51 protein-coding genes and 4 tRNA genes (2 of these 55 running past the window's edge) are annotated in these 56995 nt (G+C 71.4%); 39 read left to right on the top strand and 16 right to left on the bottom strand.

Annotation, left to right across the window (positions count from 1 at the left end; translation table 11 throughout):
- On the top strand, nt 1–737 hold the 3' portion of the coding sequence (locus ABD987_RS32680) for a helix-turn-helix transcriptional regulator (RefSeq protein WP_345402931.1). Its footprint begins 496 nt before the window's first position; the window shows 737 of its 1233 coding nt (coding positions 497–1233); its start codon lies beyond the left edge, outside the window; its stop codon occupies nt 735–737.
- Nucleotides 738–798: 61 nt separating this feature from the next.
- Here ABD987_RS32680 and ABD987_RS32675 read toward each other — a convergent pair whose 3' ends face one another.
- Nucleotides 799–1197, bottom strand: a complete 399-nt coding sequence (locus ABD987_RS32675; protein ID WP_345402928.1) for a cysteine/serine endopeptidase inhibitor — start codon at nt 1195–1197, stop codon at nt 799–801.
- Nucleotides 1198–1417: 220 nt separating this feature from the next.
- Between ABD987_RS32675 and ABD987_RS32670 the strand changes: the two genes are divergently transcribed.
- On the top strand, nt 1418–2236 hold the full coding sequence (locus tag ABD987_RS32670) for a glycoside hydrolase family protein (protein WP_345402925.1): 819 nt from the start codon (nt 1418–1420) through the stop codon (nt 2234–2236).
- 332 nt (nt 2237–2568) lie between these two features.
- A complete protein-coding gene (locus tag ABD987_RS32665) occupies nt 2569–3414 on the top strand; it encodes a ParB/RepB/Spo0J family partition protein (protein WP_345402922.1) in 846 nt (281 codons plus the stop codon).
- 22 nt (nt 3415–3436) lie between these two features.
- Here the strand turns inward: ABD987_RS32665 and ABD987_RS32660 are convergent, their stop codons facing one another.
- Nucleotides 3437–4081, bottom strand: coding sequence for a TetR/AcrR family transcriptional regulator (locus ABD987_RS32660; protein WP_345402919.1), 645 nt, complete (start codon nt 4079–4081; stop codon nt 3437–3439).
- Between the two features lie 99 nt (nt 4082–4180).
- On the opposite strand from ABD987_RS32660, the gene ABD987_RS32655 reads away from it, so the two are divergent.
- Nucleotides 4181–5173 carry a substrate-binding domain-containing protein gene (locus ABD987_RS32655; RefSeq protein WP_345402916.1) on the top strand — a complete coding sequence of 331 codons (993 nt, stop codon included), beginning with the start codon at nt 4181–4183 and terminating at the stop codon, nt 5171–5173.
- Between the two features lie 14 nt (nt 5174–5187).
- Here ABD987_RS32655 and ABD987_RS32650 read toward each other — a convergent pair whose 3' ends face one another.
- Together ABD987_RS32650 and ABD987_RS32645 are read right to left on the bottom strand one after the other, a co-directional pair.
- Nucleotides 5188–6249: a DUF6348 family protein gene (locus tag ABD987_RS32650; RefSeq protein ID WP_345402914.1), complete on the bottom strand. Its 1062-nt coding sequence runs from the start codon at nt 6247–6249 to the stop codon at nt 5188–5190.
- 78 nt (nt 6250–6327) lie between these two features.
- On the bottom strand, nt 6328–7572 hold the full coding sequence (locus ABD987_RS32645; RefSeq protein ID WP_345402911.1) for a glycosyltransferase: 1245 nt from the start codon (nt 7570–7572) through the stop codon (nt 6328–6330).
- Between the two features lie 506 nt (nt 7573–8078).
- Between ABD987_RS32645 and ABD987_RS32640 the strand changes: the two genes are divergently transcribed.
- From ABD987_RS32640 to ABD987_RS32515, 26 genes are all read left to right on the top strand, one after another.
- Nucleotides 8079–8729, top strand: coding sequence for a LuxR C-terminal-related transcriptional regulator (locus tag ABD987_RS32640; protein WP_345402909.1), 651 nt, complete (start codon nt 8079–8081; stop codon nt 8727–8729).
- 389 nt (nt 8730–9118) lie between these two features.
- On the top strand, nt 9119–9892 hold the full coding sequence (locus ABD987_RS32635; protein ID WP_345402906.1) for a hypothetical protein: 774 nt from the start codon (nt 9119–9121) through the stop codon (nt 9890–9892).
- Nucleotides 9893–9901: 9 nt separating this feature from the next.
- Entirely contained in the window at nt 9902–10258 is a 357-nt protein-coding gene (locus ABD987_RS32630) for a hypothetical protein (protein ID WP_345402903.1), read from the top strand.
- Nucleotides 10259–10334: 76 nt separating this feature from the next.
- Nucleotides 10335–10904, top strand: a complete 570-nt coding sequence (locus ABD987_RS32625; RefSeq protein ID WP_345402900.1) for a Pvc16 family protein — start codon at nt 10335–10337, stop codon at nt 10902–10904.
- Nucleotides 10901–11851: a carboxypeptidase-like regulatory domain-containing protein gene (locus ABD987_RS32620; RefSeq protein ID WP_345402897.1), complete on the top strand. Its 951-nt coding sequence runs from the start codon at nt 10901–10903 to the stop codon at nt 11849–11851. The genes ABD987_RS32625 and ABD987_RS32620 overlap by 4 nt, the downstream gene beginning before the upstream one ends.
- Nucleotides 11844–13418, top strand: a complete 1575-nt coding sequence (locus ABD987_RS32615) for a phage tail sheath family protein (RefSeq protein WP_345402894.1) — start codon at nt 11844–11846, stop codon at nt 13416–13418. Before ABD987_RS32620 ends, ABD987_RS32615 begins: the two co-directional genes overlap by 8 nt.
- A gap of 26 nt (nt 13419–13444) precedes the next feature.
- Entirely contained in the window at nt 13445–13888 is a 444-nt protein-coding gene (locus ABD987_RS32610) for a phage tail protein (RefSeq protein WP_345402891.1), read from the top strand.
- Complete coding sequence (locus tag ABD987_RS32605) at nt 13885–14049, top strand: hypothetical protein (protein ID WP_345402888.1); 165 nt, start codon at nt 13885–13887, stop codon at nt 14047–14049. Before ABD987_RS32610 ends, ABD987_RS32605 begins: the two co-directional genes overlap by 4 nt.
- Entirely contained in the window at nt 14046–15641 is a 1596-nt protein-coding gene (locus tag ABD987_RS32600) for a phage tail sheath family protein (protein WP_345402886.1), read from the top strand. The genes ABD987_RS32605 and ABD987_RS32600 overlap by 4 nt, the downstream gene beginning before the upstream one ends.
- Nucleotides 15638–16054, top strand: coding sequence for a phage tail protein (locus ABD987_RS32595; protein WP_345402883.1), 417 nt, complete (start codon nt 15638–15640; stop codon nt 16052–16054). The genes ABD987_RS32600 and ABD987_RS32595 overlap by 4 nt, the downstream gene beginning before the upstream one ends.
- Nucleotides 16055–16060: 6 nt before the next feature.
- Nucleotides 16061–16258 (top strand): hypothetical protein, encoded by a 198-nt coding sequence (locus tag ABD987_RS32590; RefSeq protein WP_345402881.1) that lies wholly within the window; start codon nt 16061–16063, stop codon nt 16256–16258.
- 11 nt (nt 16259–16269) lie between these two features.
- A complete protein-coding gene (locus tag ABD987_RS32585) occupies nt 16270–16941 on the top strand; it encodes a CIS tube protein (RefSeq protein WP_345402878.1) in 672 nt (223 codons plus the stop codon).
- Nucleotides 16938–18029: a phage late control D family protein gene (locus tag ABD987_RS32580; protein ID WP_345402875.1), complete on the top strand. Its 1092-nt coding sequence runs from the start codon at nt 16938–16940 to the stop codon at nt 18027–18029. Before ABD987_RS32585 ends, ABD987_RS32580 begins: the two co-directional genes overlap by 4 nt.
- A gap of 249 nt (nt 18030–18278) precedes the next feature.
- The gene (locus tag ABD987_RS32575; RefSeq protein WP_345402873.1) at nt 18279–18854 is read left to right on the top strand and encodes a phage baseplate assembly protein V; all 576 of its coding nucleotides are present in this window, start codon (nt 18279–18281) and stop codon (nt 18852–18854) included.
- 8 nt (nt 18855–18862) lie between these two features.
- Nucleotides 18863–19252, top strand: a complete 390-nt coding sequence (locus ABD987_RS32570) for a PAAR domain-containing protein (RefSeq protein WP_345402870.1) — start codon at nt 18863–18865, stop codon at nt 19250–19252.
- Nucleotides 19253–19254: 2 nt separating this feature from the next.
- Nucleotides 19255–19659, top strand: a complete 405-nt coding sequence (locus tag ABD987_RS32565; RefSeq protein ID WP_345402868.1) for a GPW/gp25 family protein — start codon at nt 19255–19257, stop codon at nt 19657–19659.
- A gap of 1 nt (nt 19660) precedes the next feature.
- Nucleotides 19661–21598 (top strand): putative baseplate assembly protein, encoded by a 1938-nt coding sequence (locus ABD987_RS32560; protein ID WP_345402865.1) that lies wholly within the window; start codon nt 19661–19663, stop codon nt 21596–21598.
- 2 nt (nt 21599–21600) lie between these two features.
- Nucleotides 21601–23607, top strand: coding sequence for a phage tail protein (locus ABD987_RS32555; RefSeq protein ID WP_345402862.1), 2007 nt, complete (start codon nt 21601–21603; stop codon nt 23605–23607).
- Nucleotides 23608–23624: 17 nt separating this feature from the next.
- On the top strand, nt 23625–24851 hold the full coding sequence (locus ABD987_RS32550) for a hypothetical protein (RefSeq protein WP_345402859.1): 1227 nt from the start codon (nt 23625–23627) through the stop codon (nt 24849–24851).
- Between the two features lie 76 nt (nt 24852–24927).
- Entirely contained in the window at nt 24928–26232 is a 1305-nt protein-coding gene (locus tag ABD987_RS32545) for a hypothetical protein (protein ID WP_345402856.1), read from the top strand.
- The gene (locus tag ABD987_RS32540; RefSeq protein ID WP_345402854.1) at nt 26229–27545 is read left to right on the top strand and encodes a hypothetical protein; all 1317 of its coding nucleotides are present in this window, start codon (nt 26229–26231) and stop codon (nt 27543–27545) included. The genes ABD987_RS32545 and ABD987_RS32540 overlap by 4 nt, the downstream gene beginning before the upstream one ends.
- Before the next feature lie 17 nt (nt 27546–27562).
- Entirely contained in the window at nt 27563–28819 is a 1257-nt protein-coding gene (locus ABD987_RS32535; protein WP_345402851.1) for a hypothetical protein, read from the top strand.
- A complete protein-coding gene (locus tag ABD987_RS32530; protein ID WP_345402848.1) occupies nt 28816–30462 on the top strand; it encodes a hypothetical protein in 1647 nt (548 codons plus the stop codon). Before ABD987_RS32535 ends, ABD987_RS32530 begins: the two co-directional genes overlap by 4 nt.
- Nucleotides 30459–32549, top strand: a complete 2091-nt coding sequence (locus ABD987_RS32525) for an AAA family ATPase (protein ID WP_345402845.1) — start codon at nt 30459–30461, stop codon at nt 32547–32549. Before ABD987_RS32530 ends, ABD987_RS32525 begins: the two co-directional genes overlap by 4 nt.
- On the top strand, nt 32542–36258 hold the full coding sequence (locus tag ABD987_RS32520) for an eCIS core domain-containing protein (RefSeq protein ID WP_345402843.1): 3717 nt from the start codon (nt 32542–32544) through the stop codon (nt 36256–36258). The genes ABD987_RS32525 and ABD987_RS32520 overlap by 8 nt, the downstream gene beginning before the upstream one ends.
- Before the next feature lie 10 nt (nt 36259–36268).
- Nucleotides 36269–37231, top strand: a complete 963-nt coding sequence (locus ABD987_RS32515) for a tetratricopeptide repeat protein (protein WP_345402840.1) — start codon at nt 36269–36271, stop codon at nt 37229–37231.
- Nucleotides 37232–37463: 232 nt separating this feature from the next.
- Here ABD987_RS32515 and ABD987_RS32510 read toward each other — a convergent pair whose 3' ends face one another.
- Complete coding sequence (locus ABD987_RS32510; RefSeq protein WP_345402837.1) at nt 37464–38186, bottom strand: helix-turn-helix domain-containing protein; 723 nt, start codon at nt 38184–38186, stop codon at nt 37464–37466.
- A 449-nt stretch (nt 38187–38635) separates the two neighbouring features.
- Here ABD987_RS32510 and ABD987_RS32505 point away from each other — a divergent pair, with 449 nt between their 5' ends.
- Genes ABD987_RS32505 through ABD987_RS32470 form a run of 8 tightly spaced genes read left to right on the top strand, consistent with a single transcriptional unit; the run spans nt 38636 to nt 46787 of the window.
- Complete coding sequence (locus tag ABD987_RS32505; protein WP_345402835.1) at nt 38636–40486, top strand: adenosylcobalamin-dependent ribonucleoside-diphosphate reductase; 1851 nt, start codon at nt 38636–38638, stop codon at nt 40484–40486.
- 10 nt (nt 40487–40496) lie between these two features.
- Nucleotides 40497–41159 carry a class I SAM-dependent methyltransferase gene (locus ABD987_RS32500; protein WP_345402833.1) on the top strand — a complete coding sequence of 221 codons (663 nt, stop codon included), beginning with the start codon at nt 40497–40499 and terminating at the stop codon, nt 41157–41159.
- Nucleotides 41160–41189: 30 nt separating this feature from the next.
- Nucleotides 41190–42350, top strand: coding sequence for an MFS transporter (locus ABD987_RS32495; RefSeq protein WP_345402830.1), 1161 nt, complete (start codon nt 41190–41192; stop codon nt 42348–42350).
- Nucleotides 42343–43137, top strand: coding sequence for an HAD family hydrolase (locus ABD987_RS32490; protein ID WP_345402828.1), 795 nt, complete (start codon nt 42343–42345; stop codon nt 43135–43137). Before ABD987_RS32495 ends, ABD987_RS32490 begins: the two co-directional genes overlap by 8 nt.
- Before the next feature lie 53 nt (nt 43138–43190).
- Nucleotides 43191–44048, top strand: a complete 858-nt coding sequence (locus tag ABD987_RS32485) for an LLM class flavin-dependent oxidoreductase (RefSeq protein ID WP_345402825.1) — start codon at nt 43191–43193, stop codon at nt 44046–44048.
- Nucleotides 44049–44061: 13 nt separating this feature from the next.
- Nucleotides 44062–44763, top strand: coding sequence for a metal-dependent hydrolase (locus ABD987_RS32480; protein WP_345402822.1), 702 nt, complete (start codon nt 44062–44064; stop codon nt 44761–44763).
- Between the two features lie 9 nt (nt 44764–44772).
- A complete protein-coding gene (locus ABD987_RS32475) occupies nt 44773–45840 on the top strand; it encodes a DegT/DnrJ/EryC1/StrS family aminotransferase (RefSeq protein ID WP_345402820.1) in 1068 nt (355 codons plus the stop codon).
- 8 nt (nt 45841–45848) lie between these two features.
- A complete protein-coding gene (locus ABD987_RS32470; RefSeq protein WP_345402818.1) occupies nt 45849–46787 on the top strand; it encodes an acetamidase/formamidase family protein in 939 nt (312 codons plus the stop codon).
- A gap of 70 nt (nt 46788–46857) precedes the next feature.
- Here the strand turns inward: ABD987_RS32470 and ABD987_RS32465 are convergent, their stop codons facing one another.
- From ABD987_RS32465 to ABD987_RS32435, 7 genes are all read right to left on the bottom strand, one after another.
- Nucleotides 46858–48705, bottom strand: a complete 1848-nt coding sequence (locus tag ABD987_RS32465; protein WP_345402815.1) for a Xaa-Pro dipeptidyl-peptidase — start codon at nt 48703–48705, stop codon at nt 46858–46860.
- Between the two features lie 210 nt (nt 48706–48915).
- Nucleotides 48916–49689, bottom strand: a complete 774-nt coding sequence (locus tag ABD987_RS32460) for a S1 family peptidase (RefSeq protein ID WP_345402812.1) — start codon at nt 49687–49689, stop codon at nt 48916–48918.
- A gap of 310 nt (nt 49690–49999) precedes the next feature.
- On the bottom strand, nt 50000–51199 hold the full coding sequence (locus tag ABD987_RS32455; protein ID WP_345402810.1) for a macrolide family glycosyltransferase: 1200 nt from the start codon (nt 51197–51199) through the stop codon (nt 50000–50002).
- A gap of 334 nt (nt 51200–51533) precedes the next feature.
- Nucleotides 51534–51608 (bottom strand) — tRNA-Val (locus ABD987_RS32450).
- A gap of 1 nt (nt 51609) precedes the next feature.
- A tRNA-Cys gene (locus ABD987_RS32445) sits at nt 51610–51680 on the bottom strand.
- Between the two features lie 23 nt (nt 51681–51703).
- Nucleotides 51704–51776: transfer RNA gene (locus tag ABD987_RS32440), tRNA-Gly, on the bottom strand.
- 138 nt (nt 51777–51914) lie between these two features.
- Nucleotides 51915–52340 (bottom strand): SsgA family sporulation/cell division regulator, encoded by a 426-nt coding sequence (locus ABD987_RS32435; RefSeq protein WP_220241370.1) that lies wholly within the window; start codon nt 52338–52340, stop codon nt 51915–51917.
- 384 nt (nt 52341–52724) lie between these two features.
- Here ABD987_RS32435 and ABD987_RS32430 point away from each other — a divergent pair.
- A tRNA-Val gene (locus ABD987_RS32430) sits at nt 52725–52796 on the top strand.
- Between the two features lie 319 nt (nt 52797–53115).
- Here the strand turns inward: ABD987_RS32430 and ABD987_RS32425 are convergent.
- The 4 genes in view from ABD987_RS32425 to ABD987_RS32410 are tightly spaced (at most 15 nt apart) and all read right to left on the bottom strand, a layout consistent with a single transcriptional unit that may run on beyond the window.
- A complete protein-coding gene (locus ABD987_RS32425; protein WP_345402800.1) occupies nt 53116–54150 on the bottom strand; it encodes an acyl-CoA dehydrogenase family protein in 1035 nt (344 codons plus the stop codon).
- Complete coding sequence (locus tag ABD987_RS32420) at nt 54147–55307, bottom strand: acyl-CoA dehydrogenase family protein (protein WP_345402797.1); 1161 nt, start codon at nt 55305–55307, stop codon at nt 54147–54149. Before ABD987_RS32420 ends, ABD987_RS32425 begins: the two co-directional genes overlap by 4 nt.
- A 15-nt stretch (nt 55308–55322) precedes the next feature.
- Nucleotides 55323–56108, bottom strand: coding sequence for an enoyl-CoA hydratase/isomerase family protein (locus ABD987_RS32415; RefSeq protein ID WP_345402794.1), 786 nt, complete (start codon nt 56106–56108; stop codon nt 55323–55325).
- 4 nt (nt 56109–56112) lie between these two features.
- Nucleotides 56113–56995 carry the 3' portion of a CaiB/BaiF CoA transferase family protein gene (locus tag ABD987_RS32410; RefSeq protein ID WP_345402791.1) on the bottom strand. The gene runs 311 nt beyond the window's last position, so the window shows 883 of its 1194 coding nt (coding positions 312–1194); its start codon lies off the right edge, out of view; it ends in the stop codon at nt 56113–56115.

The raw sequence follows: 56995 nt of genomic DNA, 5'->3' as shown, positions 1-56995 counted from the left end.
ACCACGCGTTCGGCGGGGACTCCGGTAACCCGGTCGATGACGCCGAACTGCTTGCGGCGAAAGGAGAACTGGACCTCGCCGCCGGGCGTCACGACATCGCGAGGGCGGGTTTCCTCGCATGCGGCCGGAAGCTCACGGCCCTCGGGGTGCGGAACCCCGCCGTCGTCCCCTGGCAGTCACGCGCGGCCCTGTGCGCGGAGGCTTCGGGACGGCGCGGGCTCGCGGTCGTCCTGGCCAACCGCGAGCTGATCCGGGCCAGGCGGTGGGCCGACCCGCGGACGCTCGGGGTGGCGAAGCACGCCCACGCGGTGATCGTCGACCGGACGTGTGACGCCGTACGGGAGGCGGTCTCGACGCTCGCGGAGCTCCCGGCGGTGGGGGAAACACTTCGCGCACGCTACGATCTGGCCCATTTCCTCGCCGCGGAGGGACGGCACGGCGAGGCGCGGGCCTGCCTGCGGGAGGTCGCGGACATCGCCGGGAAGCACGGGTACCGGCGGTGGCGGGCACAGGCGGAGACGGCGTCGGGCAGGATGAGCCGGCGAACCGGGGACCGGCTGACCCGGCAGGAACGGAAGATCGCCAGACTGGCGCGGTCGGGGCTCGGGAACCGCCGCATCGCCGAGCGGGAGTACCTGACCCTGCGAACCGTCGAGTTCCATCTGTCGAGTGTGTACCGCAAGCTCGGGATCTCGGGGCGGCGGGAACTCGTCGCGCTGCCCGGTCAGCTGTTCTGAGACCCTGTGCGCGGCTCGCATCCCGGGAGCGGTCCCGGGATGCGAGTGCGTCGCGTGCCGGTCAGACGATGTCCCAGCTCACCGAGATGATCCCGACGTTCGGGTCGGCCAGCTGCCGGAACGCGGGCAGGCTGAGGTCGATCTTGCTGTTGTCGCAGCTGGGACACTTGTCCTTGATGGGAACGGTGATCGTCCTGCCGTTGTAGCGCACGCGGATGGACTTGCGGCACAACGGATCGTTGTTGGGGTTCGGGGAGGTGAAGAGCCCGGCCGGTGCCGCGACGAGCAGCTCCGTGGACGCGTTGATCCGGGTGCCGCACGCGCCGAAGCCCGCGTCGGTGTAGTAGGTCGCGCGTCCGTTGACCGCTTCGCGCGGGGCCGCGTCCGCGGTGCCGGCGACGAGGAAGGGCAGGGTGGCGGCGCAGGCCGCCACGCCGAGCGCGTTTCTCAGCTTGAGCATGGTGAGGACAACCTTTCCCGTTGGAGGTGTTCCCGAGCTGGGACGACAACCCCAAGTTCCCGCCCGATGGCAAGGGGGACAAGGGAAGCGCGGAAAGCCTGTGGCAGGCCCGCAGTGATTCGGCGCCCTGGTGCGGCCGCCCCGCGGTTTCGCGGTCACGCGGACTCGCCGGACACCGGGACGGCCTTTAATTCCGGGGTATCCGGACAAGGAGGATGGCATGTCCCACGGCCGAAAGATGACCATGTCCCTGCTCGCCCTGCTGATCGCGCTGGTGTGGGTCCCGGTGTCCGCGTCCGCGGATTCCTTCGCGGGCAAGAAGAAGGGGGTGAACGTGAACAACGTGCCGGGGGTGAGCGAAGCGATCCGTGACGTCGGCGCGGGCTGGTTCTACGACTGGGCCTCGGATCTCCAGGGAATCGCGAAACCCGCCGGTGCCGAATTCGTCCCGATGATCTGGGGTCCCGGCTCGGTCACGGCCGAACAGCTGGCGAAGGCGAAATCGCTCGGCAGCACCCTGCTGGGCTTCAACGAACCCGATATGGGCGGGCAGGCGAACATGTCGGTGGACCAGGCGCTTTCGCTGTGGCCCCGGTTGCAGGAGACCGGGATGCGCCTCGGCGCCCCGGCGGTGGCCACCGGGGGCGACCGGGCAGGCGGGTGGCTCGACCGGTTCCTCGGCGGCGCGGCCTCCCGTGGCTACCGTGTCGACTTCGTCCCGCTCCACTGGTACGGCGGCGACTTCTCCGCCGCCGCGGTCGGTCAGCTGCGTGGCTACCTGCAGGCCGTGTACAGCCGTTACCACAAGCCGATCTGGCTCACCGAATACGCGCTCACCGATTTCGCGCACGGTGCCCCGCGGTACCCGAGCCAGGAGCAGCAGGCGGAGTTCGTCCGCGGGTCGACGGCGATGCTCCAGGGCCTGCCCTTCGTCGAGCGCTACTCGTGGTTCACGCTGTCGGTGAAGACCGCGCCCACCGGGCTCTACGACGGTACGCGGGCGAACGCCGGCGGTGCCGCCTACCGGTCGGCGGGCTGACCGGTGGCGTGCGGCCGGCGCCGGTGGCACCTCCTCGTCCTCGCCGACGGAGCTGACGATGCTGACCATTCTGACCGTCCACGGGGTTTCCCCGCGCTCGTCCGCACGGTGAAATGGTGAAGCCGGTACCGCCCGCGAAAGCGGATACCGTGCATCCTGGGGGCTGGCGGCGTTTTCGGCCGGCACCGCGGGGGACACGGTTCGTCCGGCGTGCGGCGAGCGAACGCGCTCGCCCGTGCACCATTCAGCCGGACCGCTTGCGACGGTTGGCCGAGTGCGAGCGACGCCGTCGGTCCTCTCGTCGTGAGCAGTGCCGCGACGAGAGGGGACCCATGCCGGAGCGGGAAACCGGGATGACGGAGGCGTGGCCGCCCGGCTGGAACACCGATCGGATCGAACTGTTGCCGGTCGAAACGATTCCCGTGGCGGCGGTGCGGCCCTCCGACTCTCCCCGGCTCGAGGGCGAGGACAGCGAGCACGTCGGGAGGCTGGCCGGGATCGTGACCGGGCTGCCGCCGATCGTGGTGCACCGGCCCACGATGCGGGTCGTGGACGGTATGCACCGGCTCGGCGCCGCGGTGCTGCGGGGCGAAACCCGCATAGCGGCGCGGTTCTTCGAGGGCAGCGCGGAGGACGCGTTCGTGCTCGCGGTCGGGCTGAACACCGTGCACGGCCTGCCGCTGTCCCCGGCCGACCGTCGCGCGGCCGCCACGCGGATCGTCGGTACCCACCCGCACTGGTCCGACCGGACGATCGCGGCCGCGACGGGACTGGCGTACACGACGGTCGCCTCGATCCGGGGACACTTCGCCGAGAACCCGCGGGCGGCGGTGCGGGAAGCCGCGACGGCGGGGGAGCACGACGGACCGGCGGGGCTCGCCCGGTTCTCCGGCTCCGAACAGGCTTTCCAGGAGCTCCAACGGGATCCGTCGCTGCGCTACACCGAGGCGGGCCGGGACCTGCTGCGGCTGCTCGACGCGCACGCCGCGGACGCGGACCGGTGGACCTGGCTGGTGGCGGGGGTGCCGGTGCACCGCCGGACCGAGGTGGCACACGCGGCGCGTGGCTGCGCCCAGTCCTGGCTGCGTTTCGCGCGGGAACTCGAAGAACGCGATCCGGAACGGCGGCGGCCGGAACGAGGGAATGAGTCCGAGGCGCCGGAATCACCTGGCGCGTAAGCACTCCCGCCGCGGTGTGCGTTCAGGCCGGATCCGTGTCCGGCCGTCCCGTGCCTTCGAGCAGCGTCCGGAGGTCCTCGGTGAATCCGGTCGTGTCGGCCAGGTCGAAGGCGACGCGCTGGAGCAGGAACCCGTGCAGCAGTCCCATCACCACGCGCGCGCCACGTTCCGGCGGCACGGTGGGCGGCACAGTGCCGGCCGCTTGGCCGCGGCGGAGCGCGTCGGCGATGCCGCGGCGTACGGACTCGAAGCCTTCGACGGCGCGAGCGCGCACGGTGTCGTTCCGCAGCAGTTCCGACCAGGTCTGCACGGCGCAGCGCAGCAGTTCCTCGACCGGTACGGTGTTTCCCGCGGCATCGGTGACGGTCTCGGCGCTCAGCGCCTCGAGTGACGCCGTCACCAGGTCGGCGACCGAGGCGGCGGAGGTGCCGGCGGCCAGCCGTTCGACCGGCGCGAAGATCAGCCGGAACGCGTCTCCGGCGATGGCGAGGATGATCTCCTCCTTGCTCGCGAAGTAGCGGTAGGGCGCCCCGGCCGAAACGCCGGCCTCGGCGGCGATGTCGGGCATCGAGGTCTGGTGGAACCCGTCGCGGGAGAAACAGCGGCGCGCCGCCGCCACGATCTCCGCGCGCTTGGCCTCGCGGCGCTCGGGCGTGATGCGCGGCATGACCGGTCCTCCTCAACATGAATGGTCGTTTACCTTGACGATCCGCGGTGGTCGTCCTAGTGTAAAAGTGAAAGGTCATTCACGGAAAGAGGACTCGCGATGACCACAAAACTGCGTGTCGCCGCCTACGTCTACGAGCACACCGAGGTGCTGTTCGACGGCCGCGTCACGATCGAAGGAGCCGACGCCACCTTCGAGACGGCCTCGCTGGTGTCGGACATCTTCCGGCGCACCGTCGAGAGGCGCTACGACGTCTCGGAGTACGGCTTGACCTACTTCCTGCGCACCTTCGACCTCGAGGACTCGCCGTTCCTCGCGCTGCCGATCTTCCCGAACCGTAACTTCCGGCACTCGGCCGTCTTCGTGAACACCGCGGCGGGAATCGAGAAGCCGCAGGACCTCGCGGGCAGGACGATCGGCGAGTTCGCGATGTTCGGGCACGACCCCGGTGTGTGGATCAAGGGCATCTTCTCCGACGAATACGGTCTGACCCCCGACCGGTCCCGCTGGGTCATCGGGGGCACCGATCACCCCATCCCCGCGTTCGACTGGGTTCCCCAGCCGGTGCCCGCGGGGGTGGACGTGCGGCACGCGGGGGAGGGCGAGACCCTGGGCGCGCTGCTCGAGTCCGGCGAGATCGACGCGCTCATCTCGGTCGACGTCCCCCAGGCCCTGCTGAACGGCTCGACGAAGATCGCCCGGCTCTTCCCCGACTACGAGACCGTGGAGCGCGACTACTACCGGCGTACCGGGATCTTCCCGCAGATGCACGTCGTCGCGGTCCCCCGGGAACTGGCGACGCGGGCCGACCTGATGCGGTCGATCTACCGTGCCTTCCACGCGGCCAAGGAAATCGCCCAGCGGAAGTACCGCCACGGCGCGCGGAAACAGCACATGGACGTCGTCACTCCCTGGTTCAGCAGGCACTTCGAGGAGAACCGGGCGCTGCTGGGCGAGGACTGGTGGCCCTACGGCCTCGGCGCGAACCGCGAGGCGATCGACACGTTCCTGCGCTACCACCACGAACAGGGCCTGTCGAAGCGGCTGCTGACCAGTGAGGACATTTTCGTCCCCGCGCTGCTCGACACCTGAGCGGGCCGCGCGGCCTATTCGTCGGTCGTGGGGACGAGCAGTCCGAAGACGCGGACCGCCACTCGTTCGGACAGGGGCGCCGGGAAGGTGGCGACGAGCGCTTCGCCCGCGGCCCAGGGTTCGTTGTCCAGCAACACTTCGTTGGTCTGCAGCTGCCCGTCGTGGTGGGCGGTGAACAGGCGCAGCGCGTGCGTCCGCCGGGTGAGTGGTTCCGCGCGCAGCGTCTCCAGCAGCCGGTCGAGGAGGTGCTGGGTGCCGGGGACCTCCTGCTCGGTGAAGAAGGTGATCCGGGGTCCGAGAACCAGGTCGAACGCGCCGCCCGGGTGCTCGTAGCGCGTCCGGGAGACCTGATCGGCGGCGGAGCCGGGACGCAGGAGGCCGTCGACGATCGGGTGCAGGGAGCCGTGCGCGAACAGGTTCAGCGCCCGGCCGATCGCGTCGCGCCAGGTGGGACCGTGCCCGGCGACGCTTTCGATCAGTGGTGAGCGGGCCAGCGCCGGATGCGTCACGGTGAAGTCGACCTGGGCCAGCACCACGCCGGGCGGCGCGGGATGGACGTGGACCGTCGCGTCGGCGGCGGTCTCGTCGCCGACGCCGTGCTCGCGCAGGAGTTCCGCGAACGCGGCTCGTGGTGAGGGCACGCCGCCGTCACCCGGCTTGGCGGGTGTCAGGTCTTCGGCGAGGGTGGGCGGGCCGAGACGCAGGTCCGCCAGCTTCGACCCGGCGTTGAGCGCGTTGGTGATCGCGGCGAACTCGCTGCCGCGGAAGGCGATTCGTTCGATCTCGCCGCGGTCGCCCTGCCGGGCCCGTTCGAGGGCGGCCACGAACACCGGCTCGGCGGTGAGGCGCTTCTCCTCGCCGGGGGAGAGCACCGTGTCGGCGAAGGACACGTCCGAAAGCAGCCGCCGCGCGTAGGCCATCGGCAGGAACACCAGCAGCCGCTCGGCGAGCCACGGTTCGACACCCGCCGCGGTCAGCCGTTCCCACACCTGTTCGTCGCCCGGCGGTTCCTCGCCGGCGCAGAACGCCGCGATCCCGGCCTCGACCGCCGTCTCGTACCCCCGTACCCCACCCATTCCGCCACCCTAGCGCCGCGGCGGTGCTCGGTGGTGCCGGGGCGGATTGTCCGCGGCCGCCCTGTCGTGCTCGCCCCGCTATCGGTGCCCGTGCCGCCCGGCTGCCCGTTCGACCGCGGCCACCACCCCGTCCGTGCCGGGGCAGGCGGCCATTTCCCGCGCGAGCTCCCGTGCCCGTGCCCGATAACGCGGGTCGTCCATGACGCGCGTGATGGCCTTTCCCGCCGTGCGCGCGGACACGCGCCGCCGGGCCAGGCCGACGCCCGCCCCGGACCAGCGGACCCGCTCGGCCACCGCGGCCTTGTCCTCGGTCGCGCCGACGCACACCAGCGGCACACCGTGGCGCAGCGCGTGGTTCACCCCGCCGTAGCCGCCGTTGGTCACCATCAGCGCGCACCGGGGAAGCAGCTCGTCGTAGGGGAGTGTCTCGGCGGCACGGGCGTTCGCGGGCAGCCGGTCTCCCGGCAGGGCGGCGCCCCCGGTGGAGACGACGACCAGCACGTCCCGATCGGCGAGCGCGGCCAGTGCCGGCAGGACCAGGTCACCGAGATCGTTTTTGGCGACCGATCCCTGGGTCACCAGTACCACCGCGCGCGCACCGTCCACATCGGACCACCACGGGGGCAGGCCGTGGCGGTCGGTGCCGCTCGTCGACAGTGGACCGACGAACTCGACCGGCATCGGCCGCGCTCGCGGAACCTCGAATCCGGGGCAGGTCATCTGCAGCACGCCGTCGCTGCCCAGCGGCCAGTCCAGGAACAGGACCTCCGGTGCCCGGCCGGTCAGTGCCCGCACCTCCGCGGTCGCGGTGGCCTGCACGGGCCCCAGCACGCGGGGCATCATCACCCTGGTCGCCACCGCTCGCGCGCGGTCGGCGAGCGTCCGCGGTGGCGCGAGCCCCGGCAGCGGCACGGTCAGCGGGAGGAACCCCAGCACCAGTACCGGCGGGCGGTGGCGGCGCATGGTGAGCGGCAGTCCCGCCATGAACAGCGGGTCGCAGAGGACGACGTCGATCGGATGCGCCGCCAGCACCTCGTCCAGCGCGGCCAGCTGCGGGCCCATCCTCGTCACGAACGCGGTGAGGTCGAACCGCGCCAAGCGCGTCCCCCGCAACGCCTCGCGTTCCGGGGACGGTCCGCCGCCGAGATCCGCGCCCGCGGGCAGTGTCGCGGTCCGGGCGCCCACTGCGGCGAATTCGCCGTGGTACTCCGGCCCGGTGAGGACGTGGACCGTGTGCCCGGCCCGGACCAGTGCCTCCGCGACCGGCCGGGCCGGCCCGGTGTGTCCCTTCGCGGACAACACGCAGATCAGCACCGTCGCCATACCGCACCCCCGCTCCCGCCCTGGTTTGAGCGCTCGCTCAATGCTAGCGTGTTTGAGCGAGCGCTCAAAAGGCGGGTGCGGCCCGGGTGATCGCCGGGGCGACGCCGAACAGGTGGGGGCTCTTCCTGTTCTGGGTCGCGCTTCCCGTGCTCCCGGTGTGCACGCGGTGGCAGCCCGCGTTCCGCCTGGCGTGCGCGGTGGTGACCTCGGTGCTGCTGATGGCCGGGATTTTCCTCGCACTGGTGGGTTTCGTTTCTGCTCGGCGTGACGGCATGGGGCGGATGGCTTTCCGCGGTGCTCGGCGTTCTCGTCCACAGGTGACGAACTCATCGTGGCCCGTCGCGAGTGGTGGGGCCGATAGTGATCATCCGGCTTCCCCTGTGGACGTCTCCGCTTCCGCCGACAGGATGAATTCGCTGCCCTTTGGGGCCGGGGCTGCTCCGTGTGGTCCAAAGGGGAACCGGATCCTCGTAGCATGAGCGGCCGGAGGCGGGGGAGGAGTCCAGGTGAATTTCACACAGACGTCGCAGGCAGCGGTGGGGCTGCTGGTGATCGCGGGGGTCCGGTTCTACCGGGACGGGCTGGCGGGGGTGCTGGCGAAACTGCCGGACGTGCGCGCGGTGGGGACCGCAGCCGACGGTGCCGAGGGGCTGGCCGAGCTACGGCGCGCCGAGCCGGACATCGTGCTGCTGGACATGGCGCTGCCGGACGCCGCCCGGATCGCCGGGGCGGTGCTGCGCGTGGCGCCCGGGACGGCGGTGCTGGCACTCGGGGTCGCCGAGACCGAGGTGCTCGCCTGCGCGGAGGCGGGCATCGCGGGCTACGTCGCGCGGGACGGATCGCTGGGAGATCTGGTCGCCGCGGTCCGCGCGGCGGCGCGCGGGGAGGCGGTCTGCTCGCCGCGGATCTCCGCGAGCCTCATGCGCCGGGTCGCCGCGCTGTCCCACGGCGGCACCTCGTCCCGGCCGCCGGGCCGGCTCACCCGGCGTGAGCGGGAGATCGTCGACCTCATCGCGCAGGGGCTGATCAACCGCGAAATCGCGGCACGGCTGGGGATCGAGTTGTGCACGGTGAAGAACCATGTGCACAACATCCTGCACAAGCTGGGGGTCACCCGCCGTTCCGACGTCGCCGCGTTCGCCCGCGCCGCCGTGTAGCGGCGCTTTCACCACAGGCCCCGGCACTGCTGTGCCGGGGCCTTTGCTTGCGGGACAAGGGTTTCCGTCTCCTCCTGGCGGGTCAGGTCGCGAACGCGTCGTCGAGGACGGTGAACCCTCCGCGCCGGTGGTGTGGTGGCGATGCGCCCCAATGTGGCGTTCGGTGCGTCCAACGCACCCAATGTGGCGTTCGGTGCGTTGAGCGCACCCAATGCCACATTGGGGCGCTCGTCCCCGCCTGCCCGGAAGACCGCCCTTCCGGGCAGGGATCCGGATCGGGGCCCCCGTGGGTATCCGGTCCGGACCGGTCCGCGGATTCATTGTGTGGCAGGGGTTTCGTGCGGCCTACTTGACGTCGAGTCCACGCCGGATAGCTGGGAGACGAACCGATGCCGGACACCGACACGAGCACCTCCGACCCCGACACCGTCCTGCAGGCGCTGCGGGAGCAGGCCGCGGGGGAGAAGGCGGCGGCCGACGCGCTCACCGCCGACGTGAAGTCGCTGAACGACGCCATCACCGCGCTCACCAAGAACCGCGACGACATCGCCAAAGCGGTCGTGGCCTACCAGAAGGCCGACTATCCGAAGGCGATCGCGGCGGTCCGGGGATACGCCGAGGACAAGCGGTCCTGTGTCGAGGCGTCGCTCGGTGACAAGCTGGCCGCGGCCAAGAAACTGGTCGCGGACTTCAACGCCGAGATCGACGGCGTCGCGGCCGAGCTGACGAAGGCGACCGGGGACCTGAAGACCGCCCAACGGGACGCGGCGGCCAAGGCACAGGCGCTCACCGAGGCCACCGCCCAGTTCGCCGCGCGGCTGGCCCTGCCCGAAAGCCTCGCCACCCCGGTGGGCGCGCTCGCGAAGCTGCAGACCGCGCTCAAGGCCGCGCTCGACGGCAGCGACCACTTCGGCGCGTTCGCCATCGACGGCGAGATCCTGCGCGAGGCGGACACGCTCAAACCGCCCGCGCTCACCGCGTTCCGCGGTCTGCTGATCGCCGACTGGAACGCCGTCGCCGCCGCGCAGCAGGCCGCCAGGGACGCCGGCAAGGCGGTCGCGGACCGGCAGGGCGCGGTGGACAAGCTGACGCTGCGCCTGGCGGCGCTGACCGCCGACCGGGTCGCCGAGCTGCGGCGCCGCTGGGCCGCGCAGGCCCGGTGACCGGCCGCCATGACGACCGTGCGGGTGGTGCTGGTGTCCTGCTCCGGGCTGCTCGGCGGGCTGATCCGCGAAACACTGGCCGCGCTCCCGGAGGTGCGGGTGGTACGCGACCTGCCGGGCGGCGGGCGCCGGCTCGCGCGCGCGGTGCGCTGGTGGCGCCCGGACGTGGTGGTCTGGCCGCTGGAGGACGACCGGGTGCTCGCGGGGCGGCCCGAGCTGTTCGGCGCGCCGCGCCCGACCTCGGTGCTCACCGTCCGCCCGGACGGCGATCGCGGCGCGGTCTGGCGGCTCCGTCCGCAGCACACCGTGCTCGCCGCGCTCACCCCCGGTTCCCTCGCCGAGGCCGTGCTGGAGGCCGCGCGATGAGCGATTCCTGCGAGCGGGCCATGGATGTCAAGCACCACAAGGGATTCGGCACATTCTCCTGGAACGGGGTCCGCGCATGAGCGGGCATCTGTCGCTGAACGCGGTCAGCACGGTGCTCGGCGCGCTGGTCGTCGACGCCTGTCGCGGCGACGAGGTGCTGAAGCACCTGGTGGGCGATCCGAAGCAGGTGTCACTGGCCAATCCGACCGAGACGGCCGCCCACGCGGATCAGCGGGTTTCCCTGTGGCTGTACCGGATCACCGAGAACGAGTTTCTCAAGAACGTGCCCGCGCCGGACCCGGCGAGGATGTCGCCGCTGGCGGTCGATCTGCACTACCTGATCACGCCGTTCACCGGCAACGCCGAGAACGACCAGGTGCTGCTCGGCAAGGTGCTGCAGGCGTTCCACGAGAACTCGAGCGTGTACGTCTCCCGCGCCGCCGACCGGGTCATCGACGAGATCCGGATCGTGCTCTGCCGCCTGCCGCTGGAGGAGGTCACCCGGATCTGGGAGGCGTTGCAGGAGCCCTACCGGCTTTCGGTGTGTTACCTCGTCCGCGTCATCGAGATCGACGCCGACACGCTGCGCCCGGACGCGGCGGTGCGGGAGATCACGACGGGGATGGGTTCGGAGGTGCCGTCGTGATCGAGTACCGCACCCGCACCGCCGTCCGCGTCTTCGACCCGGTGGACCAGTTCGCCAGGGACCGGGGGCTCGAGGGTGCCCGGCCCCGGCCGATCGGCCGGGTGCGCCTGTTCCTGCTCGCCGACCACACTCCCGGCGCCGAACGGGTCTTCCCGCGGCCGCCGGAGTTCGTGGTGGGCCGCAACACCCACGGATACGTGATCAGCTACGGGGACCTGCGGGACGACGGCGGGCGGGTGCTGCGGCACGCGTTCGGCGGCGGGCCGTACGACCTGCGTGTCACCTCGGCCTTCTACCAGACCGCCGACTTCACCGGGGTGTCCATCCCGGCGGCCGGGGCACAGGCCGAGCCGTTCGAACTGCTGCTGCGGCCCGCCTACGGCTACCCCTTCCCCCAGACGGCGGTGCCGCCGGTTCCCGATCTGACCGGCGCACCGCCCCCGGCACTGGCCCTGGTACGCGGCTCCGTGCTGGCGCCGGACTTCACCGGCGTCGCGAACGCCCGGGTGACCGCGCCGGGCGCGACCCCGTATCGCACCGCCGCCGACGGCGAGTACGTGCTGGTGTTCCCGCGGGGCGCCTCGGGCCCGGTCGAGGTCACGATCGCCGTCCCGGGTGCCCCGCCGGTGGTGCTCCCGGCGGTCGCGGTGACCTCGGGCGGGACCACGGCGCTGGCGCAGACCGCGCTGCGCGGCCGGATTTCCGCGCCCCGCGAGGAGATCGCCGGCGCGACGGTGCGGGTGACCGGCGCGCCGGGCGCCGCGGGCGTCCGCCGCGACGGCGTCTGGGCCTACTGCTTCCCGGCGGACCAGGCCGCCGCGTCGGTCACGGTCACCGCGGCCATGCCCGACGGCCGTTCCCTTTCCCGGACCGCGGCGGTGACGCCGAGGACGACGACCACCGTGCCCGAGTTCAGTTTTCCCGAGATGAGGAGTTCCGATGCCTGAGTACCTCGCTCCCGGCACCTACGTCGAGGAGGTCCGGAGTGCCGTAGTGCCGATCCAGGGGGTGGGCACCAGCACGGCCGGCTTCGTCGGACTGACCGAGCGCGGCCCGACCGAAGCGTTGCTGATCACCTCGATGCCGGAGTTCCAGCGCTGGTACGGCGATCTGCTCGATCCGGCGCGGTCCGCGCTGCCCTGGTCGGTGCAGGGGTTCTTCGCCAACGGCGGGCAGCGGGTGTTCGTCGCCCGGGTCACCCGCGGCGACGCCAAGTCCGCGAACCTCGCACTCTCCGACGGTCTCACCGTCACCGCGCACGGCGCGGGGGAGTGGGGCGACCGGGTCCGGGTGTGGGTGCGGGCCTCCTCCAAGGACCCGGCCAACCGATTCCGGCTGACGGTCGCCTACCTCGCGGCCGGGGTCCAGCCCGATGGTGACCCGAAGAAACTGATCGGCCAGGCCGCCGTCGTCGAGGACTACGACGGTCTCAGCGTCAACCCCAAGGACTCGCGGTACGTCGTCGGCGCGATCAACCCCGCGTCGCATTTGATCTCCCTTTCGGTCGACGGCACCGTGACGAAACCCGAGGCGGGCGAGAACTTCACCGTGCTCGGTGGCGGGGCGGACGGCGACGCCGAGATGACCGCGAAGGAGTTCATCGGCGACGAGAACGCTCCTTCGAACAAGAAGACCGGGCTCGCCGCACTGGCCGCGATCGACGAGATCTCCATCCTCGCGGTGCCGGACGCGGTGAACGCGCAGCTGTTCCCGAACCTCGCGGACCAGAACGCGGTGGCCGAGGCCGTGGTCGCGCAGTGCGAAAAGCTGCACGACCGCTTCGCCGTCCTCGACATCGCGCCCGGCAAGGGAAACCTCCCCTCGGACCAGAACCGGATTCCGGTGGGCCCCTCGGAGTTCGCCGCGATCTACTACCCGCACGTGCGGGTGTTCGACCCACGCAGCCGCACCACCCAGCTGCTGCCGCCGAGCGGGTTCGTCGCGGGGATCTACGCCTTCAACGACGTCACCCGCGGCGTGCACAAGGCACCGGCCAACTACGAGGTGCGCGGCATCCTGTCGACGGACCTGAGCCCGGTCGAGGGACCACTGGAGTTCACCGTCACCAAGGGACAGCAGGACATCCTGAACCCGGTGGGGATCAACGTGATCCGCGACTTCCGCGGCCAGGGCCGGGGCATCCGGCTGTGGGGCGCGCGCACGATCTCGGACGATCCGGACTGGAAGTACGTCAACGTCCGGCGGCTGTTCAACTTCGTCGAGGAGTCCGTGGACGAGGGCCTGCAGTTCGTGGTCTTCGAGCCGAACTCACCGGAGACCTGGGACCGGGTGCGCCGCAGCATTTCGGTGTTCCTCGAACGTGTCTGGCGTGACGGCGCGCTGCTCGGCGAGAAGCGCGAAGAGGCGTTCTTCGTCCGCTGCGACCGCACCACGATGTCCACCGACGACATCCTCAACGGCAGGCTGATCTGCCTGGTCGGGCTCGCCGCGGTGCGGCCTGCCGAGTTCGTCGTCCTGCGCTTCTCCCAGTTCACCGTCGAGTCGGGCAACTGACCCGCGTATCCCAAGGAGGAACCGCCATGGCCGAGCCCGCCCGGCGGAACGACCCGTTTCCCGCGTTCAACTTCACCCTGGAGCTGCCGATCGGGGTGGCCGGCTTCTCGGAGATCACCGGCGCCAACGCCGAACAGGACCTGATCGAATACCGCGAGGGCGCCGACCCCGTCAACTACGTGAGCAAGATCCCCGGACTCAACAAGTTCGGCGACATCACGCTCAAACGCGGCTACACCGACAACAAGGCGCTGTGGCAGTGGCGCGCGCAGCTGATCGACGGCCAGGTGACCCGCTACGACGGTGCCATCCACCTGCGTGACGAGACCCGCAACGTCGTGCTCACCTGGAAGTTCGAGCACGCGCTGCCGAAGAAGCTGTCCGCGCCCGCGTTCAACGCCAAGACGAACGAGGTCGCGATCGAGGAACTGGTGCTGGCCGTCGAGCACATGCGGCTGGACACCGCATGAGCGACGCCTGCGAGCGAATCAAGGACATCATGCGCCCCAAGGGATTCGACACTGTCTCGCGGAGCGAGGCGATCGCCGTGAGCGACGCTTGCGAGCGAACCATGGACATCATGCGTCTCAAGGGATTCGACACTGTCTCGCGGAGCGAGGCGACCGCATGACCACGCCGGTGGCGAGGGCGGCCCCGCTCGGCGCGTACCGGACCCCCGGCGTACGGCTGGAATGGCTCGACGCGGCGCCCCAGGCCAGGAGCCTGGTGCGGACCGACATCGCCGGGTTCGCCGGGATCGCCCAGCGCGGCGTGCTGGGCCGGGCGGTGCGGGTGGACAGCTGGGAAGGCTTCCGCGGCGTCTTCGGCGAACACCGGCCCGAGGCCTATCTCGCCTACGCCGTCGAAGGCTTCTTCGCCGGTGGCGGGGACCGGTGCTGGGTCGCCAGGGTCGCCGACCCGGCAACGGCGGCCCCGGCAGCGGTGACCCTGCCCGGCGCGTCCGGACCGGCCGCGCTGGTGCTCACCGCGAGCAGCCCCGGGACGTGGGGCGCGCGGGTCGGCTACCGGATCGACCCGGTGCCCGGCGGCCGGTTCACCCTCACCCTGCGGCTCGACGAGGTGACCGAGGTCTGGCGCAACCTCGGCCCCGAGCGCCCGCCGAAGGAGCTGCTCGGCGATCCGGACACCGGGTCCCGGCTGGTCACCGTGGCGGAGTACCACGGCCCGCCCTCGGCGGGCCAGGGATTCCTGACCGGTGGCGCCGAGGGGCTGGAGACGCTGACCGGCGGGCACTTCTCCACCGCGCTGTCCACTTTGGACGTGGTGGAGGAGATCGCGCTGGTCGCCGTCCCGGACCTGTGGACCCGGCCGGTCCCGGTGAGCGGGCGGCCCCGGCCGCGCAGGCCGCACTGCGAGGTCCTCACCGGACCGGCGCCGTCCGTGCCACCGGTGCCGCCCGCCGCACGGGCGACACTGAGCGAGCCGGAGGTCACCGAGCTGCAGCGGGAAATGCTGGCCCGCTGCGAAAAGCTCGGCGATCGGGTGGCACTGCTCGAAACCCCGCCGGGCGCCACCCCGGCGCGCGCACTGGAGTGGCGGAAGGCGTTCGACTCGCCGTTCGGCGCGCTCTACCACCCGTGGGTGCTGGTGGTGGACCCGCTCTCGGCCGACGACGACGTCACCGCGGTGCCGCCCGCCGGGCACCTCGCGGGGGTGTGCGCGCACACGGATCTCACCGTGGGCGTGCACGAACCGCCCGCCAACGCGGTCGTGCCGCTCGCCGTCGACACGGTGTCCACTGTGGACGAGGTGACCCACGGCGATCTCAACGATCTTTCGGTGAACGCGATCCGGCCGGTGCGGGGCGTCCGCGTGCTCGGCGACCGGACGCTGAGCCGGGACCTGCCGGAATGGCGTTATCTCAACGTGCGGCGGCTCGTCTCGGCGATCGAGGAAACGCTGGTCGCCGAAACGGCGTGGACGGTGTTCGAGCCGAACGCCACCCCGTTGTGGCGCGAGGTGGACCGGGTCGTGCGCGGGGTGCTGGAGCGGGCCTGGGAACGCGGGATGCTCAGCGGCGCCACCCGGGAGCAGGCCTACACGGTGACCTGCGACGCGACCGTGAACCCGCCCGTCGACCTCGCGGCGGGGAAGCTCGTCTGCGAGATCGGGTTGAACCCGCCCCCGCCCGCCGAGTTCGTGGTCGTCCGCGTGATCCGCACCCCGGCCGGGGTGACGGTGGCCGAAGGAGGGATCCCGTGACCGAGGTGCTCGTGGCGTTCCGGTTCGTCGTCCGCGTCGACGACCTGGTGCTGGGCGGGTTCACCGAATGCGGCGGCCTGCAGCTGGAGACCGAGGTCCAGGACTACCCGGAGGGTGGCCAGAACACCTACGTGCACAAGCTGCCCGGCCGGGTCAAGCAGACCAACATCCGGCTCAAACGCGGACTGGCCGGGCGGGCGCTGTGGGAGTGGTACGCCCGCGTCGTCGACGGGGAACTGGTGCGCCGCAACGGGTCCGTCCAGCTGACCGACGGCACCGGCGCGGTCGAGACGGAGTGGCAGTTCAGCCGCGCCTACCCGGTCAAGTGGCAGGGGCCTGACCTCAACGCCACGCAGAACCAGGTCGCGGCCGAGACGATCGAGCTGGCCTACGAAGGCCTTCGGAAGAGGTGAGCGGCGATGCCGATCCAGATCGACAACCTCAGCAGCCGGGTGCACGTGGCCACCGGCGACCTGCCCTTCACCGACGAGCAGCTGGACCGGCTCGCCGAGCTCGTCCGCGCGCGGCTGGCGCGTCAGGAACGCGACGCGCGCGAGAGCGACGAGGCCACCCGGCTGCGCCGCAGCGTGGCGCCCGCCGATCCGGTACGGGACTGAGGGCGGCCGCGATGGGCATGACCGTGACGAAGATCCGCTTCGACATCCTCGACGGGAAGCCGTCGAGCTTCGAGGCGCAGTTCAACCCGACCGACTACAGCCGCACCAAGGCCGCGCAGATCGCCGAGATCGGCGTCCCCGGCATCGACTCGCCGATCCTCCAGTTCGTGCGGGGCCAGAACGAGCGGCTGACCCTCGACCTGCTCTTCGACAGCACCGACCAGGGCGGGCTCGGCGTCCGCGCGGTTCCGGTGACGACGCTGACCGACAAGGTCTACCGGCTGGTGAAGATCCGGTCGGACACGCACGCGCCGCCGAAGTTCCGGGTCAGCTGGGGCACCGGGATGTCCTTCGTCGCGATCGCCGAACAGGTGCAGCAGAAGTTCACCCTGTTCAGCCCGGCGGGAATCCCGTTGCGGGCCACGGTTTCGCTGTCCCTGCGCGAGTACAAGACCCTGGAGGAACAGCTGAAGGAGCTGAACCTCCAGTCGCCCGACCACACGAAGTCCCGGGTGGTGGTGCGCGGCCAGACGCTGTCGGACGTCGCGGCCGCCGAGTACGGCGACCCCGGCGCGTGGCGCGTCATCGCCGCGGCCAACCCGGCGGTCACCGACCCACGCCGTCCGAAGCCCGGCACGGCATTGGTGATCCCGGTGCTGGACCCGAAGGGAGCCCGCACGTGAGCACCCCCACCACCGCGGCCCAGCCGATCGCGCGGGGACAGGACTTCTACGTCCCCGCCTTCGAGATCCGCCCGCCGGGACGGCCGCTGCCCAAGGACGTCCTGCACGACGTGATCTCGGTGAACTACAGCGACGACCTGACCCAGATCGACAAGTTCGAGATCGTCGTCAACAACTGGGACGCGCGGACGCGGACGTTCAAGTACAGCAACGGGAACACCTTCCTGCCGGGGCAGAAGCTCGAGCTGTGGATGGGCTACCGGGGCAAGGACCCGTTGCGGCGCGTCGCCACCGGGGAAATCACCTCGTTGCGGCCGAGCTTCCCGGCGGCGGGCCAGCCGACGCTGACCGTCAGCGCGCTGAACGTGCTGCACCGTTTCCGTACCAAACAGGTCACCGAAAAGTACGAGAACAAGACCGACAGCCAGATCGCGAAGCTCATCGGCAAGCGGCTGGGCGTCAAGGTGCACACCCAGCCGCTGGCCGAGCAGGCCTATCCGTATCTGGTGCAGGACAACCAGTACGACATCGTGTTCCTGTTCGAGCGCGCGCACCGGATCGGCTACGACCTGTGGGTCGAGGAGGACCAGTCCGGTGAGCCGACGCTGCACTTCGAGCCGTCGGACAACCTGCGGAAGGTCACCTACGAACTGGTGTGGGGCCGGTCGCTGGTGGAGTTCCAGCCGACGCTGACCACCGCGCGCCAGGTCGGCAGCGTGACCGTGCGGGCGTGGGATCGCCGCCGCAAGAAGATGATCACCGCGACCGCGAAGCGGAAGTCGTTGGGCTCCAAAGACGACGAGGGGGTCTCCCAGGCCTTCAACGAGCGTGAAGACATCACCAGCGTCGTCGTCGCCGACCAGGCCGAGGCCGACCGGATCGCCCGCGACCGGCTGCGCGACATCGCACACGAGATGATCAAGGCCAGCGGGTCCACCGTCGGCCTGCCCGATCTGCGCGCCGGCCGGATGATCCGGGTCGGCGGGCTGGGAACGCGGTTCGACGGCGGCTACTTCCTCACCGGCACCCGGCACAGCTTCTCCGACGCCGGGTACGTGACCTCTTTCGACTGCCGAAAGGAGGGGTGAGGATGGTAAGGTCCACAAAGGACACAGCGACGCCGCACGCACCGAACATCCCGTCCACGGTTTCAACCCTGGATCCGCCGCTCGGATCCCCGAGGCGTAACTCGCGTGACCAGAGGCGTGCTTCACGTGACCAGAGGCGTAACTCGCGTGACCAGAGACGGACCGCCGCCAATCACGCGAGTGACGTGCTCAATCACGCGAGTTACGTCCCGCTTCCGCCACGGCGGTTCGGGCCGAGGGGAGTCTGAGATGGCTTCGGAACGGGGAAACCTGCTCGTCGGCGAGGTCGCCGACCTGGCCGATCCCGACCACCTCGGCCGGGTCAGGGTGAAGTTCCCGGAACTCGGCGGCGTCCTGAGCGACTGGGCGCCGCTGGTCACCCTGATGGCGGGCCCGAAGCGGGGCACGCTGTTCCGGCCCGAGCCCGGCGACGAGGTGCTGGTCGGGTTCCTGCAGGGCGACATGCGCGCGCCGTACGTGCTGGGCGGGGTGTGGAACAAGCCGGAACCGCCGCCGCCCGACGACGGCGACCAGGCGAAGAACAACTGGCGGTCGATCACCTCGCGCAGCGGGCACGTGCTGCGGTTCGACGACACCGGCGGGGCCGAGAAGATCGAGATCATCGACTCCGCCGGGCAGCGCCGGGTGGTACTGGACAAGCGGAAGATCACCGTGTCGGCCGACACCGGCGACGTCGAGGTCTCCGCGCCCAGTGGCTCGATCACCTTGTCCGCCAAGGACATCACCGTGCATGCGACCGGCTCGCTGGCGCTGAACGGCGACACCGGCGTGAAGGTCGCGGGCCTGACCGTGGACATCAACTAGGGGAGCACATGGGCCAGCCAGCCGCGAAACAGGGCGACCTGATCACCGCGCTCGACCTGCATCTGATCCAGCCGCCGAGCCCGTCGCCACCGGCGCCGGTGCCGCACCCGTTCAGCGGGATCATCGACGCCGGGGTGTCCGCGAACGTCCGGATCGAGGGCCGTTTCGCCGCCACCGTGGGCAGCACCGCGACGAACACCCCGCCGCACCTCCCGCAGGGCGGGACGTTCGTGAAGCCGCCGAGCAACCGGGGACAGATCACCCTCGGCAGCCTGACCGTGCGGATCAACGGGAAGCCCGCCGCGCGCGCCGGGGACACCGCGCTCACCTGCAACGATCCCGTCGATCTCCCGGTGGGGACGGTCGTCGCGGTTTCGACTGTCCGGATCGGAGGATGACCATGACGGCTCCCGGGTTTCTGGGCCGTGGCCCGGCCTTCCCGATCAAGCCAGGACCTTCGGGGTCGCTGCCGATGGCCGAGGGCGAGGAGAAGGTGCGGCAGAGCATCTGGCTGATCCTGGCCACCGCGCCGGGGGAGCGGCGGATGCGGCCGGACTTCGGCTGCGGCATCCACGACCTGGTGTTCCAGGCCAACACCACCGCGCTGCACGGCGCGGTCACCGATCGGGTGCGCTCGGCGCTGCTCGCGTGGGAGCCGCGGATCGAGGTGCTGGACGTCGTCGTCGAGGCGCCGGCGGGCCGGCCGAACACGCTGCTGATCCGGATCTCCTACCGGATCCGCGCGAACAACTCCGTCTACAACCTGGTCTACCCGTTCTATCTCACCGAAGGAGCCGGAGGCTGATATGGCGCTCGAGGTGCCCAATCTGGACAACCGGACCTTCGACCAGCTGGTCGCCGAGGCGAAACGCCGGATCGCCCGGTACACCCCGGAGTGGACGGACTTCAACGCGAGCGATCCGGGGATCACCCTGGTCGAGCTGTTCGCCTGGCTGACCGAGATCACGTTGTTCCAGCTCAACCAGGTGCCGGAGCTGACCTACGTCAAGTTCCTCGACCTGCTGGGGCTCGCCCAGGCCCCGGCCGCGCCCGCGGTCGCCGAGCTGACCTTCACCGCGACCAACGGAGCGGGCCCGGTGCTGGTGCCCGCGCGCACGCAGGTGTCGGCGACCGGCGCGGACGGGGATCCGCTGGTGTTCGAGACCGACCAGGGGCTCGCGCTCGTGCCGTACCCGCTCGGTGACGTGGTGGTGGACGACGGCGCGGTGTTCACTCCGGTGACCGAGGCGAACGACACCGACGGGGTCTCGTTCCATCCGCTGGGCTGGATTCCCCAGCCGGGCAACGCGGTGTACCTCGGGTTCAAGCCGCCGGAAACGCCAGGGCCCGCGCAGTTCCCACCGGAACTGCGGATGCGGGTGACGCTGCCCGCCGCCGCGTCGGCCGGGGCGCCGCAGCGGGCGGGCGCGCGGGTGCGGCCGCCCGACCCGCCGGTACGGCTGGTGTGGGAGTACCTGCCGAGGGCGGGCGCGAGCTGGCGACGGCTGAACACCTACGCCGACGACTCGGGCGCCTTCACCCGCGAGGGGTACCTGACCATCGCCGGGCCCGCCGCCGACATCACCGCCGTGGCCGACGTCGCCGACGTCGCGGAGAAGCGGTACTGGCTGCGGGTGCGGGTCGCGAGCGGTGTCTACCCGGCCGGGCACGAACCGGAGATCGACGGGCTGACCCCGAACACCACCACCGCGCGCAACCTCGCGACGGTGACCGACGAACTGCTCGGCGTCTCCGACGGCAGTCCGAACGCGACAGTCCACACCCGACGGACGCCGGTCGCCTCGCTGACGCTGGAGGTGCGCGGGGACGAGACACACCGGTGGAAGCGGGTCCCCGACTTCCTGGCCGCCGGACCGGACGACCTGGCCTACACCCTCGACGAGGACAGCGGCACGGTCACCTTCGGCGACGGTGTCCGCGGTCTGATTCCGCCCGCCGACGCGGAGATCGTCGCGGTCGAATACCGCTACGGCGGCGGCTCGGCGGGGAACGTGCCCGCCGGCGCGGTCAACGCCCCGCTGTCGGCGCGGCCCGGCGTCGATACCGTGACCAACAAGCGGCCCGCGGCGGGCGGGACCACGCGGCAGTCGCTGGCGGAGCTCAAACGCGAGGCACCCGACCTGCTGCGGCACCAGAACCGCGCCGTGACCGCGCGGGACTACGCCGATCTCGCCCGGCGCGTCGGCGGCGTGGCCGACGCGATCGCGCTGCCGGTGACCCATCCCGACCATCCCGGGGTGGAGGTCGCGGGCGCGGTGACCGTGGTGATCGTCGCCGACAGCGACGATCCCGAACCGGCGCCCAGCGGGGAGCTGATCGCGGCGGTGTGCCGGGATCTGGAGGAGGTCCGCCTGCTCGCGACCGAGTTGTACGTGAGCGGTCCGGCGTTCGTCCCGATCACCGTGCACGCCTCGCTGACCGCGGCCCCCTACGCGGCGGCCGACGCCGTCGCGCTGGCCGCCGAAACGGCGATCAAGGCGTTTCTCGGCCCCCTGCACCGGCAGCCCGACGGCAGCCGGACCGCGCGGTTCGAGAGCCGGTTCCAGCCGACCGGGCTCTACGGCGCCCTGCTGGCGGTGCCCGGCGTGGTCGCGGTGACCGCGCTGGACCTCGTCGTCGACGGCCGTCCGGTCGACGATCCGCGACAGCCGGTGCCGCTCCCGCCGGGCGGGCTGCCGGTCAACGGCGCCCACCGGGTCGACGTGCGTTCGGAGGTGAGCTGATCGTGGCGAAACACTGGCTGCTCGACGCCCGGACCGGATGGTGCACCGGGACGGCCGAGGACGTCGCCGTCGGCGCCCGGCTGACCCTGGCCGCCGTGCCGTCCGGGCCGCTCGGCTTCGCCGCGGCCGACGGGAGCCTCGGCGGCCTGCGGCTGCCGACCGGGATCGCCCTGTCCCGCAAGGGAGTCTGCTACCTGCTCGACCCGGCGGGCGCGATCGTGCGACGATTCGACGGAAAGCGGTTCGTGCCGGTGCTCTCCGCGCGCCCGCCGGAGGACAGCTCCGCGTTCGGCTCGGTGGCGAACCTCGCGATCGCCGGTGACCTGCTGTACCTGGCCGACCGGCGGGACGGGCGCGTGCTCGCCTTCGGCGTGCCGGACCTGCGCCTGCGGCACGTCTGGGCGGGCTACCACGACCTGGCCGACGTCACCTCGGACGGCGAGGCCGCCTACTTCCTCGACCGGCACGAGTCGCGGGTCTGGCGGCACCGGCCCGGCCGCGACCACCCGGAACTCGTGGTCCGCGACGTCGTCCGAAGTGGACGGATGAGCGCGGTCGCCGTCGACACCGCCGGGCTGGTCCATCTCTACGACCCGGCCTACGAACGGCTCCGTGGCTACAGCCGCTTCGGTCGTCCGTCCACTGAGTACAGTGATCCGGGCGAAGTGCGGGACCGGTTCAGGACCGTGCCGATCCGGGTGCTCCAGGGCGTTTTCGTACTGCCGGACGGCCAGGCGTTCGACCGCTCCGGCCACCCGAGGGAAAAGCCGCGCGCGAGCCGTGGCCCGGCGCCGTACGTGCGGGCCGGGCAGTGGACGAGCACCGTGCTCGACAGCCGGGTCTACCACTGCGTCTGGGACCGGATCGAACTCGACGTCGCCGACCTGCCCGCGGGCACCGCGCTCGCGCTGGACACGGCGACCTTCGACGAGCCGCCCACCGAAGAGTCCGATGTGGACTGGACAACCGCGGGACGTCAGGCGGGGACCGAACACGCGCCCGGCGTGGCGGCGTCGCGGACACTGGACTGGCCGGTACGCAGCCCACAGGGCCGGTATCTCGCACTGCGGCTGCGGCTTTCCGGGCCGGGGCGCGCCACCCCGGCGGTGACGGGGGTCCGCGCGCGGTACCCGCGCGAATCGGCGCTGGAGTTCCTGCCGTCGATCTTTGCCGCGGACGCCGAGGGGAAGGACTTCCTGGAACGTTTCCTCGGCGTGTTCCAGGCGGAATGGGACCACCTCGCGGCCCGCGTCGCCGAGCTGCCCGCCTACGCCGATCCGGACGCCGTGCCCGCCGGGGCGCCGCTCGAGTTCCTGGCGGGCTGGCTGGGCATCCCGCTGGACGAGCGCTGGGATGTCGAAGCACAACGCCGATGGCTGCGCGCGAGCCTGGCCGTCCTGCGTCGCCGTGGGACACCGAAAGCCGTACGGGAACTGCTCGCCGCGCTGGCGGCGAACCTCTCCGGCGTGGAACCGCGGCCGGACGGGTTGCCCCGGCTGGTGGAGGGGTTCCGTACCAGGAACCGCCAGTCCGTCGGCGGGCCGCGGTGGGGGGAGGTGGACGCGCGGGCGCCGCTGTGGAGCCCGGACGTCGTCGGGCGGCTGCGCACCCCGTCCTACGCGCGGGTCGGCAAGGCGAAGCTGGTGTCCACTTCGGACCCTTCACACGACGTGTTCACCAGCAGCGCCAACAGCTTCCGCGTGTACCTCCCGTCGTCCTGGGTCCGCACCGCGGAGGACGAACGGGTGGTGCGGCGCCTGCTCGCCGCGGAACGCCCGGCCACCACGCGCTACCAGTTGTGCCTGGTCGAACCGAGGCTGCGGGTGGCCACCCAGTCCACCGTTGGCCTGGACACCGTCGTCGGGGGCGTACCCGTGGCACGGCTGGCCTGCCCGCACGAGGAAACCGTCCCGCCCAGCCGCCCGCCGAGGCACCGCCTCGGCATGGACACCGTGCTGGCCGCCCGGCCCCGGCCACGGGCCGTCACGGTGATCAGGCCGTCGGAATGAAAGTCGAGGAGTCACCGATGTCAGCGAGGTCAGAGCGACCGGCACCGCACGGCCCCGTGGTCGTGGAGCGGAACCGGTACTTCACCGGGAAGTTCATGGCGGCGAGGGATTTCGCCGCCGACACCGAGTACCTGCTCAACCGGCACCGGTTGCACAACCGGCTGCTGCACGGCTGGGGGATCGTGTGCGGGCTGGACGTGCGCCCGCATCCACGGCCGGAGTGCGCGCGGGACTGGGTGGTGGTCACCGCCGGGTTCGCGATCGATTGCCGTGGCAGGGAGCTGGTGCTCACCCGGGACACCGCGTTCCGGCTGCCGCTGCCGCCCGGCCCGGACGGCGAGCCGCCGGCCGAGGACTGCCCGCCGCGGCCCGATCCCTTCCTGCTGTGCGCCGAATACCACCAGGAGAAGATCGAGCCGGTCCCGGCGCTGTACGCCGAGGGCACCTGCGACCCGCACCACACGGAGTTCAACCGCTACCGCGAAGGGGTGTGTCTCGTCGTCTCCGACGTCACCCCCGGCTGCTGGCCCGGTGAGGGCTGCGGGTGCGACGACGAGCCCGACGACCACGACTGCGGCTGCGGCCACGAACCGGAGGGCTGCGACTGCGGGGGCTCGTGCTTCGAACCGCACTGCCCGTGCGGTGACCTCGTGCCGCTGGCCCGGATCGTCCCGTACGAGGGCGGCGGTTACCGGATCGACCTCGACGGCCGCCGGGTCCTGCCCCCGCCGCCGGCGATGCTGACGCACGTCACCGGGATCAACTGGCCGCACGGCGGCAAGCTGAGCCTGCACGATCTGCGGCACCACAAGCACGGCGAACTGCGCATCTGCTTCGACCGGCCACTGCGCGAATACGACGAAGACTGCGGAAACGCGCGCGGGGTCAACCCGTTCACCTTCGTGGTCCAGTACAGCGGGCCGAACGAGGCACTGGAGTTCGTGCCGTATCCGGAGGACTGCCCGCCGCGGCTGGAGGACGACGGCCGCACCGCGGTGTTCACCATCGACCCGGACTACCTGAGCGGCCGCGGACGTCGCGGCCTGCACGACGTGGTCGTGTACGTGTCGCTGCGCTGCGACTTCATCCCCGACTGCCGCGGCATCCCGGTCGATGGCAACCACCTGCGCGGCCTGCTGCCCTCGGGCGACGGTGTCCAAGGTGGACTGTTCGAGAGCTGGTTCGAGGTGCGCGGCGGGCACAGTGACCGTGCTGACCGTGAAGAGGAGAGGGAGGAGTCATGAGCGACGCTTGCGAGCGAATCATGGATGTCATGCGCCAAAAGGGATTCCACACTGTCTCGCGGAGCGAGGCGATCGCATGAGCGACGCTTCGACCGGAACCGGCTGCGGGTGCGGCTGCGGCGGGAAGAAGACGTGCGAACTGGCGTCGCCGGCCCGGCCGAGGTTCTTCTGCGGCCAGCTGCTGACCGACCAGGACCTGTCCGAGCTCGCCGGCTGGGTCCGCGACAAGCGCGCGCTGGCGCGGTTCCGCGAGGGCTGGGGCGTGCTGTGCGGCCTCGACGTCCGCGCGGATCCGCGGGTGCCCGGCGGGATCCTCGTGCGCTCCGGGTACGCGGTCAGCTCCTGCGGTGAGGACATCGTGCTGCCGGAACAGGTCGCGTTCGACCTGACCGCGAGCTGCCCGCCGCCGGTGCCCTGCGGCAGCACCGGCGAACAGGAACCGCCCGGGGACTGCGTGCTCGACCTCGGCGTGGCCTACGCCGAGGTCGGCGGCGACCCGGTCCTCGCGCTCGGCCGCTCGGTCTGCGGGGAGACCGGCGAGTGCGAGAACAGCCGCATCGTCGAGTCCTTCCGGTTCGTCGCGACGCGGGCGGTGGACGGCGCCGAGCCGGAACGGCCGGACTGGCGCCGCTGGCGCGAGGGCTACGCCGAGGCCGCGTGCCTGCTGGAGAAGGCACGCACCGACGGCGTCGCCGGGGACGGCGTCACGCCGGAGGCGCGGCTCGCCTGGCTCCGGGAAGCGGTCCGTACCCGCCCGCCCGCGCACTTCGGGTTCGTGGTCGACCTGCTCGACGCGGAGCAGGTGACCGGCCCTCGGTTCGTCTGGCTGCTGTACTGGCTGGTGCAGGACAGCGTGCTGGCCTTCCTCGGTGACGGCTGTCCCGGTGGCTGCGCGGGGGAGGCGGTGTCGCTGGCCCGCGTCTGGTTGCACCGCACCAGGACCGCGGACGGGCGCTGGCAGTGGATCGTCCGGGCGATCGACCCCGGCACGCTGTACCGGCGGCCGTTCGGCCCCGCGGACTGGCCCGCCCCGCGCGGCAAGGTCAACTTCGCGCGCCTGCTGTGGCACCAGCCGGAGGAGGCCTGCTTCGAGGTCCGGAAACTGGGCCTGACGATCGCGGCGCCGCCGCAGGAATGGCGGATCCCGGGGACGCTGGGCGAACTGGACTGGATGCTCGGCAAGCCGCCGGTGTACTGCTGCGACAAGCAGGTCACCCTCCGGTACGTCACCATGCCGCCCGAGGCGCCGCCGACCGGCGTCCGGGTGGTCGGCTTCCGCGCCGACCCGCCCGCCCCGGCCGGTGACGGCGAAGCACCGGGGTTGCTGGGCGGCGAAGCACCGGGGCCGCCGCCGAACAGTGAAGGGACCGGGACCTCATGACGGATCGGCCACGGTACCGGGAGGGCCAGCGCCTCGACGTCGGCGTGCTGGAGTCCGAACAGGACTGGCTCGTCGAGGGGCGCCGCCGCCACGACCTCGTCGCGCACGGGCCCGGCATCGCGCACGGCCTCGGCCTGACCACCGCCGCCACCGGGGTGTTCGTCGCGCCGGGGGTGGCGGTGGACGAGGCGGGCCGGACCCTGGTGGTGCCCGCGCCGATCCGGGTGCCGTGGAAGGACGTGCCCACCGGCGCGTACGCGCTGGATCTGTGGCTGAGCTACGAGGAGACGACCACCGGGGACCGGACCGAGGAGGGCGTCTGTGTCCGGATCCAGCGGGTCATGCCGGGCGTCGCCGCCTCGTCTCCCGCGGATTCCCTGATCGCGCTGGGCAGGCTCGTGCACCACGCCGGGATGCCGCCGTACGTGCCGATCGAGGTCCCGCTGTCCTGTCCGGACGCCGAGGCGGCCTCGGTCGCCGCGCCGTCGGGGGCGGCCCTGCGGCTGGGCGAGGACCCGGTGTTCGCGGTGGACGCGCCCGGCCCGGTGCGGCGGCTCGCGGTCACCGGGGACGCGACCGAGGTGACCGGGACGTTGTCGGCCGCCTCGGGCCGGATCGGGGGCCCGATCCGGTTCGGCAGGGCGGCGCCCGCGCCGAAGGAAGCGAGGCCATGGCGCTGGTACCGCGTCGCGGGGGAGGGCCTGCGGGTCGAGCTGGCCGCGCCCGCGCGCACCGAGGTGCCGGAGTGGTACCGGTTCGCGGTGCTGACCTGCCGGGGCGGCACGCCGCTGGCGGTCGACGCCGGGGGCACCACCACCGTGGAGGGCGACCTCGAGGTGAAGGGCACGCTGGTGCGCACCGCCCCGGCGGGCGATCCCGACGATCCGCGGGTGCGCGAACAGCTGCTCGGCACCTGGGTGGACGCGGTGGACGTGGCCAGCAGGGCGGTCGACGCGCGGTTCAGCGGGCCGTCGGTCGACCCGGACACGATCTCGGTGACGCTCACTCCCGGCACGTACGACGGCACCACGCTGCCCTACCGCGTCGTGGTGAAGAACACGAGTTCCCTGCTGGTCACGAGCCTTTCGGTGGTCCTGGCCTCCACTGTGGACGGTGGTACCGCCGTCCACGACGTGACCGACGGCCTCGCGCTCGGGCCCGGAACGACGCACCAGCTCGACAAGTCCGTGTCGCCGGTGCGGGCGTCGGGGAAGGTGCACGTCACGGCCGCCGCGCTCGGCCTGCTGCCCGGACGACGGCTCGCCTACGCCGGCGGGGTCCTGGACTACCAGGCCCCGCCGCCCATCCACTGAACTTTCGGAGGTGCGAAGTGGACGCCGACCGGATCGTCCGGGTGCGGTACTTCGACGGCCAGTACCTGCGCCCGCGGGACTTCACCGACGAGCAGGACTACCACGTCGCGATGCGGCGCAGGCACAACCTCGCCGGGCACAGCTGGGGCATCGCCGCCGGGCTCGCGGTGACCGCGTCCGGCGGGCCGCCGGTGGTCGAACCGGGCCTGGCCGTCGACGGCTACGGACGGGAGATCGCCGTGTTGCGGCGGCTGGCGGTCCCACCGCTGCCCGCCCCGCCGCCCGGCGGGCAGGTGCCCTACGACGTCTGGCTGTGCTACGACCGCGTCGGGTCCGACCAGGCACCCGACGGCTACACCGCGTGCGGCACCGGCACGGCCTACTACCGCTGGCAGGAGCGGCCGCGGGTACTGCTCACCGAGGCCGACGGGGACCCCGACCCGGCGCGCCCACCGGGCGTGCCCGACGGCGATCTCGGGTTCGGGCCCGAACGCACCGCGCCGGAGGAGGACCATCCGTGGCCGGTGTTCCTGGCGCGGATCTCGCCGGGGCCGGCCCCCGGGAAGTTCATTGTGGACGGTGCGGCCCGCCGCTACGCCGGGGTGGTCGCCGCGTCGGTGGTGCATCCGGCCGGGACGGCGCGCGCCGACCTCACCCCCGACGCCGACACGGTGTTCGCGGTGCGGGACGGCGCGGGCGCGACCCCGTTCGCCATCGACGGCCGCGGCACGCTGAACGCCGGCGGTCATCTCGCCGTCCAGGGCGAGCTGCGGATCAGGACCGGCGCGCTGAACCTGCCGCCCTCGGCGGAGGAGGGCAAGGATCCGTGGCAGATCCGCGCCGTCAAGGACGGTACGAAGCGCGAGATCCAGGTGGTGATCGCGCCGGACGGGGACTCGGCGTTGTCCATCGGGAGGTACTCGCCCGAAGGGAAGTTCGAGCCGAGCCTGACCGTGACCGGGGACGACCAGGTGACCGTGCACGGCACCCTGCACGTCACGGGCAAGCTCATCGCGAAGGACGTGCGGACACAGGCGGCGGACGACGCGGCGAAGTCGCTGGCCACCGGCACGATGCTGAGCGGTATCGCGGGCGCCGCGGGTGTCGCGGCGAAGCTCTACGAACCACAGGGTTCGGCGGGCGAGGCCCTCGCCGGTGTGCTGGCCGCGAACCCGGCGCTGCTGGCGGAGGTGGCCGACCGGTTGCGTGCCGACCACGGGGACGTCGCCGCCGGGCTGGTCCGGAAGCTGAGCGAATCGGAGCAGCGGCCGTGACCGCCGTCCCGGCCCGTATCGGCCTGCTGAGCAGCGAATACGTCGTCCGCGGCACGACGGCCGCCGCACAGGCGTCGCGGCTGGACACGGTGGCCCGGCTGGAGCTGGGCCCGGCGCTGGAGCGCGCGCTGGCCGGCACCTTCGAGGACGACGAGGCCGTCTACGTGCTGCGTGACGTGCACGCCGAACTGGCGTTGCGCGCCGACGCGCCGGACGTCGCGCGGCACTGGGCGGAGGCGCTGGCGGTGGCGATCGTGGAGACCGTCGCCACCGGCGACGGCGCGCGGCTGGTGAAGTTCGACGACGAACCGGCCTTCCTGGCGGCCTATCTGGCCGACCACGTGCGCGGGGAGGCCGCCGGGCACTGGTACTTCGGATCCCTGCGGCAGTTCCACGAGCTGCCGATCGGGGAGGTGCTGCGGGAACTGGCCGCGGACGTCTCCGCGGACCGGGTCTTCGCGGCCCTGCACCGGCAGGGGCGGCTGCGCGAGGTGCTGGCCGCGGTGCCGGTGTCCGTCCTTTCCGGACTGTACGGGGAGCGCGGGGCGGCGGCCGACGATCTCGCCGGGCTGTGGCCGCTGCTGGTCGCCGCCACCCGGATCGCCGGGGCCTGGGGCCTGTGGGCCTCGGCGCCGCTGACCGCGCTGGAGGTGGCCCGGCGGTACCGGCCGCGTCCGGTGCCGGACTGGCGGGATCCGGCCGCGCTCACCGCGATCGTGGTGGACGTCCTGCGGTCACTGGAGGAGATCCGCCGCCCGGCCGGACCGCCGCCCCCGTCGCTGGCCGACGAGTTCGGCTGGCTGGACCCGCGGCACCTGGCGCGGGGACTGACGGGCACGCCGTCCCCACACCGCCGCCCCTCGGACCGGGAGGCCGAGATCCTGGCCGTCGTGCGGGCGGCGGTGGCCGGGCTCGGCCCGCTCCGGGCCGGGCCGGTCGCGCGGATCCTGGTGCGGGGCGCGGTGTTCGCCGGAAATCCGGAATGGACGGGTGATCCGCTGGCCGAGACGGTGCTGGCGAGAGTCCTCGAAGAGTCCACTGTGGATACCGCGGGCGAGGCGGGGTCCCCGGGTTTCGAGGACACCCCGTGTGCCGGTCTGCTGGTGCTCCTGCGCGGGGTCGCCGATCTCGGCCTGCCGGCGATGTTCGCCCGGCTCGGTCTCGGGGACGCGCTGACACCCGCCCTCCTCGCCGTCGGGACCCGGCTGGGCGGGGCCGAACCGGTGGATCCCGCGATCCTCGCGTTCGCCGGGCTCCCGGCCGACGTCGAGCGGGAAACCCGGCGCTGGCAGGCCGTCGAGAGCGAACACGGCGAGGCCGTCGACCGGGAACTGGGCGCGGTCCTGCACGGCCTGAGGATCGGCTCCGTCGCCGGTACGAACCTGACGGAGCGGCTGGCCCGCGCGGTGCTCGCGGCCTGGTCGCGCTGGCTGGGCCGCTGTGCGGGCCTGCCCGAGAAGGACCTGCTCACCCACTTCGTCCGGCGTCCGGGGCGGCTGAGCTGGCCGCCGAGGGAACTGCGGGTCGAACTGGATTCGCGGATCCTGGACGTCGTCCTCCGGCAGGCGGGCTACGACCGGCCGATCGAGTCCGTCCCGTGGCTGGGGGACCGGCGCGTGAGTTTCCGGTTGGGGGACACGTGAACGACGGCTATTCCGACAGCGCCGAGCATCTGGCTGCCGAACTCGCCCGCGCAGACCGGCTGGTGCGGGCCCAGGTGCTGTGGTTCCGGCACGAACTGGGGCGGCTCAAGCCCGCCGACCAGTGGGGCCTGCCGAGCGTCGGCGAGGCCGAGGTCGACGCGTACCTCGCGGCCGAGGGGCCGCCGGAGCCGCCGCCGGAGGTCGTGGCGGAGCTGACCGCGGCGCATGACGAGGCCGAGGAGATCGCCGCCCGTGTCCGCGTCACGACCGTCCCCTTGCGACTGTCTACTTTGGTCGAAAGATGCGGGCTTTCCGGCGCCGAGCGGGACCTCGTGCTGCTGTGCCTGCTGCCCGGGACGGACGGCCGGTACCGGCGGTTGTTCGGTTACCTCGCCGACGACGCGACGGTCACCGGCCCCACCCGCGAGCTGGCCGCGCGGATCGTGCCCGGGCCGTCGCCACTGTCGGCCACCGGTCCGCTCGTCCGGCACCAGCTGATCGTCGACGGTCCCGGCGGCCTGCGGCTGGACCGGCGGATCGCCGGGTTCCTGACCGGCGACGACACGGCGGACGACCGGGTGGCGGACGTGCTCACGGTGGCCTCGCCCGGCCCTTCCCTGGACGAACTGGTCCTGGATCCGGCGATGCGCGCGCGGCTGCGGGAGCTGGCGCGGGCACTGGACGAGCGTGCGTTCGTGCTGCTGCACGGCCCGTACGGGGCGGGGCGCCGGACGCTCGCCGCGGCGTTGTGTCACGAAACGGGGCGTCCGCTGCTCTACGCCCACGTGACCGATCCGTCGCGGGTGGACCTGTGCCGCCGCGAGGCGCTGCTGCGCGGCGCCGCGTTGTGCTGGGTCGACGCGGACCCGGCGCTGGGAGTGGACCGGGCGAACCCGGGGCTGACCTTCGCCACCGCGGAAACGCCGTGGGATCCGGCGGGTCAGGGCACCGGGTCCGGGTTCCTGCGCGTCGACCTGCCCGCGCCGGGGTACGGGCCGCGCCGTGACCTGTGGCTGGCGATGCTGCCGCCGGACGCCGAACTGGACACGCCGCCGCGGAAGGTCCTGGCCGAGCTGTTGGCGAACACGTTCCAGCTGACCGCGGGACAGATCGCCGACGCGATCGGCTCGGCCCGCGGGGCCGCGAAGGTGCGGGCACCCGGGACGGCCGCGCTGTCGCAGGACGACCTGTACGAGGGGTGCCGCCGTCAGGCGGCCCGACGGCTGGTGGCCTTCGCCCGCCGGATCGAGCCGAGGACCGAGCTGGGCTTCGACGACCTGGTGCTGCCCACCGCGAACCGGGTCCAGCTGGACGAGCTGCGCGCGCGTATCACCCTGCGCAGCAAGGTGTTCAGCGAGCTGGGTTTCGACCGGCGGCTCAGCCTCGGCCGCGGCGTCGTCGCGATGTTCACCGGCGGATCGGGCACCGGCAAGACGATGGCCGCGGAACTGCTGGCCCGCGAGCAGGGCGCCGATCTGTACAAAGTGGACCTTTCGGCGGTGGCCAGCAAGTACGTCGGCGAGACCGAAAAGAACCTCGACCGTGTCTTCGCCGACGCGGAGCAGACCAACGCGATGATCTTCTTCGACGAGGCCGACGCGCTGTTCGCCAAGCGGGGCGAGGTCAAGGAGGCCAAGGACCGCTGGGCGAACGTCGAGATGGCGTTCCTGCTGCAACGGGTCGAGGAGTTCAGCGGCGTCGTGGTGCTCGCGTCGAACCTGCGGCAGAACATCGACACCGCGTTCCTGCGCAGGCTGCACGCGATCGTCGACTTCCCGCCGCCCGACGCGCACGCCCGGCTGCGGATCTGGCGCGGGATGTTCCCCGACGCGGTGACCGCGCCCGGCACGGACGAGCTCTCCCGGCTCGCCGAACGGTTCTCGCTGTCGGGCGGCAGCATCAAGAACGTGGTGCTGGACGCCGCGTTCCGCGCGCTGCGCGCCGATCCGGCGGCCACCGCGGTGAGCCTGCGCGAGCTGGTGCTGTCGGTCGGGCGGGAGTACCAGAAGCTCGGGTTGCCGATCACCCCCGGCGGGTTCGGCACGCCGTTCTACGAATGGTTCGGGGAGGAACTGCTTCATGGGTGACGAAAAGACACGCGCGGAGAAGAAGCCCGAACCGGCCCCGCCCGCGCCCGCCACCGCCAAGGCCCCCGCGGCGGAGAAGAAGGACGGCCCCGGGCGCAAGACCGAGCCGAAACCGCCGGGGACGGCTGGTCCGGCGAAGCCCCCGGACGCCTCGGCGCCGGCCAAGCAGCAGGCACAGAACGCGTCGCAACTCCAGCAAAGCGTCGGCAACCAGCAGGCGAACCGGCTGCTGCGCGCGGCCCGCGAACAGGGCGGCAAACCCGCGCTGCCGGTGAGCCACCCGGACGACAAGGCGGAGAAGGAGGCCGAAGCCGTGGCCCGCGAGGTCACCCGGGACGCCCCCGCCCACCCGCGCGATCACCCGGCCCCGGCCCACGGCGACCCGGCCGCGGTGCCCGGCGACCCCCGCCAGGTCACCAGCGATCCGCCCCCGGCCACCCCCGTTATCCACCGTGCCGCCGCCCCCGGCGCCGCGCACCCCGCCGCGCCCGGCGCCGCCCACGCCGTCGCCCCGGCCGTGCCGCCACCGGCCCCCGGCCACGCGCCCGACCAGACCTCCCCGGCCGCGATCCTCGACCACCCCGGCCCCGGCAGCCCGATCCCGCAGCCGACACTGGGCATCCTGGAACGCAAGCTCAACACCGACCTGCGCCACGTCGTGGTCCACCACGACACCCAGGCCGACCTCGCCACCAGGGCACTGGCCGCCCGCGCCGTCACCCGGGGCAACCACATCTGGCTGGCGAGCGACTCCTCGCCGAACGACCTGCACCTGATGGCGCACGAGGTCACCCACGTCCTGCAACACCACGACCACGTCGTCCACCGCGCACCGAAGAGCAAGGCGGCCGCTCCGGCGACCACCGGGCCCACGGGTGGCACGGATGGTGAGAAGCCCGTGGACGAGAAGGCGCTGAACGCCGAAGCCGAGATCAAGTCACCCAACACGCTGGTGCTGAAGAAGCTCCCGGTGCCGTGGTTCAAGGCGAAGCTGATCCAGCCGCGTCTGCCCTCCACGCTTCCGAAGCCGGGGACGAAGCGGACCGACACGCAACGTGATCAATGGGCGAAGGACGTCAAGGCGGGCGGCCTGGTCGCGACCGTGGAGAACTTCGTCAAGAACGACGAAAAGGGGAAGAAGGGCCGGTCTTCCGAGCCCGGCGACCCGCCACTCTACTACTACAAGGTCAATTCCCAGCAGATCGTCTTCGGGACCGTCGAGGACATCGTGCAGACGGTGACGCGTCCGATGTGGACGGTGGAGGGGAAGTCCTCGCGGTTCGACGTCGATCACAAGCTGGACCTGCAGCTCGGCGGTACCGACACCACGCCGAAGGGCAACCTGTGGATGCTCGATTCGTCGGCCAACCAGAGTGTCGGGCCCATGATCGAATCGAGCCTCGCGCACACCAGGGCCGATGTGCTGGCGCGGCTGGAAAAGGTCCTGCGGAACAGGAACCCCAAGGAGGAGTTGCCGAAGAACCTGGCGACGCCGGACAAGGCCGAACCCGTCGAGCTCACCGGTGTCGTCGATTCGAAGCGAGAGCCGTCCGGCAATCCGAAACTCAACTGGGAGGCGGAACAGATCAGCCAGGGGCAGCAGCTGGCCGCGCTGAAGCCCTTCACCGACGCCGACTACAAGAAGTACAACCTGAAAGGCTCGCCGAACAACCTCACGTTCTATCTCGGCGGTGGTGGTGTCCGGCACGTCGAGCTGAAGGCCGCGGGTCTCCCGGAGGTCGCCAAGACCGACCAGCGGTTCCTGTCGCAGACCCCGTTCGAACTGCGGAGGGTGGAGCAGGATCCCAAGGGTGGCGGCAAGCTGATCGGAGCCGCGTTCCGCGAGCACGCGGAGTTCAAGGAGATCCCGAACTTCGAGATCCCGTACGAAAAGCGGGCCGGCATCGAGTACGGCGGACAGCTGAGCCCACGCTCGCTCGGCAGGAAGCTGAAGGCCGAGGCGGTGAAGCTGAGCCCGGTCCAGTTCGACGACGTCGATATCGTCGACGGGGTCGGGCTCGTCGCGCGCGGGACACTCTCGCCCACGATTCCGTTGTTGAAGGGCCTCGATGTCAGCCTGGTCCTCGAAGGCGACCGGGTCGGGCTGGAGCGCACCTTCGTCGCCAGCGAGCTGCCGATACCGAAGCCGTTCAAGGCGTCCGGTGACATCACGGTCTTCGCCGGGCTGGACTCCAAGGGCGCGGGGATCGGCGCGCGGGGAGCGCTCCAGGTCGAACTCGAAAACGTCGCCCACGGCGAGCTGAAGGCCGAGATGAACAAGGACGGCCTGATGGTCGGCGGCAGGATCGACTTCGACAAGAAGCTGTTCGACGCCGACGTCTCGTTCGAGTACGGCAAGGCGAGCGGCGACTACCGGTGGAAGCTGGACGGCCGCCTCGGGCTGGGCAAGGTGCCGGGAGTCAAGTCCGGGAACCTCAACGTGCACTACGAAAACAACGTGTTCGCCGCCGACGGTGACGCGGAGCTTTCGGTGCCCGGCCTGCAGCAGGGGAAACTCGACCTCAAATTCGGCGAGCAGGAGGGGCTCACCATCGGCGGTGCCTTCCAGCTGTCCAAGGACGTCCCGGGTATCGAAGGCGGCGAAGTCGCCGCCACGATCACCCGCACGCCGCCGGACAACGCCTGGCAGCTGTCCGCGCACGGCACCGCCAAGCCGAAGATCCCCGGGGTGGAAGCGAGCCTTGAAGCGTCCTATAAGGACGGTGTCTTCACCGTCGAGGGGGACGCCTCCTACGCACGCGGGATGCTCTCCGGGCACGTGCACATCGGGGTGAGCAACCAGCCACCCGCCGCTCCCGCCGCTCCGGCGGCACCCGGCGCCCCGGCGGCGGCCCCGGTGAAGGCGCCCGCGGGCAAGGGCGACGCCGGTTCGACGCTGAGTGTCTACGGCGGTGGCGAGCTGACGCTGAAGCTCGCGCCGTGGTTGCAGGCCACCGCCGGGGTCAAGTTCGATCCGGCGGGCAACATCCAGCTGGACGGCGAGGTCAAGCTTCCCGACGCCATAGATCTGTTCCCCGCCAAGGAGATCAAGAAGAACATCGTGACGATCGGGCTGGACATCCCGATCGTCGGCATCGCGGTGTTCGGGCAGCGGGTGGGCATCTTCGCCACCATCCAGGGCGGGCTCGACGCCGAGGCCGGGATCGGTCCCGGCCAGTTGCAGAAGCTCGGGCTGAAGGTGCACTACGAGCCGGGCAAGGAGGAGAACACCTCGATCACCGGTGGCGCCGCCCTGCACGTACCCGCGCACGCCGGGCTGCGGCTGTTCGTACGCGGCGCGCTGGGCGCGGGGATTCCGCTGGTCAGCGCGGAGGCCGGGATCGAGGTCGGGGGCAAGCTGGGCCTGGAGGGCGCGTTCGACTCCTCGGTGCAGATCAACTGGACGCCGAAGCAGGGCCTGGTGCTCGACGCCAAGGTCGGGTTGTCCGCGGAGCCCCAGTTCACCTTCGATGTCAACGGCTTCGTCAAGGTCGAGGCGGGTGCGTTCGGGCTCACCGCCACTTTGTACGAGAAGCACTGGAACCTCGCGTCCTTCGCCTACGGCTCCGGGTTGCGCATCGGCGTCCAGGCCCCGGTGCACTACGAGCAGGGCAAGCCGTTCAGCTTCTCGATGGAGGACGTCCAGTTCGAGCTGCCGAAGGTCGACCCCGGCCAGATCGTCAAGGACCTCGTCAAACGCATCGCGTAAGGAGCGGATCATGAACGCACCGGCCACCGAGCTGGAACTGGGCGTGCTGCGGCACCTGAACGGCGACCTCACCGGTGCCGAGGAGCTGTACCGCGCCGCGCTGGAGCGCGAGCCGGAGAACCCGGTCGTCCTCAACAACCTCGGCTTCGCACTCGCCCAGTCGGGACGTCTCGCCGAGGCGGTGACCTGGTACGAACGCGCACTGACTCTCGACGCGGATCGCCCGGTCGCCCGGCTCAACCTCGGTAACGCCCGCGCCGCGCTCGGCGACGTCGACGGCGGCATCGAGGAGGTGCGGCGTGCCACCGAGCTGGCACCGGACGACGTGACCGCCTTCGACAACCTCGGCCAGCTCCTGCTGCTGCGGGGCAGGCTGCCCGAGGCGGAGGCCGCCTGGACCGAGGCCGTGCGGCTGGACCCGGCCGACCCCCGGCCCCGGACGGCGCTGGCCACGGTGATCGCGGCCGGCGGCAGGCTGGGGGAGGCCGCGGCGATCCTCCACGAGGCGCTGGCGCTGGACGAGGAGTACGCCCCGGCGTGGGCGCAGCTCGGCGCGATCCTGGTGGTCCGCGGGGATCTCGCGTCCGGCTGTGGCGCGCTGACCCGCGCGAAGACGCTGTCTCCCGAGGACACCGCGACCCGCGCGCACCTCGCCGTCGCCCTGATGTCCTTGGGCCGCAACGATGACGCCGCCGCGGAGCTCACCGAGCTGCTCCGGCTCGATCCCGCCGCGGCGGGCGCCCGTGTCGACCTCGCCGTGCTGCACCTGGCCGCCGGACGTCCGGCCGCGGCACTGACCCAGCTCGACCGGGCGCTGGAGATCGCGCCGGACGACGGCCGCGCGGTTCTGCACCGGGGCCTGGCTCTCGGTGAACTCGGGCGCACCGGCGAGGCCGAGGACGTGCTGCGGGAACTCGCCGCCTCCGAAGGGGAATACGCCACCCGCGCCGCCGAGCTGGTCAAGGCGGCGTGATGGCGCCAGGACGGGACAGCCTGTCCCGTCCTGGCGCTTACGTGGACCGCCGCCGGGGCTGGGTCCCCGGCGGCAGCCATCTCCACCCCCGGGTCTTCGCGGCCGAAACACGCCACTTCTGGTGGGCGCGGCCCTGGCCATCGTCACGCGCGCGGGGTCCCCGTGTCGTGTGGTGGTTCGCTGAGCGGACCACGGACGCGGTCCGCGCTCGTCCGGGCGGCGACCGGCGGGGTCAGTGCTGCGCCGCCTGGATGATCGCGGTGGTCCTCGCTAGGACGGTGGCCAGCGACGGCAGCGGATAGGCGGGGTCCACCACCGCGCAGAGCGCCGCGACGGGTGTGTCGGAGGGGCCGATGACGGGCAGCGCCGCGCAGCACACGCCATGGGCGATTTCCTCCCGGTCGAGCACCACGTCCGCTTCGCCGGGCACGGGGCCGCCGTCGGCGGCGCTCGTGGCGAGCGGACCGAACAGCGCCTGGCCCACGGCGGTGTCGTGGGGGTAGGCCATGCCGGGTGTCACCGACACCCGTTTGGCCGCCGCCCTGCCCCAAACCCCGCCCACCGACACCGCGCGGCCACGGGACACGACCGCCAGGCCGACGGTGGCCCCGGTCGCCCTGGCCATCCCCGCCATCGGGCCGAACGCCAGCCGGAGCGCGGCCGGGCGCGGGCGCCACGCCCGGCCCCACATCGGCACGCACAGGCCGACCCGGTAGCGCCCGGCCGACTTCTCCACCACGCCGTGCGCGGTCAGCTGCTCCAGCAGCCGGTACGCCGTCGCCTTGGGCAGATCGGCCGCCACCGAAAGGTGGGTCAGCCCCGCCTCGCCCGCGTCACACAACGCGTCCAGCAGGGCGAACGCCCCGTCGAGAACACCGCGCCCGGTGTCGGGACCCGGTGCCGGCCCCGTGCCGCCCGGTCTCGCCCCGACCGGGATTCCTCGCTGGTAGCCCATTTTCCCTCCCGCCTGAGAACTCCACCGGCGATCCACCCGCCCGGATCGATCGCGGACAATCCAGCCTGCTCAACGCCGAGCCGTCCTCGCCAGGGCTGAAAGCACGAACTGTCGGTCCGGCTCGGGCACGATCCGCCGTATCCTCGCCGCCGGAAAAGCAGCGGCCGGTTTCGGGATTTCGCCGACCTGTTCGAGTCCGGCCCGTCCAGGTCCGACTCGGGCCGAGGTCCTCAGCGCTTTCCACGCCGGACGTCGCATTCCGGCATTTCGCTTCTACGGGAGAATTGTTTGCCGCCAAAAAAAGGGGAAAAGATGGGCGCTTTCACGTCCTTCGCACAACTCCATTGTGGACATTGTGCTGACTTGGCGGTGGCAGGTCTCGCAGCCTTGTGTTGATCTCGCGGCGCGTGTTTTACTGCTTGCTGTCGCAGCATGGGGGAGGTTGACAAATGCCCGTTCAGGCTGACTCTCTGTTCGGTCGGGCGCTGTCCAGCCTGTCGTCGACCCGCACCGAGCGGGTCGGTTTCTCCGACAACGCGCTCATGTTGCTGCGCGAGCGTTACCTCGCGTGCGGTCCCGGCGGAGAGGTCGCCGAGACGCCCGAGGAGTTCTTGCGCCGGGTGGCGGTCGAACTCGCCAAGGTGGAGGACGGCTCCGCCGCCGAGCGCTGGGCGGAGGCGTTCTACGAGATCATGGCCCGGCTGGAGTTCCACCCGGGCAGCAGAACGCTGGCCAACGCCGGCACGGCACGGCCGCAACTGGCGAACTGCTTCGTCTTCCCCCTCGAGGATTCGCAGGAAAGCATTCTGCGCACCTTTTCCGAGTCGTCCACCGTCAAGGGGATGGGCGGCGGCTGCGGGTTCAACTACTCCCGGATCCGACCCCGCGGCGACGACGTGCGCGGCGCTCCCGGGCTGGCCGCCGGACCGGTGGCGTTCCTGAAGATGTTCGACGACGCCACCAAACTGTTCCGGCAGCGCGGGCACTACGAGAGCGGCAACATGGCCGTGCTCAACGTCGATCATCCCGACGCGCTGGACTTCATCGCCGCCAAACGGGTGGACGGCGCGCTGAGCATGACCAACATCTCGCTCGGTGTGCCGGACGCTTTCATGCGGGCGGTGGAGTCGGACACGGACTGGGCGCTGGTCAACCCGCGCACCCGGAGCGTGGTGCGCACGGTCCCCGCGCGCGAGGTTTTCGCCGCGGCCTGCGCGATGGCCAGGGACACCGGCGACCCCGGGCTGATCTTCCTCGACCACATGAACCGCGAGAACCCGCTGCGGGACGACCTGGGGGACATCGTCGCGACCAACCCGTGCGGCGAGATCGGTCTGTATCCGTACGAGGCGTGCAACCTCGGGTACGTGAACCTGCCCCGCCTGCTCGCGCCGGACGCGCGGCACCGCGCGCCGTTCCTGTTCGACGAGGAGCGCCTGCGGACCGCGGTGGCCGTCGGCGTCCGCATGATCGACAACGCGATCAGCCTGTCCTGGTTCCCCATCCCCAGCATCCGCCGCACCGTGGCCGAGAACCGGCGGGTCGGGCTCGGCGTCACCGGGTGGGCGGAGTGCCTCGCGACGGCGCGAATCCCCTACGACTCCGAGGAAGCACTCGAGTGTGCCGAGCGGCTCGCCGCGCTGCTGCGGGACGCGGCGGAGCAGGCGTCCTTCGCGCTCGCCGTCGAACGCGGCCCGTTCCCGAACGTGAACCGGTCGCGCTGGCGTGACGCCGACCGGAAGCCGCGCAACGTGGCCGTGCTCGCGCTGCCGCCCAGCGGCAACAACGCCGTCATCTTCGACACCAGTTTCAGCATCGAGCCCTTCTTCGGGATGACGTACACGCAGCGGGTGCTCGGCGGCCGGTCGATGTCGTCGGTCAACCGTCTTCTGCTCGACGCGATCTCCGGCTCGCCGCGGTCCGAGCAGGAGCTGCTCGCGCGGATCGCGGCGAACGGCGGCAGCGTGCGCGGCGTCGACGGCGTGCCCGAGGAGGTGCAGCGGATCTTCGGGACCGCGCATGACATAGCGCCGGAGTTCCACGTCCGGATGCAGGCGGCGTTCCAGCGGCACGTGGACAACGCCGTCACCAAGACCGCCAACCTGCCCTCCGCCGCCACCCCCGACGACGTCGCCGCCGTGTACCTGCAGGCGTGGCGGCTGGGCTGCAAGGGGATCACCGTCTACCGCGACCGGTCCCGGTCCGAGCAGGCGATCGAGTGGACCCGCGCTCCGCTGGAGACCGGGCCGGACCAGCGGTCCTGCGACGTCCAGGAGGGGACGTGCACCGCCTGCGAGTGAGCGAGGTCCGATGAGCCGGGAGCTGTGGGAGCGCGAGTACCTCGAACACGCGATCTCTTCGTCCACCAACGTCCGGCCGTCGCACGGCGCCACGTTCGTCGAGCGCCACCTGGCGACGATCGCCGCGGTGGACGGGCCGCCGAGGCTGCTGGACCTCGGGTGCGGCGGCGGTCGCAACGTGCCCGTGCTGGAGAAGACCGGATTCGACTTCCACGGCATGGACTACGCGCACCGGCCGCTCGTCAGGGCGGGCCGGTTCGCCACCCGCCTGGTGCAGGCGTCGATGACCGCGCCGCTGCCGTTCGGCTCCGGCGTGTTCAGCGCGGTCACCGCGTTCACCAGCGTGGAGAACCTTCGGCGCGACGAGGATCTGCGCGTGCTGGCGGGGGAGGTGCGCCGGGTCCTGTGCCGGGGCGGGCTGTGGCTCGTCTACTTCATGACCCCCGAGGACACCTACTACCGCCCGCTCATCGAACCCGGCTTCGGAGACCGGTCGCTGACCCACGATCCGGTCACCGGGCTGCGGCAGCGCGTCTACCGCGTGGCGGAGCTGTGCGACCTGTTCGGCCCGTCGCTGCGCCTGCTCGACACCGAGGAGTTCGCTTTCACCGACGTCCGCTCGGCCGGGACCTACGAGCGCAGGCTCGCCGCGGGGCTGTGGCGACGTGACTGACGCCCCGCACCGGTTCGAGGCGACCGGCGGATGACCCGTCCCGGCCCCCGCACACTGCCGTTCTGGCCGCCCGCGACGATCGCGCTGGCACAGATCGGCGCCGGCCTGCCATCGCCGGCCTACGCCCACTACCGGGCCCGGCTGGGCCTCGTCGACGGCGAGGTCACCGCGTTGTTCGCGATCCTCGTTTCCCTCGTGATGGCGAGTCTCTGGTGGTCGCGTTCGGCGGCCGCCGGTCGGCGACGGGGGGAACTGCTCATGGCCGCCCTCGGCGCCGCAGCGGCCGGGGACGTGCTGTTCGTCCTCGCCGGTTCCTACCTCGAGATCGCGGTCGCGAGTGCCCTGGAGGGGGTGGCGGTGGGGCTGGCCTGCGGGTTGGCGCCGGCGGCGACGGTCGCGGCCCTGCCGGACGCGGAGCGGGCGGGCAGGTGGGTCACAGTGGCCAACGCGGCGGGGATGGCGGCCGGCCCGGTGCTCGCCGGTCTCGGCAACGAGTTCCTGCCGTTGCCATACGCGCTGGTGTACCTGGTGCACGCGCTGGCCTGCCTGGTGGCGGCGGTGCCGCTGGTCAGGGCCGCACCGGGGACGGCTCCGCCCGTCACCACCACCGTGGCGCCGGGCGGGACCCTCACCAGGACGAGGCTGCGCACGACTCTGGCGACCGGGTACCTGTCCTTCTGCGTGGGCGGGTTGTTCGTGTCGCTGACCGCGGTGCTCGTGAAGGACGTACTGCTGCTCGATTCCGCCGTCGCCGCCGGCGCGCTGATCGCCGCGTTCTTCACCGCCAACGGGCTCGCCGGCGGTCTGCTCGCCCGGCACCCCCGGAAGGCACGGCGGAGCGGTACCGCGTTGTTCGTCACCGGGCTCGTGCTGGCCGCCGTCGCCCTGTACAGCGGGAACCTGGCACTCCTGGCGTCGGCGTCCGTCGGCGCGGGCGCCGGCCAGGGGGCGCTCGTCGGTGGGTCGGTGGCCGTCGCCGCCCGGGCCGACAGCGAGCGGGGCGGCAACGACGCGGTCGCCCTGTTCTTCTTCTGGAGTTACGGTGGCACCGCCTCGGCGGCACTCGTCGTCGGCTGGCTGTCCGGGTTCACCGGCCCACGGGCCGCCTTCCTGGCGATGCTGGGGATCGCCGTCGCCGGGCTGGTGTGCGTCGCGCTCGTCAGCGAGGAAAAGGGGAAGGCGTATGCGTGAGCGGTGGTCCGGTCCTCCCCGGATGCTGGTTCTCGACGTCGACGGCACTCTGCTGGGGCCCGGGCGCGAGATCACCGCGCGGGTCCGGGCGTCGCTGACGCGTGCGCACGAGGCGGGCTGCCGGGTGGTGCTCGCCACCGGCCGCGCACCCTTCGAGGTCGCGATCCTGTTCGCGGAGACCGGTCTGCCCGAGACCACCGCGGTGTGCAGCAACGGCGCCGTGGTCGCCGCCATGCCCGACGGCGAGATCCTGAGCTCCCACACGTTCAACGCGCGGCCCGTCCTGCGCGCGCTGCTGCGGCGGGTGCCCACGGCGCGGGTCGCCGTCGAGGTCCCGGACGTCGGCTACTTCGTGACCCAGGAGTTCCCGCGCGACGAGATGCTCGGCAGCCAAACCGTCTGCGACCTGGAAACGGTGCTCGCGGAACCGGTGACCCGGGTGGTCGTCCGCGATCCGAACGGGAGCGCGGCCGACTTCCACGCCCTCACCAAGAGCTTCCGCATCCGGGGGGCCAGCTACGCGGTCGGGTTCCTGGCGTGGCTCGACCTCGGCCCGCGCGGCGTGTCCAAGGCGTCCACCCTTGCCCGCGTCGCCGCGTCCGCGGGTGTCGACCCGGCCGAGGTGCTGGCGATCGGCGACGGGCACAACGACCTGGAGATGCTGGCGTGGGCCGGGCGCGGAGTCGCCATGGGACACGCGCCGCGGGAAGTCCAGGAGATCGCCGACGCCGTCACGGGTTCGTTCGCGCAGGACGGAGTCGCCGAAGAGGTGGAGAAATGGTTCTGAGCACAGGGAACCCACGCGGGGACGAGCGTGGGGCGGAAGCAGGGGAGGGCGCCATGCACTTCGGTATCTCCGTGCCGACGCACGGCGACTACGCGGACGCCCGCGTGCTGGCGGAGATGGCGCGGGAAGCGGAAGACGCCGGCTGGGAAGGGTTTTTCGTCTGGGACCACCTCAACGACGTCGACGGGCCGCTGGCCGATCCATGGGTGGCGCTGTCGGCGATCGCGATGCGCACGCGGCGCATCCGCCTGGGGCCCATGCTCACCCCGTTGCCGCGCAGACGTCCGTGGAAGGTCGCGCGCGAGACGGCCACCCTCGACCGCCTGTCGGACGGCAGGCTCGTGCTCGGCGTCGGCCTCGGGTACCCGCGAGACGAGGAGTTCGAAGCCTTCGGCGAGGACGGCGACGAGCGGGTGCGGGCGGGCAAGCTCGACGAGAGCCTGGACATCCTGCGAGGCTTGTGGACCGGCGAACCGTTCGAGTACTCGGGCGAACACTTCACCGTGCGGCCGACGACGTTCCTGCCCCGCCCGGTCCAGGAGCCGGGCATCCCGGTCTGGGTCGGCGGCTACTGGCCGAACAGGGCGCCGTTCCGGCGTGCGGCTCGCTGGGACGGCGTGTATCCCGGACGGCTGACCAAGGAGCGCCGGGCGAAGTGGACGCCGCGGCTGTGGCCGCTGGAGGACGTGCGGGAGATGGTGGCCTACGTCGCCGCCCACCGGGTCCGGCCCGAACCGGCGGACGTGGTGATCGGCGGGTACACCGCGGGCACCGACCGGAACGCGGACGCGGACGTCACGGCGCCCTACGCGGAAGCGGGCGTCACCTGGTGGGTGGAGAACCTGCATTCCTTCCGAGGGTCCTTCGAGGACATGCGCGCGCGGCTGCGGCTCGGCCCGCCGGTGCGGTGAACGGGGAACGGCGATGAAACTCCACGAGCGAATCGGCTTCACCTGGATCGGCCACGGCACCTGGTCGGTGCGCACCGTGGCGGGCAGGCACCTGCTCATGGACGCCTACGTGGCGTCGAACCCGGTCGCGCCGGAGCGGGTCAAGGATCTCGGCGACGTCGACGTCGTCATCCTCACCCACGGGCACATCGACCACGTCGCCGACGTCGTCGGCATCGCGCGGGACAAGGCCCCGACCGTCCTCTGCACGATGGAGCTGGGCAAGTGGCTCGTCCGGCAGGGCGTCGCGGAGGACACCGTGATCGGGTTCAACAAGGGCGGCACGGTCGAGGCGCACGGACTGACGTTCACCATGGTCCACGCGGAACACTCGTCGTCCACTCCGGACGGTGCGTACGCCGGCGCGCCGGTGGGGTACGTCATCACGTTCGAGGACGGGTTCCGGATCTACTTCTCCGGCGACACCGACGTGTTCGGGGACATGGCGCTGATCCGCGAGCTCGAGCACCCGGACGCGGCGTTCCTGCCCATCGGCGACTTCTACACGATGGGACCTCGGCGCGCCGCCAAGGCCGTGGAACTGCTCGGGGTGAAGCAGGTGGTCGCGATGCACTACGGCACGCGGTCGGTCCACGTGGGACGGCCGGAGCACCTCGCCGCGCTGGTACCGCCCGACGTCACGGTCATCCACACGACACCAGGAGAAACCATCTAGGGGGAAGCCATGAATTCACGCACCTGGGCGCGGGCAGAAGCGGCGGTCATCGCGGAGGCGAGCGAGCCGGTGCTCGAACACGGTTGTTACGTGCTCGGCCGCGAGGTGGCGATGCTCGAAGACCGGCTCGCCGGCTACCTCGGTACCCGGCACGCGGTCGGGTGCAACTCGGGGTTCGGCGCGCACCTGCTGTCGTTGCTGGCACTGGACATCGGCGTCGGTTCGAACGTGCTGGTCAGCCCGTTCTCGCCGCCGAGCTTCGCGGGCGCGGTGGTGCGGCGCAACGCCCGCCTGCACTTCGCGGACGTGGACGAGGACGACTTCCACGTCTCCGCGTCCGCGATCGGCGACCACGTCGACGGCATGCAGCTGCTCGTCGTCCACCACCTGTTCGGCGGCGCCGCCGACATGCCGGTGATCCGCGCCGCGGCCGGTGACGTGCCGATCATCGAGGTGCTGACGTATTCGTTCGGCACCGAGGTCGAACCGGGCCGCCGCGCGGGCACCTACGGCACGGTGACGACCGCGTGCCTGCGGGAGGAGACGACCCTCGGGGCCTACGGCGACGCGGGCATGATCTGGACCGACGACCCGGCGGTGGCCGAGCGGCTGCGGCTGATCCGCAAGGAGGACGAGTACCACGAGGTCTACCAGGGGATCACCGCGGGCAACTTCCACATGGACACCCTGCACGCCGCCATCTTGCTGCGCAAACTGGACCGCTGGGCGGAAACCGCGCGCCTGCGCCGCGAACGCGCCCGGCTGATCCAGCGCGCAGTATCCACTGTGGACGGTCTGAAGGTGCCCGGTGCCACGCAGGACGCGGCGACGCGGTTCGTCATCCTCGCCGAGGACCGGGAGGGGTTGAGCCGCTACCTTCGCGAGTACGGCATCCAAGCGGAGCCGTGGTGGCCGGTGCCGCTGCACCTGCAGCCGGGTTTCGCCGGGCTCGGTTTCGCGAAGGGCGACTTCCCGAACGCCGAGTCCGTGGCCGCGCGCAGCCTGTACCTGAGGCTCCCCGACGAGAAGTCCGTGCTGGACCGCGTCCCGGAACTGCTGTCGAACTTCAGCGCCTAGGAGCGCGGATGAGCGTCCACACTCTCGAACCGTCCCCGGACACCGTGCACGGCTGCTTCGACAACACGCTGCCCCCGGTCCTCACCGTCGACTCCGGCGACACGATCCGGTGCGCGACCATGGACGGCAGCTGGGGCGAGGCGGGGGCGCGCCTGTTCGGGCTGCCGCCGGGCGCGGCGAAACGAGGCGCGGACGACGGCCACCCGCTGCTGGGGCCCGTCTTCGTCCGGGACGCGCGCCCCGGCGACGTGCTCGAGGTGACCGTCGTGTCGGTCCGCCCCGGCAGCTGGGGGTGGACCGCCGCGGGACCGAGGGAAGGTCGGCTGCGCCGCGGCGTCAGCGGGGACGAGGAGATCCTGGTCGGCTGGCATCTCGACGTGGCGCGCGGGCAGGCACACGACGCGAACGGTCTGGGCGTCACCGTGCCGCTCGCGCCGTTTCTGGGCGTGATCGGCACCGCGCCCGCCGCCCCTGGCCGGCACGCCACCCGGTATCCCCGCCGGGTCGGCGGCAATCTCGACTGCCGCGAGCTGGTCGCGGGCAGCACACTCCTGTTGCCGGTCGAGGTGGCGGGCGCTCTCCTGTCCGTCGGGGACGGACACGCGGCGCAGGGCGACGGGGAACTCTCGTCCACCGCGCTCGAATGCCCGATGGCGGAGGTCGAGCTGACCGTCCGCGTCCGCGAAGGCCTCGAGCTGGCCGGCCCGCAGGCCCGCACCCCGGCCGGTCGGGTGGTGCTGGGACTGGGCGCGGACCTCGACGAGGCGACCGAGATGGCGGTGGAGGGAGCGCTGGCGTATCTGCGGGCGGAACTGGGCCTGGACCGTTCGGCGGCGGTCGCGGTGGCCAGCCTGGTCGTGAACCTGCGGATCACCCAGATCGCCAACGGCACGGTCGGGGTCCACGCCTTGATCACCCACGAGGCGCTCACCACGCTGCGCGGCTGACGCACCTCTGCCGCTGGTCCCGGGCCCGCGGGGAGGCGTGGTCGCGCATCCCTCCCCGCGGCGCGGTGGGTCAGCCGGTGGTACGGAGGGCGCCGGACAGCGCGGCCGGCCCGCCGACCACGGGCAGGGTGAGTTTGCCGGCGCCGAGGGTGACCAGCACGGTGGCCTCCGCGGGGTCGGTGGCGATGTACGATTTGTCGTTGCCCACCAGCACCACCCCGATCCGGTGCCCGGCGGGGAACACATAGTCCTTCGGATGGGTCTCCCAGTTGACCTGGTACTGCAGCCCGGGTTGCAACGGCTTGTCCTCGGTCAGCCCGTCCCGGTTCTTGGTGTCGATCGAGCCACGGGTGACCACGGCGTAGGGCTTGTCGTCCTGCAGCATCGTCGCGGGTTTCGCGCAGCCGGTGCGGTCGGCGATGTCGGTCAGTGTGCACGAACTGGTGTGTAACTCGGCCTCGGTCTTGTCCTGGGGGATCAGGCGGGGGCCGGGGCCGTAGTCGATCAGCAGCGCGGTCAGCGGTGTGCTCGTCCGGTCGGCGGCCATCTCCACCTGGAGCGAAGGGGTGCCGGAGATCCGCGTCTGCCGCTTCAGGGGCTGGGTGGCGAAGGCCAGCCGGTGGGGCCGTTCGAGGTCCGGCTCGGCGACCATCATGTCCTCGCTTTGCTCCAGGTCGTCGGCGAACCGCCGGATCGAGTGGTTACCGGGCTGGTTCGGGGTGAGGGTGCCGAGCGGCCCCAGCCACAGCGCGGACGGCGCGGCGTCCGGGGCAGGCCAGTTGGCGTGGGTCTCCCAGCGGCCGTCCGGCCGCTGCAGGTCGACCATGGGCTCTCTCATGATGCCGTTGTCGATGCCCTGCAACCAGTAGTCCATCCAGGCACCGATCTGCCGCTGCCATTCCTCGGGCCGCACCGCGATCGGGTCGGTGTGCGCCTCGCGGTGCAGCCACAGCTTGCGCGGCACGTTCTGTTCGGCGAGCGCGGCCCACCAGCGGGAGAAGTTGGCCGGCTTGACGTTCCAGTCCTCCTGGCCGTGCACGACGAACACCGAAGCCCGCACCTTCTTCGCGGTGGTGCGGTAGTTGCGCACGTCGTAGAACGGGGTGTAGGTGTAGGTGCCGTCCGCGGCCAGGTCTCCCAGGCGTGCCAACGCCTCCCGGCAGATCGCCCGCTGCCGCGTGCTGGCGACCGCTTGGGCGAGTAACTCCGGGTACCGCTGGCTCCAGATACTCGGGTAGCCGATGCCCTGGTCCCGGGTGTAGTCGTACCAGCTCGAGATCGCGGCGATCGGCACGATCGTGGTGAGGCCCTCGACCCCGGCGGCGGCCGCGGCGTTGGGGAGGGTGCCGTTGTAGGAGACCCCGCTCATCCCCACCTTGCCCGTGCTCCAGCCCGCGGTGACCGCACCGCCGTCCGCGCGGAACCCGCGCGCGCGGCCGTTCAGCCAGTCGATCGCGGCCTGCACGCTGCGGGTGTCCTCCGGTCCACCGGTCGTGGGGCAGCCGGTGGAGCGGGAGGTGCCCTGCATCTCCACCTCGACGACGGCGTAGCCACGGGGCACGAAGTAGTCGTCGTACCAGTCGCCGAAGCCCTTCGGTCGCGTCCCGGCGCCCGCGAGGGATCCGGGACCCCCGTAGTACGGGCTCGCCTCCATCACGGTGGGTACCTTCAGGCCTTTCTCGGTTTCGGCCGGGCGGATGACGTCCAGGGCGATAAGGTCCTTTTTCCCGTCCCCGTCGGAGTCCATGTCGGCCTCCACGAAAACGGACTCGACAATCGCGTTGGCCCGGGAGAAGACCGGCTGCGTCGCCCCGTCGCGCACCTCGATGCCCGGCTGCCTGGCCTGTGCCTGAGGCGAACCCGCCAGGGAAAACCCGATCATGACCGCCGTCGCCAAGACGACGATTCGTCTGTGCATGAATGGCCACCAATCACGAAAGGTCAATGAAGCCAAACCTTGCCGGTGCCATTTTTTCATCGGATTCGGGTGCGGGGTAGGTGCGAAGGACTGATTCGCGCGTGGTGCGGACGACGTCGCCGACATCCGGCCACCCGCCACGGCCGCGCCCCTCGCGGCGCATGAGCGCCCGCGTTCACCGCGGACGCTCATGCCGGAACCGTCAGGAGGTTATGACGTCGCTTCCCACGCGGTCACCGCACCGCCGGTGACCCGGTCGATCCAGGCCCGATAACCGGGAACACTGTTGTAGATGCCGGGACCATCGAGGCAGTTGCTGCTGTTGTTGCCGGATCGGCTGGTGGCGCCGGTCAGCTCACCGCCCAAAATGGACGGTCCGCCGGAGTCGCCGTAGCACGCACTGGTTCCGGGCGCGCCCTGGAAGCAGATCTCCTTGCCTCTCTTGAAGTCGGCGGTGCACCGCGAGTCCGCGACGGTGGTGGTGTCCACCTCCCGGAGTTGCGGCGAAGTACCGCCGCAACCGGGGGGACCGCACGTCTGCCCGTGGCCGATCAGCTTGTTGACGGTGCCGACTGCCGGGCTACCGGCCGCGATCTTGATGGGCTTGGCGGTGGCGGCCTTCGACAGCTTTACCACGGCGATGTCGTTCTCTCCGAGGATCGCGCCGGCGGCGGTGACGAGTTCGCCGCCGAAGCCGGTGTTGACGGCACCGATCCGGGCGGAGAAACCACCGCCGGTGGAGCCTTGGACGCAGTGCTTGGCGGTGACGAGCCATTGTGGAGCGATGAGCGATGCCCCGCAGAAATGACGACCCCTGCGTTGCAGCGACGCGAAAAACGAGTAGGGAGTGGTGACGACCTTGCCGCCGATGATGAAGGGTTCGGCCTCCGGCCCGGCTTGTGGCCCGGCCATTGACGCGGGTCCGACCAGGAACGACCCGGCGACGACGGCGGCGATGATCATCGAGATACGGCGAATCCACATGGTGTTTCGACCTCCTGCAGAGCATGGGAGTCCAGCAGGGGACGGGCTTCTGTAGTGTCGTACCGATCAACACCCGACCGTAGTGGCCCGTAAACTATCCGGTACCCCCATTGGCACCAAAGGGCCGGCAGCGGCTCGTGCCCCGGCCCTGCCGGGGGACACCACGGGCCGAGTCTTCGGAGCACACCGAAGACTCGGCCCAAACGGTTTCTCCGTAGCGGGCCGCGGGTTCGTAGGCCACCGACGCGCCTGCCCGGTGGGAACCCACTGTCCTCTTAGGAGGCCGCCGGTTGCCCTTGTCCGGCTCGGCTCAGCCGAGCAGTTCCTCCAGCGCGTCCGCGCCAAGGGCGGGACCGTCGACCGCGCGCAACTGCTCGCCGAACTTGGTGACGTTGGCGCGGATCACCGGGTCGTTCGCCACCTCGTCGACGGTCCGGCGCAGCAGTTCCGGGGTGATCGCCTCGGAGTCCAGCCGGCGGCCGAACCCCAGTTCCTCCGCGCGCCCGCCGTTGAGGGCCTGCTCGGGCATCTGGGGGACCGACACGAGCGGTACCCCGTAGTACAGCGATTCCATGGTCGAATTCATGCCGGTGTGCGACAGGAACACCGTGGCACTGGCCAGGACCACCGGCTGCGGGAAGTACGCCGCCACGGTGAAGTTGCCGGGCACCGGCGGGATCTCCACCCGTTCGCCCACGGCCATCACCACGTGCCATGGGCTGTCGCCGAACGCCTCGACGCACTGGGCGAAGAATTCGGGGTGGTCGTTGAACGCGGTGCCCAGGGAGACGAACAACACCGGCGAGCCGTCGGCGGGCGGTTGCCAGCCCCCGGCGTCGGCCCGCGAGCCCATCGACGGGCCGAGGAACCGGAACCGGTCATCGAAGGTGTCCCCGGCCACCTGGAACTCGCGCGGGACGAACACCAGGTTCAGCGGGGCGGACGGGCCCGCCAGCGGGGAAGGCGCGGTCGGCGCGGGCAGTCCGTTCGCGGCCCGGAACTTCGCCTGCGCCTCGAAGACCTTGGCGAACACCTCGCCGACACCGCCGTCGTCTTCGGCCCCTTCGGGGGTCAGCAGGGTGCGCATGTCGAAGTGCTCGTTGCTGGCCATGCTGGGCAGCAACGTGACCATCGGCACGCCCAGTTTGTCGGCGATCAGCGGCCCGAGCGTCCCCATCATGTCGAAGCAGACCGCGTCGGGCCGGTCCCGCTGGAAGTGCGCCACCAGCGACGGGTACGACAGTTCGGCCTGCTCCTGAAAACCCAGCAGCATGGCGCCGAACGCCTCGATGGTGAACTTGAAGGGCTTGCCGTCGTCCTGGCTGGGGCGGGGAAACTCCCAGCGCATCTCCAGCGGGGTGGCGCCGGCGGCGGCAGCGGTGGGCATCAGGTCGGCGCCGGTGACGTAGGTGACCCGATGGCCACGGGCCACCAGTTCCTCCACCAAGGGCAGGGTGGGATTGACGTGGCCGTGCGCGGGCGGCACGACGAAGGCGAAGTGTTTGCTCATTTCCCCTCGGATCTCAACGGAGTCTCGATGTCCTTGTTACTCCGGTCCTCGGTCGCCGTCGACCGGGATTCCGGGCCTCTCCGGCGGTGCCCACGGGGCGGATCTCGAACGGTCGCCCGGCATCGACACGGCGGACAGGACGGCGAGGCAAGAGAATGCCGCCACATCCGCGGCGCCTGGCTGACCGACCAGGTGACCCAGGCGATGGTCGACGAGATCCGGTCTCGGAACGGGATTGAACCCACCCGGCGGACCATCGCCATTTCATTGCCATTGCATGACTGAAGCCCTGTCCCTCCGAGGAGGGACAGGGCTTCAGTCATGCTGTTTCAGGTGGTGCGCGATACTGGGATTGAACCAGTGACCTCTTCCGTGTCAGGGAAGCGCTCTCCCGCTGAGCTAATCGCGCGAGGTGGAGACGGGATTCGAACCCGTGTACACGGCTTTGCAGGCCGTTGCCTCGCCTCTCGGCCACTCCACCGTGCAAGGCTCTTAAGCCTTCCGAGCGGACGACGGGATTCGAACCCGCGACCCTCACCTTGGCAAGGTGATGCGCTACCAGCTGCGCTACGTCCGCACTTCCGCGGAATCGAATCGGTGGTCCAGTGCCGTCGGCTCTGTTCCTCGGCTCGTCTCCGTGGTGTGTAAGTACAGTATCGGACCCGGAAAACCGGCCGGACACCGGGGTGTCATCTCGCCTTCGCGGGCCGGTTGATCAGGTCAGATCGTTCGGGATGAGGTGGGTGAGCGCGTCGTCGACGTCGACCCACAGGTGTTCGTTGCCCGGCAGCACTACGTCGTAGGTCCGGTCGAGGAAGTCGGCGAGCTCCTGGGCCGACGCCTCGAACATGGCGTGCCCGGAGGGGGAGTTCAGCTCGATGAGCACGGATTCGGGATCTTCGACCGAGGGGCGGATGCGGACGTCGCCGTCACCCGCGTCGGCGAGCAGGCCGTCCGCGAGGAGGTCGCGCGCGTACACCCACTCGACCCAGCCCGCCCGGCCGGTGCGGAAGGCGGCCACGACCGCGTACGGGTCGCGGGTGTCGTAGCGGAGCTCCACCTTCACCGGAACCGCCGGAGTCCGCGGCGCCAGCAGGTCGAAGACCGCCGTCGAGCGGAGCGTCACGTGATCGTTGCGCATCGTCCTACCTTTCCTCTCCTTCCCGGCCCGGCCGACCGAGGACGATGGTGAGACGCGCCAGGGGGCCGATTCGCTCGCGGGTTCTCCGGAGATCACCCGTCCGGGGTCATCGGCCCCTGCGGCGCTCGTCAACGTCCACGACGCGCAGCCTTCGCGTGCGCCTGCGGGCAGGCCACACGTACATACTGCGCGGTTTAGTCGCCGTGCGATAGCACCGTCGCACGGACGCCGATCGGCGCGTCGCGCGGCCCCGGGCTTCGATGACCGCGGTTAGCTCGGGGTTGTTCGCTCTGTACCTGCGGTTATGCGGAGTGTGGTCGCGTTGAACCACCCGTTTGCAGGCCCCCAAAAGTCGTGTTGTAGAGTGTGTTTCACACCGCGAGGGGGCGATTAGCTCAGCGGGAGAGCGCTTCGTTCACACCGAAGAGGTCACTGGTTCGATCCCAGTATCGCCCACAGTTTGCGCTGGTCACACGGCCTGCCGACGGAATCCGTCGGCAGGCCGTTGGTGATTTCGGGGAGCAAATGGGGGAACGCGGTCTGCTGATCCTCGTATCCGAAGTGGGCGGACCCCTTCCGGCTCTGTGTCGTCGCTCTCCTGTCAGGTCCGCCCGTCGTTCCGCTCCCGCCGCCCCGGAATTTCGACTGTGTCGTCACTCACACCATCGGCGACGGGGAGCGATGTCCGTCTGGGACAGGCCCGGCAGCGCGAGCGGGCCGGTCCGTGTGTGACCGTGACCGGCGCTCGTCACCGGCGAGCACCGGCCACCACCACTCAGGTCGTTGCCGTGACCAATGGCCACAACCGGTCGGCGTCGGTGCCGAGGACCTGCCGGCCGAGGCGTTGTGACCAGTGCTGTTCGGAGCCGTCCTCGTCGCGCCAGGACCACAGCCGGGTGGTGACGAAGCGCAGCGACGACAACTCGGTGAACCCGATCGCGCCGTGGAGCTGGTGCGCGATCCGGGTGATTTCGGCGATCGAATCGGATGCCTGCGCTTTGGCGGCGGCCACCGTGAACTCCGCCCGTGAGGTGCCGAGGCCGGTGACGGCGGCGTCGACGGCCGCGCGCAGGAGCGCGGTTTCCTCGATGAGTTTGGCCTCTTCCTGTTTGACCGCTTGGAAATGCCGCAGCGGCCTGCCGAACTGCTCGCGGGTCGCGGTGTGCTGGATGGTGAGTTCGGCGCAGCGTTGCGCGGCACCGGCGATGAGCACGGCGCGGGCGAGTGCCGCCCGGAGTGCCGTTTCGGCGCTCAGTGCCCGGCTGGTCGCGCGTACGCGGTGTGCGGGGATCTCGACGTCGGTGAGCGCGAGCGTGTCGCGGGGCTCGCCGGCGAGATTGCCGCCGGGCCGGAGCGTGGCGTCGCCAGGGTCGAGCAGGAACGCCACCGGGCCGAACGGCGCGTCGCCGACCACGACGATCTCGGAACACATCCGTGCCCAGGGAACGCGGTGCAGAGTGCCGCTGACCCGCAGCGTGTGGTCGGTGCCCGCCGCGCCGAACGGGCCGACCCGGCTTTCCGGGTCGGGATGGGCGTAGCTGACCCGCAGGTCACCGGTCGCGTAGCTCAGCGGCCCGTCGGGGACCGGGAGCCCGGCGGCGGTCAGTACCGGACGGGCCACGAGCAGTGTCTCGGCGACGGGACCGGGTGTGGCGTGGTACCCGGCGTCCCTGGCGACGGCGGCGAGTTCGCCGGTGGTCGCCTCCGGCGCCGGCAACGCCGCGGCCACGGCCCGCCACAGTCCGGGTGCGCTGTCGGCGGGCGCCGCGACGACGTCGTCGGTGGACAGTTCGGCGAAGACGCTGGTCATGATCGGTTCTCCCCACCGCGGGCGATGATGCCGCGCAGGATTTCGTTGGTGCCGCCGCGCAGCGTGTAGGCGGGGCTGTGCATGAGCGCGAAGGCCAGCAGTTCGGGATACGAGCCGGGAGTGGCGGCGGGATCGGGGACCGCGGGCAGGATCGCCCGCACCTCGTTGACCAGTTCGCCCTCGAACCGCGTGCCCAGGTCCTTGACCACCGCCGCCCGCACGTCGGGCGACTGACCGGCCTGCAACGCCATCGCGACCCCGAGGGAGAGCTGCCGCAGCGCGTGGAGCCGGGCGACCAGCCGCCCGATCCGTGCCTGCTGCTCGCCGGTGACCGTCGTGCCCGCCAGCTTCCGGACGGCCGCCACCAGCAGGGGCAAGGTGGACAGGAACCGTTCGGGGCCACTGCGTTCCCAGGCCAGTTCCCCGGTGACCTGCCGCCAGCCGTCGCCCTCGGCGCCGAGCAGCGCGTCCTCACCGAGTTCGACGCCGTCGAGGTGGAAGTAGTTGAAGGTGTGCTCGCCGGACAACAGCTTGATGGGTTCGATCCGGACCCCCGGTGCGCGCAGGTCGACGATGAACTGGCTGAGCCCGGCGTGCCGGTCTCCGGCGGCCTCGTCGGTGCGGGCCAGCACGATCGCGTAGTCGTTGACGTGCGCCCCGCCGGTCCATTTCTTGGTGCCGGTGAGCCGCCAGCCACCGGGAACGCGCTCGCCGCGGGTGCGTACCGACGCGAGATCGGACCCGGCGTGTTCCTCGCTCATGCCGATGGAGAAGAAACAGCGGCCGGCGGCCATCTCGGGCAGGAAGCGCGTTTTCTGCCGCTCGGTCCCGTTGCGCAGGATCGACGGCCCGGCCTGGCGATCGGAGATCCAGTGCGCGCCGACGGGAGCACCCGCGGCGAGCAGCTCTTCGATGACGACGTAGCGCTCCAGCGCGCCGCGTTCGTGGCCGCCGTACCTCTTCGGCAACGTCATCCCGATCCAGCCCCGTTCGGCCAGCCGCCGCGAGAATCCGGCGTCCCAGCCGGTGAACCAGGAGTCGGCGCGTCCCATGATCGTGCCGCGCCGACGTTCGGCGGCGAGGAAGTCGCGGACCTCTTCGCGTAGCCGCCGTGCCGGTTCCGGCAGGGCGACGGGAGGGAAATCGAACGATGTCATACGGTGCTCACTCCTTCAGCGCCCGAGGAAACGTGGTGTGCGGCGGGCGATGCGCGCGTCGACGCCTTCGCGGAAGTCCTCGGTCCGCGTGGTGACCGGCTGGGCGAGTGCCTCCCAGGCGAGCGCCTGGGTGACGGTGGGTCGCCCCTCGGCGAGGGCGGTCTTGGTCAGCCGCACCGCGATCGGGGCCGCGGCGGCGATCCGTGACGCGGTGTGCAGCGCGGTGTCGAGCACGGGCTCCTCGCTTGCCAGCGCGATACCGATTTCGGCGGCTTCGGCGCCGCTGACGAGCCTGCCGGTGAACAGCAGTTCCCTGGCACGCTGGACGCCGACCGCCTCGGCCAGCAGCGCGGTGGTGGCCATGCCCGGATGCAGGCCGAGGTTGACGAACGGGGCGCCGAGTTTGGCGCCGGGTACGACATAGCGGAGATCGCAGGCCAGCGCCACGGCCAGCCCCGCGCCGATCGCGTGACCGTTGACGGCCGCGACCGTGGGCACCGGGAGATCCCGGATCGTCAGCCAGGTGCGGTAGAACTCCGCAAGCCCGGTGCGCGCGGTGATCAGGTCGGCCTCGCCGGTCCCGCCCAGTTCGCCGAGATCGGCGCCGGAACAGAACGCCGGTCCCTGGCCGGTGACGACCACGGCGCGCAGGTCGCGGTCCCCGCGCAGCTCTCGCAGGGTGGCGGCCCAGCGCTCGGTGAGCGCCGGGGTCATCGGGTTGCGCTTGTCCGGGTTGGTGAAGGTCAGCACGGCGACGCCGTCGGCGCGACGGTCCACTCGCAACGGATCCACAGTGGACATGAGGTCACCTCGATTTCTGGTGCGGGGGAGCGGGAACGAAGCCGACTTCGCGGAGTACCTCGTCGGTGTGCTGCCCGATCGCCGGGCAGTGCCGCAGTTCCGGGCCGGGGGTGGCGGAGTAGCGCACCGGCCTGCCGATCACCCGGTACCGGCCTTCGGTGGGGTGTTCGGCCTCGGTGAGCAGCCCCGCTTCGCGGGCGTAGGCACTGTCGGTGGCGGCGTCGAGGTCGAGCACCGGGCCCGCCGGGATGCTCACCGAGTCGCAGAACCGCTGCCACTCCGCGGTGGTGTGGCGCGGGGTGAGCTCGCCGAGCAGATCGTAGAGTTCGTCGATGTGCCCTGCCCGGTCGGCGTGGGTGCGAAAACGTGGATCGTCGGCGAGCTCCGGGGAACCCGCGAAGGCGAAGAACGCGGTCCAGTGCGCGTCGGTCGCGGGCAGGACGCACATCCAGCCGTCCGCGGTGCGTTGCGCCTTGCGACGCGGGCTCAACGCGCGGGCGTAGCCGAACGGCCCTCGCCGGTCGGACACGTCGAGCGTCGCGCCGGACAGATGCTCGATCAGGTTGAACGCCAGCATCGTGTCGGCCATCGGCACCTCCACGTGCTGCCCGGAGCCACCGCGGTCGCGGTGGTGGAGCGCGGCGAGCACGGCCTGCGCGATCTGCAGCCCGCAGACCTTGTCCGCCAGCACCGTCGGCAGGAAGTACGGTTCGCCGGTGACCTGCTGGTTGAGCGCGACCAGCCCGGACACCGCCTGGATGATGTCGTCGTAGGCGGCGTGCGTGCCCCACTCCGAGTCGGCGCGGAATCCCTGCGCGCTCGCGTAGATCAGGTCCGGATTGATCTCGGCGACGTCGGAATAGCTCAGCCGCAGCCGCGCCAGCGCC

Origin of the sequence: Amycolatopsis samaneae (genome assembly GCF_039541975.1) — a bacterium.
In the GTDB taxonomy this organism is placed as follows: domain Bacteria; phylum Actinomycetota; class Actinomycetes; order Mycobacteriales; family Pseudonocardiaceae; genus Amycolatopsis; species Amycolatopsis samaneae.
This window is presented reverse-complemented; position numbering and strand designations above follow the sequence as displayed.

Bases quoted from the DNA above. Each gene is read 5' to 3' on its own strand.
- ABD987_RS32675 (WP_345402928.1), bottom strand. From the start codon at position 1,197: ATGCTCAAGCTGAGAAACGCGCTCGGCGTGGCGGCCTGCGCCGCCACC.
- ABD987_RS32670 (WP_345402925.1), top strand. From the start codon at position 1,418: ATGTCCCACGGCCGAAAGATGACCATGTCCCTGCTCGCCCTGCTGATC.
- ABD987_RS32665 (WP_345402922.1), top strand. From the start codon at position 2,569: ATGCCGGAGCGGGAAACCGGGATGACGGAGGCGTGGCCGCCCGGCTGG.
- ABD987_RS32660 (WP_345402919.1), bottom strand. From the start codon at position 4,081: ATGCCGCGCATCACGCCCGAGCGCCGCGAGGCCAAGCGCGCGGAGATC.
- ABD987_RS32655 (WP_345402916.1), top strand. From the start codon at position 4,181: ATGACCACAAAACTGCGTGTCGCCGCCTACGTCTACGAGCACACCGAG.
- ABD987_RS32650 (WP_345402914.1), bottom strand. From the start codon at position 6,249: ATGGGTGGGGTACGGGGGTACGAGACGGCGGTCGAGGCCGGGATCGCG.
- ABD987_RS32645 (WP_345402911.1), bottom strand. From the start codon at position 7,572: ATGGCGACGGTGCTGATCTGCGTGTTGTCCGCGAAGGGACACACCGGG.
- ABD987_RS32635 (WP_345402906.1), top strand. From the start codon at position 9,119: ATGCCGGACACCGACACGAGCACCTCCGACCCCGACACCGTCCTGCAG.
- ABD987_RS32630 (WP_345402903.1), top strand. From the start codon at position 9,902: ATGACGACCGTGCGGGTGGTGCTGGTGTCCTGCTCCGGGCTGCTCGGC.
- ABD987_RS32625 (WP_345402900.1), top strand. From the start codon at position 10,335: ATGAGCGGGCATCTGTCGCTGAACGCGGTCAGCACGGTGCTCGGCGCG.
- ABD987_RS32615 (WP_345402894.1), top strand. From the start codon at position 11,844: ATGCCTGAGTACCTCGCTCCCGGCACCTACGTCGAGGAGGTCCGGAGT.
- ABD987_RS32610 (WP_345402891.1), top strand. From the start codon at position 13,445: ATGGCCGAGCCCGCCCGGCGGAACGACCCGTTTCCCGCGTTCAACTTC.
- ABD987_RS32605 (WP_345402888.1), top strand. From the start codon at position 13,885: ATGAGCGACGCCTGCGAGCGAATCAAGGACATCATGCGCCCCAAGGGA.
- ABD987_RS32600 (WP_345402886.1), top strand. From the start codon at position 14,046: ATGACCACGCCGGTGGCGAGGGCGGCCCCGCTCGGCGCGTACCGGACC.
- ABD987_RS32590 (WP_345402881.1), top strand. From the start codon at position 16,061: ATGCCGATCCAGATCGACAACCTCAGCAGCCGGGTGCACGTGGCCACC.
- ABD987_RS32585 (WP_345402878.1), top strand. From the start codon at position 16,270: ATGGGCATGACCGTGACGAAGATCCGCTTCGACATCCTCGACGGGAAG.
- ABD987_RS32575 (WP_345402873.1), top strand. From the start codon at position 18,279: ATGGCTTCGGAACGGGGAAACCTGCTCGTCGGCGAGGTCGCCGACCTG.
- ABD987_RS32570 (WP_345402870.1), top strand. From the start codon at position 18,863: ATGGGCCAGCCAGCCGCGAAACAGGGCGACCTGATCACCGCGCTCGAC.
- ABD987_RS32565 (WP_345402868.1), top strand. From the start codon at position 19,255: ATGACGGCTCCCGGGTTTCTGGGCCGTGGCCCGGCCTTCCCGATCAAG.
- ABD987_RS32560 (WP_345402865.1), top strand. From the start codon at position 19,661: ATGGCGCTCGAGGTGCCCAATCTGGACAACCGGACCTTCGACCAGCTG.
- ABD987_RS32550 (WP_345402859.1), top strand. From the start codon at position 23,625: ATGTCAGCGAGGTCAGAGCGACCGGCACCGCACGGCCCCGTGGTCGTG.
- ABD987_RS32545 (WP_345402856.1), top strand. From the start codon at position 24,928: ATGAGCGACGCTTCGACCGGAACCGGCTGCGGGTGCGGCTGCGGCGGG.
- ABD987_RS32540 (WP_345402854.1), top strand. From the start codon at position 26,229: ATGACGGATCGGCCACGGTACCGGGAGGGCCAGCGCCTCGACGTCGGC.
- ABD987_RS32520 (WP_345402843.1), top strand. From the start codon at position 32,542: ATGGGTGACGAAAAGACACGCGCGGAGAAGAAGCCCGAACCGGCCCCG.
- ABD987_RS32515 (WP_345402840.1), top strand. From the start codon at position 36,269: ATGAACGCACCGGCCACCGAGCTGGAACTGGGCGTGCTGCGGCACCTG.
- ABD987_RS32510 (WP_345402837.1), bottom strand. From the start codon at position 38,186: ATGGGCTACCAGCGAGGAATCCCGGTCGGGGCGAGACCGGGCGGCACG.
- ABD987_RS32505 (WP_345402835.1), top strand. From the start codon at position 38,636: ATGCCCGTTCAGGCTGACTCTCTGTTCGGTCGGGCGCTGTCCAGCCTG.
- ABD987_RS32500 (WP_345402833.1), top strand. From the start codon at position 40,497: ATGAGCCGGGAGCTGTGGGAGCGCGAGTACCTCGAACACGCGATCTCT.
- ABD987_RS32495 (WP_345402830.1), top strand. From the start codon at position 41,190: ATGACCCGTCCCGGCCCCCGCACACTGCCGTTCTGGCCGCCCGCGACG.
- ABD987_RS32490 (WP_345402828.1), top strand. From the start codon at position 42,343: ATGCGTGAGCGGTGGTCCGGTCCTCCCCGGATGCTGGTTCTCGACGTC.
- ABD987_RS32485 (WP_345402825.1), top strand. From the start codon at position 43,191: ATGCACTTCGGTATCTCCGTGCCGACGCACGGCGACTACGCGGACGCC.
- ABD987_RS32480 (WP_345402822.1), top strand. From the start codon at position 44,062: ATGAAACTCCACGAGCGAATCGGCTTCACCTGGATCGGCCACGGCACC.
- ABD987_RS32475 (WP_345402820.1), top strand. From the start codon at position 44,773: ATGAATTCACGCACCTGGGCGCGGGCAGAAGCGGCGGTCATCGCGGAG.
- ABD987_RS32470 (WP_345402818.1), top strand. From the start codon at position 45,849: ATGAGCGTCCACACTCTCGAACCGTCCCCGGACACCGTGCACGGCTGC.
- ABD987_RS32465 (WP_345402815.1), bottom strand. From the start codon at position 48,705: ATGCACAGACGAATCGTCGTCTTGGCGACGGCGGTCATGATCGGGTTT.
- ABD987_RS32460 (WP_345402812.1), bottom strand. From the start codon at position 49,689: ATGTGGATTCGCCGTATCTCGATGATCATCGCCGCCGTCGTCGCCGGG.
- ABD987_RS32455 (WP_345402810.1), bottom strand. From the start codon at position 51,199: ATGAGCAAACACTTCGCCTTCGTCGTGCCGCCCGCGCACGGCCACGTC.
- ABD987_RS32435 (WP_220241370.1), bottom strand. From the start codon at position 52,340: ATGCGCAACGATCACGTGACGCTCCGCTCGACGGCGGTCTTCGACCTG.
- ABD987_RS32425 (WP_345402800.1), bottom strand. From the start codon at position 54,150: ATGACCAGCGTCTTCGCCGAACTGTCCACCGACGACGTCGTCGCGGCG.
- ABD987_RS32420 (WP_345402797.1), bottom strand. From the start codon at position 55,307: ATGACATCGTTCGATTTCCCTCCCGTCGCCCTGCCGGAACCGGCACGG.
- ABD987_RS32415 (WP_345402794.1), bottom strand. From the start codon at position 56,108: ATGTCCACTGTGGATCCGTTGCGAGTGGACCGTCGCGCCGACGGCGTC.